Genomic DNA, 53,475 nt, shown 5'->3' with positions numbered 1-53,475 from the left:
CGGTGATAGAGGATTTGGAGCGCGCAGACGCGCGCACCCACCCCTTTATCCCCTCCCTTTCAGGGAGGGGAATCCGATTGAACGCGACGCGCTCAGCGATCACCCCCGCTCGATCGTGACGCTCGCCGGGTGGTGCTTGTCGAGGTGCCGCTTGATGATGCGCAGGTTGCGGGTGTTCGAGCGGAAGAAATAGTCCGGGATCGCGCCAACCCAGGGAATCATCCCCAGCAGCCAGTCGAAGCCGATATTGCCCGCCATCCGCGCATAGGCCGATTTCGGCATGCCGAGATTGCGTGCCTCCCAGGCAAGCCACGCGCCCATCGCGGCGGCCAGCGTGCTGCCGATGCCGGGGATCAGGTCGAGTACCACGTCGAGGCCTATCTTGCGGCGCAGGCCCGGCACGGTGATGCTGCGTTCGAGCAGATGCTCCATCGCCTCGATCCGCTGGCGTACCGCGGCCGGGTCGCTGCCCAGCGCCAGCCGCTGCATTCCCCCTTCGATCCGCGTCGCCCGTGCCATCGGCTCACTCCTCCTTGCGCAGATGGTTCAACGGGTGCCAGGCACGCGCGTTCCCCTGCCAGGCCTTCAGCCGCAGTGCGACGATCGACCAGCGCAGCGGCTGTGCGATGGGGATAAAGGCCGTATCGGCGGCGAGCAGCGCATCGGCCTCGGCCATGCGATGGGTGCGGTTGTAGAGATCGGGCGCATCGCGCGCGGCGGCGATCAGTGTCGCGGCATCGTCCGAACAGCGCTGGCAGGCGGTGGCGAGGAACCAGCGGGCGCTGTCATAAGGGGCCACGGCGTCGATCAGCTTCAGGTCTGCGGCAGGATCGCCGATCGCGACGCGGCGCGGCGCGAGGCCGATGCCGATCAGCGCCGAGCCGATCTGCCCCCAGAGCAGCGTGCCGCCCGGGCCGGCCGGAAGCGCAATGGCAACCGGGATCGCGCCGGGATGGCTGCTCCGCCAGCTTCGCACGCGAGCGCGCGCCGTCTCGCGCCGGGCGTCCTGGGCGAGCGCCACCCATGCCGGCTGGCTGGGCGGGTTCGCTGAATCGAGCTGTGCGGGCAACAGCGTTTCGGTGGGCGTCCAGTTGGGCGCGATCGCTGTCGCCAGCGCGGCCCGGTCGATCGCCATTGCCACCGCCGCGCGATTATCGGCATCGGCCAGAAAGCCGTCGCGCCGCATCACTGCCAGCCCGAACAGGCCGATGGCGGGGTCGAAGCGGATATTTTCGGGGGCGATGCCCGCCTGTTCGACGATCGGCCAGTCGGCGACGGTGCCGCCCAGTACCAGATCGGAGGCGCCGGCGCGGAACCGGGCGATGGCCGCTGCGGCGCCTTCGCCGATCAGGTGCACCATTTCCTCGGGCGCGGGCGTGGTGCGCTCGGCCTCGGTATCGCCGGGATCTGTCACGGGGCGAAGCAGCAACCCGGCGCGCTTGTGGGGCACGATGCGGAACGGGCCGCTGCCGGCGCGGTCGCGCGCGCGGAACACGGCCAGCTCGGGCTGGGCAAACAGCTTGAGCAGATCGGGGCGGGGGTGTTTCAGCCGCACTTCGATGACCTGCGGCGTCATTTCGACGATCTCGTCGATCACCGACAGGAACGGCGCGAGCCCGCTATGGCTGGAGTCAGCGGCCGCACGGCGGAGCACTTTCACCACGTCGTTGGCAGTGACCGGCTGGCCATCGGGCCATTGCGCCTCGCGCAGGCGGAAGATGTAGCTTTGCGCATCGTCGAGCACGATCCAGCGCTCGGCCAGGCCCGGCTCGATCTGGCCGCTGGCATCGAACCGCACCAGGCCCTGCGCGGTCGCGCCCAGCACGACGCGGCCGGCGGCATCGAGTGGTTCGGCGCTGGGATCGGCGGGGCGGGTGCTCCTGCCGATGGCGCTGACCACGACCGGCGTGTCGTCCTTGCGCTGGCCGTTCGGGCCGCACGCGCCCAGCGTCAGGGCGATTGCGAGCAGGGACAGGAGCGGGCGGTACATGGCGGTTCCGGCGTTGCTTGGTTTCCGGTCTATGGGCCGCAGCACCGGCTGCCAACCCCCGGCGATGTCTGAGGCAATGGCGTTTGGCTCTATTGCTCCCCTCCCTGGATTGCAGGGAGGGGGCGGGGGTGGGTCCGCCGCCGCAGGCGGCGGGACTCTCTGTCGGCGAAGAATTTGAGTCTTCGTAGCGCGCAGACGCGCGCACCCACCCCCAGCCCCTCCCTTTTCAGGGAGGGGTGTTATGGACCAAATGCGACTACTCCCCGCAGCACCGGAACCATTTGGCGGGCGAGCACTGGCTGCTACGGTCACGCCATGACCGGCTCTGGCCAGCACCCGAGGCGCCTGCGCGGCGCCGCGATCGGCTTCGCGTTGCGTGGCTATCTCGCGGTCCGCACGCTTGGCTGGTTCTTCACCCGGCCGAAGACACGCGGCGTGCGCGCGATTGCGCTGACCGATGAGGGCCAGGTGGTGCTGGTACGGCACAGCTATCTGCCCGGCTGGCACCTGCCGGGCGGCGGGCAGGCGCGCGGCGAATCGGCTGAGGCCGCCGTGCTGCGCGAACTGCGCGAGGAAGCGGGCATGACGGGCCATGGCGCCGTGACGCTGCTCGGCAGCTTTGCAAACCGCCCGAACTTCCGCCGCGACACCGTCACGCTTTTCCTGGTCCGCGATGTCCGATTCGCGTTTCGCCCGTCGATGGAAATCGTTGCGGCACGCGCGTTCGACCCCGCCGCATTGCCGGCAGACGCCACCCGCGCCACGCGGGCGCGCATCCGGGAATGGCAAAGCGGCATAGCCGCCACGCCCGATTGGTAGCGCGCACTGGTGCGGACGGCGGGACTCGAACCCGCACGCCCCGAAGGGCAGAAGATTTTAAGTCTCCGGCGTCTACCGGTTCCGCCACGTCCGCAGCTGCGGCGCACGCAAGAAACGATGCGGGCGCCCGCGTCAAGCGGCGCGAGCGTAACCGCTTACACGTTCAGGCGCGTGCGCATCTCTTTGCCGGGTTTGAAATAAGGCACGCGCTTCGCATCGACTTCGACCGATTCGCCGGTCCGCGGATTGCGGCCGACACGCGCATCGCGTCCGCGCGTCGAAAATGCCCCAAAACCGCGCAGTTCGACGCGGCCATCTTCACTCAAGCGGGCAACGATCTCATCAAAAAAGACCGAAACGATCTTTTCGACTTCCCGAACCGAAAGGCCCGGATTTTCCTGCACCAGCAACTGCACCAACTCAGAACGGATCATCCGCTCCCCTCCCTTGGCGCACGGCCCAAAGGCACCGCGCGACTATCCCCAAGGGAACCCTAGCGCCGTTACCCAATCTTCATCAACCCGAAGATTCACGAAATTTGGCAAATAATTCAGCATCGCGCCGGGAGGCGGCGTAAAAACCGCCTCCCGAACGCCGATATTAGTTGTTCTGGCTGCGTGCCTTCAGCGCCTCGCCCAGAATATCGCCGAGCGATGCGCCCGAGTCGGACGAGCCATACTGGGCAACTGCCTGCTTCTCTTCGGCAATCTGCATCGCCTTGACCGAGAAGGTCGGCTTCTTCGAACGATCGAAGCCGGTGACCATCGCATCCAGCTTCTGGCCGACCTGGAAGCGCTCGGGGCGCTGCTCGTCGCGGTCGCGGCCCAGATCGGTACGCTTGATGAAGCCGGTCGCGCCGTCTTCACCAACCTGCACTTCGAGGCCCGCGTCGCGGACTTCGAGCACCGACACGGTGACGACCTGGTTCTTGTTCAGGCGATCGGCACCGCCGGTCGAACCGGCAGCGGCGACACCGCCACGCTCAAGCTGCTTCATGCCGAGGCTGATGCGCTCCTTGTCGGGCTCGACGGCCAGAACGATCGCGGTAACGACCTCGCCCTTGCGGTGCAGGTTGAGCGCGTCTTCGCCCGAAATGCCCCAGGCGATGTCCGACATGTGGACCATGCCGTCGACGTCGTTGTCCAGGCCGATGAACAGGCCGAACTCGGTGGCGTTCTTGACTTCGCCTTCGACGGTCGAACCGACGGGATGTTCTTCGGCGAATTTTTCCCACGGATTCTGCTGGGCCTGCTTGAGGCCGAGCGAGATGCGGCGCTTTTCCTGATCGACCTCGAGGACGACCACATCGACTTCCTGGCTGGTCGACACGATCTTGCCCGGGTGGACGTTCTTCTTGGTCCAGCTCATTTCGGAGACGTGGACCAGACCTTCGATGCCCGGCTCCAGCTCGACGAACGCACCATATTCGGTGATGTTGGTCACGCGGCCCGACAGCTTGGCGCCGACCGGATACTTGACGCCCGCGCCATCCCACGGATCGCTCTCAAGCTGCTTCATGCCCAGGCTGATGCGCTGGGTGTCGCGGTTGATGCGGATGATCTGGACGCGAACCGTGTCACCGATGTTGAGCACTTCGCTCGGGTGATTGACGCGCTTGTAGCTGAGGTCGGTGACGTGCAGCAGGCCGTCGATGCCGCCCAGGTCGACGAACGCACCGTAATCGGTGATGTTCTTGACGACGCCGTCGATCACCTGGCCTTCGGCGAGGCTCTGGATCAGGCCCGAACGCTGCTCGGCGCGGGTTTCCTCGAGCACCGCGCGACGCGACACGACGATGTTGCCGCGCTTGCGGTCCATCTTCAGGATCTGGAACGGCTGCGGAATGTCCATCAGCGGGGTGACGTCGCGCACCGGGCGGATGTCGACCTGGCTGCCCGGCAGGAAGGCCACGGCGCCCGACAGGTCGACGGTGAAGCCGCCCTTGACGCGGCCGAAGATGACGCCTTCGACGCGGGCCGACTTGGCGAATTCGGTTTCCAGCTTGTCCCATGCGGCTTCGCGGCGGGCGCGGTCGCGGCTCAGCATCGCTTCGCCGTTCGCATTCTCGACGCGGTCGACATAGACTTCGACTTCGTCGCCGACCTTCAGGTCGGCCTTCTGGCCCGGCGCGGCGAATTCACGCAGCGGCACGCGGCCTTCGGACTTCAGACCGACGTCGATGACCGCCAGGTCATTCTCGATGCCGGTCACGGTGCCGATCACGACGCGGCCTTCAAAGCCGTCCGCCTGACCGAGGGTCTGTTCGAGCATTGCCGCGAAATCGTCGCGGGAGGGAGTTGCCGAAGTGGCCATAAAAAAGTGGTTCCTAGGTTCGTTCTTTCCGGCCGGTCGGTTGGCTCCGACGGTCTTTAGGGCCAGAAACGCCGCGGCGGCCCCATGCCGGTCGCAGCATCCGTCGGACGAGGGCAGGGGAGGCAGACTCGTCGCGCCGAAACGCGAAAAGGGCGCATGGAATCGCGATTCCAGCGCCATCCTCCACAAGCACCCGCTCGCAGGACGCGCGCGCCTTAGCGGGAACGGTGCGATTTCGCAAGGTTTTACCCCGGCGGCGGGTGATTTGCGGAGGGGCTTACCCCGCCGCGCTCTCCGCCCCGGCCTGGCGGCGCTCGACCAGCTCGATTGCGCGCTGGACGGCGGCGTCGATCGACAGGAAGCTGGTGTCGAGCGTGGCGGCGTCCGGCGCCACGGTCAGCGGGGCTTCGCTGCGGCGCGAATCGCGTTCGTCGCGGGCACGGATGTCGGCGAGCACCTTGTCGAGGCTGGAGTTCACCCCGGCCTTGCGCAGCTCCAGATGGCGGCGCTGGGCGCGGATCATCGGCGTTGCCTTGACGAACAGTTTCACGTCCGCGTCCGGCGCGATCACCGTGCCGATGTCGCGGCCGTCGAGCACCGCGCCGCCGGGCTGGTGCGCGAACTTCTTCTGCCGGTGGAGCAGCGCCGCGCGCACCAGCGGATGCGCCGACACCACCGAGGCGATGCGGCCGACTTCATCGGTACGCAGCCAGGGATCGGCCAGCAGCGCGTCGTCGAACCCGCAGGCCGACACGGCATCGGCCTCCTTCTCCGGATCGAGTTCCTCGCGCAGCACCGACGCCGCCACCGCGCGATAGAGCAGGCCGGTATCGAGGTGCGGCAGGTTATAATGCCGGGCCAGCGCCCGGGCGATGGTACCCTTGCCGGATGCTGCCGGGCCGTCGACGGCGATGATCATACCGCCTGCCTCCGCAACCGGAACAGTCCGAACAGCGAAACCAGGATCCAGAAGATCTGCAACGAAAGCGAGGGCACGTTCACCTTGATCGAGAGCGAAATGGCAAGGAACACCGATCCTGCAATATTGAGCAGAAAATACAGCGCATTGGGGCGAGCCGGTCTGTAGCTGAGATAAAGATAGGCGCCGGCGATCACGAACAGTCCGGCGAAACCGGCAATATCGGCAAGCAGTGACATGTTCATCGCGACGCTCTCGGCTCAGCCTGAATACTCGACGATGCTAGCGGCCCCGACGGCGCCTGGGCAATGCTCAGGCGGTCAGCGCGTCCAGCGTCGCGAAGAAATTCGGATAGCTGGTCGCCACCGGCGCGACATCGTCGATCGCGATCGGGCGTTCGGCGGCCAGCGCTGCGACGGTCATGCTCATCGCAATGCGGTGGTCGAGCTTCGAGGCGACCGCACCGTCGCCGCGCAGCGGCGCGCCGGCCGAGCCGTGGATGGCCAGCCCGTCCTCAAATTCCTCGGTCACGACGCCGCACGCCTCCAGCGCGGTGCGCATGGTGGCGATACGATCCGATTCCTTGACGCGCAGCTCGTGCGCGCCGCGTGCCACGGTGCGCCCCGCGGCCAGTGCGGCGGCGACGAACAGCACCGGATATTCGTCGATCATGCTCGGCGCGAGATCGGCCGGCACTTCGATGGCCTTCAGCGGCGCATGGCGCACGACGAGGTCGGCAACCGGCTCGCCGCCGACGGTGCGGGCGTTGGTTTCGGCAATGTCCGCACCCATCAGCCGCAGCGCGGTGATCAGGCCGGTGCGCGTCGGGTTCATGCAGACATTGGCGATGGTTATTTCCGATCCCGGCACGATCGACGCGGCAACCATCCAGAACCCGGCGGAGGAGGGGTCGCCCGGCACGACGATATGCTGCGGCTTCAGCTCGGCCTCGCCGGTGATCGAAATGATCTTGCCCTCCGGCCCGTCTTCCACGGTCAGTTCGGCGCCGAAGCCGCGCAGCATCCGCTCGCTATGGTCGCGGGTCGGGACCGGCTCGATCACGCGGGTGATGCCGGGGGTGTTGAGCCCGGCGAGCAGAATCGCCGACTTCACCTGTGCCGAGGCAACCGGCAGCGTGTATTCGATCGGCACTGCCGGGCAGAGGCCGCGCACCATCAGCGGCAGGCGGCCGCCGGGGCTGGCGGTGATTTCCGCGCCCATCTGGCTCAGCGGCTCGATCACGCGGCCCATCGGCCGGCCCGACAGCGATGCGTCGCCCACAAAGCTGGTGGTGATGCCATGGCTGGAGACGAGGCCCATCAGCAGCCGGGTCGAGGTGCCCGAATTGCCCATGTCGAGCGCCTGCTCCGGCTGGAGCAGCCCGCCGACGCCGACACCATGGACGCGCCACACGCCGTCCTCGCTGCGTTCGACACGCGCGCCCATCGCTCGCATCGCGGCAGCGGTGGCGAGCACATCCTCGCCTTCCAGCAGCCCCTCGATCCGGCTTTCGCCCACCGCCAGCGCCGAAAACATGATGGCGCGGTGGCTGATCGACTTGTCGCCGGGAACGGTAACGGTACCGCGCAGCGGACCGCGCGCGGAGAGGCTGAGGGGGCGGGGAGAAGCATTCGACATGGGCGCGGCTTTGACAGGCGGCTTGCGGCATGGCAAGGCGCCCCCCACTTTCGGGATCAATTCCCGCAACTCCCGAATATTCGAAAGGTTAAAGAGGCAACACATGGTGAAGCCGGAATGGGGCACCAAGCGCAGCTGCCCGAAGTGCGGTACGCGCTTTTATGATCTGACCAAGGACGAGCCCGTCACCTGCATCAATTGCGGTTTCGCCTGGGAACCCGAACCGATCCTGAAGTCGAAGCAGCCGCTGCCGTTCGAGGCAGTGAAGGCCGACAACGCCAAGGCCGAAGTCGAGGATGCGGATCTGGTCGGCGATGAGGATCTGGACATCGGTGCCGACGACGAGGAACCCTCGCCGGACGATGATGTCGATCTGGGCGGCGACGACGATCTGGGCGTCGAAACCGGCGGCGACGACGACGAACAATAACGTCGGCCAGTAACGTCGGCGAAAAAATTTGGCAGGGGCGAAAAACCGCCCTTGCCAACCCGGCGAGGCCCTTCTAAAGGGCTCGCCTCCCAAGGGAATGGGGCCGTAGCTCAGCTGGGAGAGCGTCGCAATGGCATTGCGAAGGTCAGGGGTTCGATCCCCCTCGGCTCCACCATTTCCCGATACGGCGCAGCGGGCCTGACGGCCGCCGCCGATCTTTACGCCACGAACAACCCGATCGCTGCCGCCGCCATCAGTGCGGTTGCGCCCCAGCCCAGCACCAGCAATGCGGGTGGTGCGGTGAAGCGGCCCATGCGCGCGTGCTTCTGGACCACGATCATCATCGCGATCATGATCGGCACGGCGACGACGCCGTTGATCACCGCGCTCCAGAACAGCGCCTTGATGGGGTCGAGCGACGACCAGTCGATCGCGATTCCCACCAGCGTTGATAGGGTGATTACCGAATAGAAGCCGACCGCTTCCCACGGCTTGTGCTCCAGTCCGCATTCCCAGCCATGCGCTTCTGCCACGGCATAGGCGGCGGAGCCGGCAAGGACGGGCACCGCCAGCAGGCCAGTGCCGATAATGCCCAGGCTGAACAGCAGGAACGCGAACTGCCCGGCCAGCGGCTGCAGTGCGCGCGCGGCATCGGCTGCGGTGGCGATATTGGTCTTGCCGCTGGCGTGGAGCGTCGCTGCGGTGGCGATGATGATGGCCAGCGCGACCAGGTTGGAAAAAGCCATGCCCAGTATCGTGTCCAGCCGCATCCGCCGGAACTCGCTCTGCGCCTGGCCTGGCGCGTCAATCAGCGGTTTGGCGCCGGCATGGGCGCCGATGTCTTCGACTTCCTGCGCGCTCTGCCAGAAGAAGAGATAGGGGCTGATCGTCGTGCCGAACAGCGCGACGATGGTGGTGATCGCGGCGCGCCCTTCGATATGCGGCACGAAAAGACCGATCGTGATGGCGCGCCAGTCGAGTTTCACCATCAGCAGCACCGCGACATAGGCGAACAGTACCAGCGTCAGCCATTTCAGGAACTGGGCATAGCGGCGATAGGGCACGAACAGTTGCAGCAGCAGCGAGCCGGCAGCGAGCAGGACGGTGAAGAAATGGCCGCCGAATCCCAGCGTCAGTTGCGCCGCATCGCCCATCGCCGCCAGGTCGGCGCCGATATTGATGGTGTTGGCGATCAGCAGCAGCAGGACGAGCAGTGTCACCACCGGCCGCCACAATACTTCGCCCATATTCTTGGCGAGACCGGCGCCTGTCACCCGGCCGATCTGGGCGCTGACAAGCTGCACCGCGCACATCAGCGGGTAGGTGAGCACCATCGTCCAGAGCAGCCCGAAGCCGAACTGCGCCCCCGCCTGCGAATAGGTGGCGATGCCGCTGGGATCGTCATCCGCCGCGCCGGTGACGAGCCCCGGGCCGAGTTGGTCGACCAGCGCGATCGAGCGAATGCGGTTGCGCATCTTCATGCGCCATTCGTACGCGAGTATAAAGGCTTAGGCGAGCGTGTTGCGCAGCTTCATTCCGCGCGCCGCATTGGTTGCGACCATCCCCTGCGTCATGCCAGCGCGCGCTGGGCTGACGGCGCGTGGATGCGGCGCAACGGGCGGATGAGGCCGTATCAACCGCTTGGGTCAGTTGGTCAGGCGGGCAGTCGACACGGCCTTCTGGAACAGCACCCCCAGCGCCGTGGAGATGTTGTCGTTGGTCGTCACCTGATAGAACAGGCCGGGCGATGCGCAGCTCTGCAGTGCCGGCGTGATCGTGTCGGTGGGCGACAGATAGGGCTGCCGAACGTTCGCGATCGACCACCCGTCCGAGGCCGATTCCGGCAGATATTGCGTGTTCAGAATGGCGATGCGGATGCCGCGATTCTTGATCGTGGTGCACATGCTGGTCGGGATCGGCCCCATCACACGCGAGCCGTTGTACAGTTCGTCGCGCATTCCGTCCGTGATGATGAACAGCATCGCCTGCGGCGTGTCGCCAGTATTTTTGGTGCCGTTACCGGGCTTCAACGGCATAATCCCTGCTGCGCCGGTGAAGGCAGCGGTGAAGTTGCTGCCGGTGTCATTGTCGTTGACGTTGCACACGCGTTGATTGTTGCGGCAATAGGCCAGTACCTGTGCCTTGCTGACGTTGTTGCTGACGTTGGTCAGGTTGCTGTCGACATAATAGCCGTTATTGGCAGTGGTCGGCCAGAGCTGGCGGAACATATAGTCGAAATCGGAAAGGCCCATCCGATAGACCGCCTTATTGTTCTGCGCGGTGGATGCGGCAAGGCTGGTCAGATCCTGGACCGCCGTTTGCACCAGATCGGTGCGCAGCGTGATGTTGTTGCTGCGCGCGACCTGATAATAATCCTGCCACTGCCAATTAACGTAGCTGGTATTGCCAGGGTCATATTGCGACGTGCTGGTCTGGTGGCAGGCGAAGGCGCAGCCATTGGTCGCGCTCGTCATGGTGTTCAGGCCGGAACTGGTTGCCGGCAGCAGCATCGACGGCGACGTATCGATCATGATGTAGAAATCGATGTTCGGCGCGATCGCGGCGGTTGCGGTCGACGAGCCGTGGATCGGCAGCGTCGCCATGCCCAGGATGCCGGCAAAGGCCGTCTGCACACTTGCCTGATAAGTCACCTGGGCAGTGCGGCTGTAGCTGGCCGTCGTCGCCGCGCTGGCGTTTGAGCAATTGGTGGTGGTGCTGCTGCTGGTGCTGGCGCTGTCCGTCACCGAAATGCTGAGCTGCGTCGAATCATTTGCGTTGAAGATCAGGCCGGGCAGCCCGCCCGTCTGGCCGATGAACATCGTCTTGGCGGCGTTGCAGGCGGTGACGCTCGACTGGTTCATCATCGGCTGGTTGACGGCAGCCAGCGCTGCGGCGTCGGCGGCGGCGTTCAGCCGCGTCTGCAGCCGCATGGCGCGGCCATAATCGATCGCCATCGCCCCGGCGAACGTGACCGGTACCATCGATAGCGCGATCACCATCAGCACATTGCCGCGCCGGTCGCGGCAAAGGCGACGCAACAGCCGGTTCGTCCGCATGGTCACTTGTCCGATCATGACATGGGTATCGAGGTGGAGAGCCGGGGGCTCATGTAGATCGTGTCGCCCAGGGTCAGCGGGCCGACGACGCCGAAGGTTACCGCCGGCACATAGGCATAGCGGACTTCGGATACGATCAGATAGGCGCCCTTGGTCACTACCGATGCCGGCGCCGGGAAGGTGGTGCCGGCCACGCGGGGGGTGCCGTTGGCGGATTGGCTCCACACCACCGTCGTGGCGCCATTATTGTCGGTATAGATTTCCGACACCGTAATGACGGCGTTGGCCGAACTGAACGGATAGAGGATCTGCGCCGAGGCGTTCAGGATGTTCGACACGACCTGCGAGGTGACGCTCTGATATTGCGAGGTAAGATCCGCCACCGCGCGGGTGGTGATCGTCACCTTGCGCGAGCAGGATACGGCGTCGCTCACCTGATAGGTGCCCAGATAGAGCAGCACCAGGATCGGCACGGACAGCGCAAATTCCACGGCCGAGGCACCGCGCACATTGCGCCACAGCCGCAGCAGCGCGCGCATCAATAGGGCTCCGTCTTGGCAACCGAGGTCGCCACCAGCAGGCGCTGGCCATTGCCGAGATTGGAGAAGTTAAGACCCAGCGGGCCGCTAGGCACCGGCCAGATGTACATCAGGCGAATGATGACGATGTCGCCGCTGCCGCCGGGCGTGTAGTTGAAGTTGTTGCTGACCTTGCCGTTGTTGTCGAAGGTGATCTGTGGCGAGGCAGTGTTCACCGAGGAGAAGGAACTGGCGGTCTGTACGTCCACGAACAGATTGCTGCAGTTCATATAGGAAGGCAGCGCGGCGCACGCGGTCTGCTGGAATTGCGAAGCCGTCAGGCTGCTGCCCTGCGCCTGGCCGGTCAGCACCATGCGCGCCGTCTTTTCCGTCGCGGTCTGCAGCGCGGAGCTGGTGAAATAGATCAGGCAGGTTTCGATGATCGCGAACAGCAGCGCGAACAGCATCGGCGCGACAAAGGCGAATTCCAGCGCCACCGAGGCCCGCCTGTCGACCCGCAACCGCGCGATCGACGACCGTAATCGTCCAAACAGGGCAGGGGCGCGCCAGAACATGCCAAGGTGGTACCCCGACATGCTTACTAAAGCGTGAAGATAGCCTTGCGCACCCGGTGCGCGGCAGTTTCTGAAATCCCCCCGATCCGGGCGCGATTTTGCCCGGCGGCAGCATATATGCCGCAATATTATGAAGAAAATCTTTTCCTTGTGGGGCGTTGCTCGAAAGTACCCAGGCAATCGCTGCGCAGTGCTTCGGGCGGGATATTCCTCGCTTCTTGGTTCCGCGGGTTTTGTTTCGGCTTGGAAGGAACCCCTTGGGTGCGAGGCGGCCGCGCTTTCCATCTTGCGGGCAAGTAAGCCGGGTGCGCCGCGTCACGGCGCCGGAAAAGCGGCATGCGCGCAACATCGCGCCGGACAGGTCGTCGCGCGCCGCTGGATGGGGCGCGCCTGGATCGCGGCGTTGCCGACCAATGCGGCGGAGGCGGGCGGGTTCGGCATCGCTTGAGCCGCGAAGCTGGCGCACCTAAGGCGGTTTTGGGCCCCGCCCAGACCAGCAACCTCCGGAGAGTGCCGCGCCGATGTCCCAGTTCGCTTATCCCGAAACCCGCCGTGACGATGTGGTGGAGGACCATTTCGGCCTGCGCGTTGCGGATCCTTATCGCTGGCTCGAAGCCGATGTGCGGCACGATCCGGCGGTGGCCGATTGGGTGGCGGCGGAGAACCGCGTCACGGATGCCTATCTCGCCACGCTGCCCGGCCGCGACGCCTTCAAGGCCCGAATTCGCGAACTGTTTGATTATGAACGCTTCGGTCTGCCCGAACAGAAGGGCGGCCGCTATTTCTATGCCCATAATAGCGGCCTGCAGAACCAGGCGGTGCTGTTCGTGCGCGAAGGCCTGAACGGTGCGGGGCGCGTGCTGATCGATCCCAATGGCTGGTCGCAGGACGGCGCGACCGCGCTCGCCGAATGGCTGCCCAGCGAGGACGGGACGCTGCTGGCCTATTCGGTTCAGGACGGCGGCACCGACTGGCGGACGATCCGGGTGCTCGATGTCGCGACCGGCCAGGAAACGGGCGATGTGGTGAGCTGGGCCAAGTTCACCATGGGTGTGGCGTGGGCGCAGGATGGCAGCGGCTTCTTCTATTCGCGCTATCCGGAGCCGCCGGCGGATGCCAAATTCCAGGCGCTGAACGAGAATCACCGCGTCTATTTCCATGCGATCGGGACGCCGCAATCGGCCGACCGGCTGGCTTATGAAACGCCGGCCACGCCGAAGCAGAGCCATTATGCCGCCATCACCGATGATGGCCGCTATCTGATCATCAGCACCAGCGAGGGCACCGACAACAAGAACCTCGTCCACATCATCGACCTGGCCGATCCGGCATGGCAGCCGAAAACGGTGATCGGTACGCTGGCGCACGAATGGTCGGCGATCGGCAATGTCGGCACCAAATTCTGGTTCGCCACGGATGATGGCGCGCCGCGCCAGCGCATCGTCACCATCGATCTGGCCGATCCCGCGCTTGCCGTGGAAGAAGTGGTCCCCGAGCAGCAGGAAACGCTGGCCGGAGCGTCGATCGTCGGCGACCGGCTGATCCTCAGCTACATGGTCGACGCCGCGACGGCGGTGCGTCGCTACCGGCTGGACGGTACGCCGGACGGAAGCGTGGCGCTGCCCGGCATCGGCACCGCCAGCGGGTTCGGCGGTCACCCGCAGGAGAGCGAAACCTTCTTCGCCTTCACCAGCTTCAACTATCCCACGACCATTTTCCGCTACGACGTGGAGAGCGGCAAGGCAGAGCCCTGGGCGCAGCCCAAGGTGGCGTTCGAGCCGAAGGACTATGCCGTCGAGCAGCATTTCTATGCCTCGAAGGACGGCACGCAGGTGCCGATGTTCATCGTCCGCAAGAAAAGCGTCGCCGGGCCGGCGCCGACGATCCTCTATGGCTATGGTGGGTTCAATATTCCGGTGACGCCCAGCTTCTCGGCATCGCGGCTGGCCTGGCTGGAGCAGGGCGGGGTGTTCGTCGTCGCCAATATTCGCGGGGGCGGCGAATATGGCAAGGCGTGGCACGATGGCGGGCGGCTCGCCAACAAGCAGAATAGCTTCGATGATTTCATCGCGGCGGGCGAATATCTTGTCGCCGAGGGCATCACCGGCAAGGACCAGCTGGCCATTCAGGGCGGCTCGAATGGCGGCCTGCTCGTCGGTGCCGTTACCAACCAGCGGCCCGACCTGTTCGCGGCCGCACTGCCGGCGGTGGGCGTGATGGATATGACGCGGTTCGACCGGTTCACGGCCGGGCGCTATTGGGTCGATGACTATGGCTATCCGTCGGAGGAAGCGGATTTCCGGCGCCTCCATGCCTATTCGCCCTACCACAATATCCGGAGCGGCGTGGCATATCCGGCGATTCTGGTGAGCACGGCCGATACGGACGATCGCGTCGTGCCGGGCCACAGCTTCAAATACGCTGCCGCCCTCCAGCATGCGGAGATTGGTGACAAGCCGCACCTGATCCGCATCGAGACGCGCGCCGGCCATGGTTCGGGCAAGCCGACGGACAAGGTGATCGAGGAAGCGGCTGACCTGTGGGCCTTTGCGGCGCAGTGGACCGGGCTGGCGATCCGCTGAGACCGGCGGTGCCGGCACCGGGGATGCACCCCGGCGCCGGCAGCCAGATCAGAAGGTCGTCCAGTCGTCGGCGCTGCCGACGCTTTCCGTCACGGGCAATGCCGTAACCTTGGTTGCAACGCGGGGCTTGACGGGCGCAAAGCTGCGCGGAGACACGATGCTTACGGTGCTGCGGCCGATGTTGAAACGGCCGGCCTGTTCGGCGAGCGTCGCGACTTCGGAGTTCAGCGTGCGTGCCGCTGCCGAGGTTTCCTCGACCATTGCCGCATTCTGCTGGGTGGCGTGGTCCATCGAACCGATCGCCGTCGAAATCTGCGTCACGGCGGTCGCCTGGGCCTGGTTGTCCGCAGCGATGCCGCCCAGCAGCGAGTGGACCTCGCCCACGTCGCCGGTGATGTTGGCCAGTGCGCCGTCGACACGCTGCACCATGTCCACTGCCGCGCCGATATCGCTCTGCGTCGCAGTCAGCTGGTCGCGCGCGCGGCCGGCTTCTTCTTCCGCCCGCATCGCGAGGGCCGAGACGAGGTCGGCGACGACGGCAAAGCCGCGTCCCGCTTCGCCCGCACGTCCGGCTTCCACCGCAGCGTTCATGGCAAGCACGCGAGTCTGGAAGGCGATCTTGTCGAGGCCCTCGATCACGCTGTCGATGCCCTTGGCGCTTTCCGACACGCGGGCCATCGCCTGCATCGCTTCGTCGGCGATCGACCGGCCGCCCGACACGGTACTGATTGCACCGTCGGCACGTTCCAGCGTGCTCTGGGCGGCCATGGCGGTCGCGCGCAGACGCTGGTCCATCTGGGTGATGGCGGCCGAGGTTTCTTCCAGGCTTGCGGCATTCGCCTCGGTGCGGCGGGCCAGGTCTTCCGAAGCCTGGGCGATTTCGCCCGCGCCGGTACGGATGGCGTTGGTGGATTCGACTGCTGCCCCGATCAGGTTGCGCAGGCCCGAAATCGCTTCGTTGAAGTTGTTCCGCAAGCCGGCATAGGCGGGCGGGAATTCTGCGGCGATTTCCACCGTCAGGTCGCCCGTGGCAACCCGGCCCAGATTATCCGAAATCGTGGTGGTGACGAAATTCTGGTCTTCCTGCGCCTTGGCAGCTTCGGCATCGGCGCGCTGCTTGTCGCGGGCATTTTCGCGGAACACCAGCATCGCCTTGGCCATCTCGCCGACTTCGTCCTGGCGTTCCGTTGCCGGCACGTCGACCTGGGTATTGCCTTCGGCCAGCTTTGTCATTGCACCGGTCATCCCCACCAGCGGCCGGACAATAGCGCGGGCTAGCAGCCAGGCCATCGCGGCGGCGATAGCAGCGGCGCCGAACGCGCCCACCGTTACGGTGATCATTGCGCCGTTCTTCGCTGCGGCCATTTGGGCGCGCTGCGCATCGACGGTCTCATGCTGGCGCTGCGCGATCTCTGCGCTGATCGCGCGCACCTTGGGGAGTTGCTTGCGCCCCGAAATTTCCTGCGCCTTGGCGCGCGTGGCGGGGTTGCGGGCGAGCTGGATGAGTTCGGCAAAGCGTCGGTTGTTGAGATCATCGGCTTCGGCGCGCAGCGCGCGCAGGCGATCGAGCTGGTCCGACTCGGTCGTTCCCTGCTCGAAATTCTTTGCCGCCTTCTGAAAGGCATCGATATTCTGCTGATACTCGCCGAGCAGTTCCTCGCGGCCCAGCATCGCGAATCCGCGCAGCGCATTTTCCTGCTGGATGATCGCACCCAGCATGGCTTCGCCTTCCTGCGCCATGTGGATGCTGTTGGCGTTCGATTCCGAAATCGCCGCCAGACGAGTCAGGCTGGTATAGGTGTAGGTGCCGGAAAGCAGCACGATCAGGATGACGGCGGCAAAGGCCGCGATCAGCTTTCCGGACAGGTTCAGGCGGTTAATTGCCGTCATGATAGAATCCTTTTCTTCCGGGGCTCGTGTTTCAGAGGACGATCTGCGTCCGCACGGCGAAGGTGTAGCCGCGGTCAGGCCGCGCACCGGGCACGCTGGTGTCGGGCCGCAGCCGCCAGGCGGTGCCATTGACCATCACGCGCATCATGTCGTTCAGGTACCAGTTGACGCCGCCGGTGAAGGCGGAGCCGGCATCGCGCAGCCCGTCCGTGCGGAAGCGGACGATCTCGTACCGGGTGGTGAGTTCGATTTCGCCGGCGCCGCCTTCGAACACGGGGTGCTTCACCGACGGGCGGCCGAAGCCGCCGGTCGCCGCGGTGTAGTAGGGCGTTCCGCCGGTGACGAACCAGCCGGCGGAAAGGCTTGCGGCATTGCTGCGGGCATCGGTCTGGCCGTTGCGCGTGGTGGAGCGCCATCCGGCTTCACCCATCACCCAGACCGGCCCGGCAACGCCACCCGCTTCCACGCCGGTGCCGGTGTCGCTCTTGGCGTTCAGCATGGGGCGCGGCTGCAAAACCGTGAAGGCGTTGAGGCCGTGCGCTACATTGGCGCCGGGCGTCAGCGCGCGCGGGGCGCCGGAAAGCTGCTCATCATAGATCCAGCCACCCAAATGGATCGTCCCGCGCGTATCGTGCAGCGGGTTCCAGTGGGCACGCGCCAGCATCGTGCGACCATCGCTCAGCGCGCGACGGGCATTGATGTCGTCGCCGGTGATCGAGGCGGAGACATGCCAGCCATTGCCGAGCAAGCGCGCCTGCGTGCCCAGGCCGAAGCCGCCGCGTTCCGGGGCGATAACGCTCGCGACGAAGTTCGCCTCCAGGAACGGTAGCGCCTCGCCGCCCGAGCTGCCTTCGACACCGCGGTCGTTCTGCAGGCTCCCGACCAGTAGGTCCGCACCAACCCCGGCTACATGCCCGCGCCAGCCGGCATAGGCCCACAGGATCTGCGCCGATCCGTTCGCCAGTTCGGTTTCGAACTGATAGACGAGATGGTCGCCAACATTGCCCGCAAATCCGAGATGCGCGGCCCGCACCCCCGTCTTGGTGATGTTGCTGAGGTCGTCCCGCGCGCCGGTGGTGGTCGCTGCGTCGATCTGGAGCTGGGCCAGCGGGCGGAACGTGAAGCGGCCGTCCTCCGACACGAATACGGGCGAGCCGCCGCGCCATTCGATGCGACCCGCCTGCTGCTGCGGAACGGCAGGCGCGGGCGCCTTTTCCGGTTCCGCGACGGCGGGGGGCGATGGAAGCGTTGGCGCGGGCGTTTCGGGGGCCGTTGCGGCAAGCAGAATCGTGCACAGCGAAGAAGGAATCATCAGGCCATCCTCAGGAGGGAAAAGATACGCGCTTGAAACTGGGCGGACACATTCCGGATTATTATAGGATCGATTCCATTACGGGCGCGGTTGCCTGCAAATTCGTTGGAATGTCGGGCTGATCGGGCGTGATCCTGCGGGCGGAGCGCCTGCAAATATGGCGCTGCCCTTTGACAGGCCGGTGCTGGCTCCCTATCGGCCGGCCATGACGCTCCAGCACACCGACTCCATCCTGATCGTCGATTTCGGCAGCCAGGTGACCCAGCTGATCGCGCGCCGTGTCCGCGAAGCCGGGGTCTATTCCGAGATCGCCCCCTTCACCACCGCCGCCGAGGCCTTTGCCCGGATGCAGCCCAAGGGCGTGATCCTCTCCGGTTCGCCCGCCTCGGTGCTCGATGAAGGCAGCCCGCGCGTGCCCCAGGTGATCTTCGACAGTGGCCTGCCGGTGCTGGGCATTTGCTATGGCGAGCAGGTGATGATGCACCAGCTTGGCGGCGAAGTGGTGCAGGGCGATAGCGGGGAGTTCGGCCGCGCCTTTATCGAGATCGCCGATGGCTGTGCGCTGTTCGACGGGCTGTGGCAGACCGGCGAAAGCCATCAGGTGTGGATGAGCCACGGCGACAAGGTTGCGGCGCTGGCCCCGGGCTTCCGTCCGGTCGCGGCGAGCCCCGGCGCGCCCTATGCGGTCATCGCCAATGACGAGCGCCGCTATTATGCGATGCAGTTCCACCCGGAAGTGGTCCACACGCCCGATGGCGCGAAGCTGCTCGCCAATTTCGTGCGGCATGTGTGCGGCCTGTCGGGCGACTGGACCATGGCCGAATTCCGCGCCGCCAAGATCGCCGAGATCCGCGCGCAGGTGGGCGACGGCAAGGTGATCTGCGGCCTGTCAGGTGGTGTCGACTCTGCGGTTGCGGCGGTGCTGATCCACGAGGCGATCGGCGACCAGCTCACCTGTGTGTTCGTCGATCACGGCCTGATGCGGGCCGGCGAGGCGGACCAGGTGGTGAGCCTGTTCCGCGGCCACTACAATATCCCGCTCGTCCATGTGAACGCCGAGACGCTGTTCCTGAACGGCCTGGCGGGCGTCACGGATCCCGAGGCGAAGCGCAAGTTCATCGGCAAGACCTTCATCGACGTGTTCGAAGAAGAGGCCCGCAAGATTGGCGGCGCCGATTTCCTGGCGCAGGGCACGCTCTATCCCGATGTGATCGAAAGCGTCAGCTTCACCGGCGGGCCTTCGGTAACGATCAAGAGCCACCACAATGTCGGCGGCCTGCCGGCACGCATGAACATGAAGCTCGTCGAGCCGCTGCGTGAACTGTTCAAGGACGAAGTCCGCGCGCTGGGCCGCGAACTGGGCCTGCCGGAGATTTTCGTCGGCCGGCATCCGTTCCCGGGTCCGGGCCTTGCGATCCGCATTCCGGGCGAAGTTACCAAGGAACGCTGCGACATCCTGCGCAAGGCCGATGCAATCTATCTGGAAGAAATCCGCAACGCCGGTCTCTACGACGCGATCTGGCAGGCGTTCGCTGTTTTGACGCCGGTGCGCAGCGTGGGCGTGATGGGCGACGGCCGCACCTATGACAGCGTGCTGGCGCTGCGTGCCGTTACGTCGATCGACGGCATGACAGCCGAGGCGTTCGAGTTCCCCGGCGGCTTCCTGCCGCGCGTGGCGACGCGGATCGTCAACGAAGTGCGCGGGGTCAACCGCGTAGTCTATGACTATACCTCGAAGCCGCCCGGCACGATCGAGTGGGAGTGACAGGGCCGTAAGTCTGTCATGGTACGGTATTGAAAATACAGATTTTTATTCTGATGCCGAATTTCCCACAAATCAACGAGCGCAAGGCGCATAGCCAAGCCTGTCAACGTCGCCTTGCGCGAATGGGGACACATTATAGCCGATCTTCGGCCGGCGACAGGGGTGCAGGCCAAGCCATATGCTTCGCGGCATGATCGTACAAAGTCGAGCTAAAAGACCGAGTCTCAGGACGATATCAAGATCGGCAGAATGACCGAGTCGATCAATGTTTCCAATTCTTCCTGATCTGGCAGAGAGCCTTCAAGAAGGGTTTTTCCGAATATATAGGCAACGGGCATGCTCGTCGCCAGACTGGAGATGGCACCCGGCCTGACCCTGTCGCCGCGGTTACGCGCTCTGGACAGGGCTTGGTCCCAGATACCCAGGTCGATCCGTCGAAGTTCTGCCGTGAGCAGACCTCGCAATTCGATACATTCCTCGCCGGCCAGGATTATATTGAGAAAAATCCTTATTCTCCTCTCGGTCAGTGCAGCCGCAATTTGCTGCACCATCGCGACAAGATCATCCCGGAGATTGCCCGTGTCCGCGCCGGTCGCGGATAAGTTTTCCACTTCATGGCGCAACGCCGCCGTAACAAGGGCCTCCTTGTTAGCATGGCGACGGTAGATCGCCGGAACCGAGACAGCGGCGCGACGGGCAACTTCGGCGAGAGACAAGGCGTTGAACCCGCTCTCGGCCACAATGTCGAGCGTCGCGGCCAGGATCTCAATATCTATGCCCGGGTCTTGCGGCCGCCCCGGGCGCCGGGTCCCAGGGCTTCGTGCTGCAATGGTCTTATTGTGCGGCGACGGGTCAGTATCCATTCGCGTCTTTTCGCCAAAGTTTGAACAATGCCAGCAGCGCGATCGGAACCAGGGTGAAGCTGGCAATCGCGGTCATTGCCTCATACATATCGGCCTTGACCCATGTCTTGCCGAGCGCATCGACAACCGTACCCTCCACGGAAGCCCCGAAAATCTGGTACAGTGCAAACTGAAGGCCCAGTGCGCCATAGATCAGAACCGAGGGCAGGGTCCGTCCGCGAAGAACGACCGTTTGCCCGGCTGTCACTCTGCTCTGCACGAAGGCGAGATACAGGCTGAAAGCCTGGAAGAAGGACCATGTGACAAACCACCAGCCCAGATAATTGCGATAGGGGACGCCGAACAGCCCGCCACCATTTTCCCAGATCCAGGTGTTATTGACGGTCGAGGCCCAGTGATCGGTCGACACGTCCCACATTGTCATCACCGCGCCCGCAATCACCGGAAGGGCAAGGGTGTTGATGCGCGCGGCCTTGCCGGTGCGCCAATCCAGCTTGGCATCCGCCTCATCCAGCAGCGCGGTGGCGACCAGCCAGGCGGTATAGCCCAGACCGACATAGATAAAGCCGATAGCCCATGGCACGAGAAACAGCTTGTTGGGTGAGGTGTAATGATAGTGCCCGAACGGGAAGCCGGTAATAATGCTCAGATTCTCAAAGGCGTTACTGATGAGATACGCAAACAGGAAAAAGAACGAGAATTTTTTTGCGCCGTAGCGCTGGTATCCGTGAATCAATGTGAGCGGAAAAACCAGCAGCAGGGGAAAGGCCATGCCCGCTCCGGCTCCGGAGACGAACTGTATCACAAGGGCGACACCGATTGTCGCCGCGGCCAGAATCCAGATCGCTATGTCTAACCATGTCTTCGCCGACGCGGAGACGACGCTCGTTTTTCCATTCATCCTTGACACTCCAGATTCGGACCACTGTCTCGATGATCAGTTTCGTTATCATATCGTAACATATATATCGGGGCCACGACAACATGGTGTGTCGGAACCATCCGTCGCCATCTCACGAAGGGCCGAGGTCGGCCCGGTCCGGCAACCGATGGCGTTCGTCGATCCCGCCGGGGATCTCGGACGGCACGATGGAAAGCCCGGCACAGCGGATACTGATCCTGGTCTAGCTTGGTTCGTTCCTAAAAACTCAGCAAAATCAAAAGGATATGTTCTTGGCGGTGCCTTTTACGGTACACTCAGCCGCTGAAATTATTTCTCGAAGATCTGTCAGATACTTAGAGCGAAGATAAAGCAGTTCATGCAATCATTGTTTTTACACGCAATATAGTGACTAATTTAGAGCAAATGCGTTGACACGCATTGTTAACGGCATTTAGAATGCCCTGGAATCGGTGATGCAATGTAACGCAGCGCTAAACGAATCGGGCTTGCAAAGTTGGTGGAACGTAGGGGTGCCGTAAAGGCGCTAATCGCATTATTTGGGTATCGCAGCGCCTCGGCTAAAATAGCGATGCATTGACTTGTCATGGCCACGATTTAACTAGTTGTAGAGCTTATCTAGGTTCGTCTTGTGGCGTTCAAACTTCTTATAGCGATAAGAGGTTGGTCATGTTTAAAAAAATAGTAAAAGCAGTTATTCCGCCGATATTACCGTACGCAATTTCCAAAATAAAGGAACCGAAGAAAAATTCGGACTCATTGTTTGATGGCGACGACGCGCTGTTTAAGGCGGCCTTTAGTGGGGATGTCGTGTATGGTGAATACGGTTGTGGCGCTTCAACTATTTGGGTTTCTAATGCAATAGGCTGTGAAATTTTCAGCGTTGATAGCTCTTATGAATGGATAGAATTCGTTTATCGTGATTGTAACCAAGAAAAGAAGCCTGAATTATATTGGGCGGATGTCGGGCCTATTGGTGAATGGGGCACTCCTCTTGGTTATACGAGATTGGATAATTTTAATAATTACACAGACTGGCTTTGGTAAAATTGCAAAAGGCCTAATGTTATTTTGATTGATGGGCGTTTTAGGGTGTGTTGTTTTTTAACATGCCTTATAAATGCTGAAGAGGGGTCGAAAATATTTTTCGATGATTACGTCAATCGGCCAAAATATCATTTCGTGGAAAATTTTATCAAACCTGTAGAGGCGTGCGGGAGGCAGGCGTTGTTCGTTATGCCTAAAAGAGGCGATCTTGATTTGGATGGAATAAGGGGATGGATCGAAAAATTCCGTTTTGTTTTTGATTGAAATGTCATTGATATTTTATCGCGATGATGGCTATATTTTATCATGCCAACATGTGACGATAATCGTCTGTAATGTAATTGGTAGCGAAAAGGCATTTCGCTGAGGGGTATATTAAAAGATTCGCGTAAAAATTGCGCAGAGGGGAGGCTTCGTGCTGGACGCCATCTTGGATGATGGATTTTAAATCGCGTAAATGTTGCGTGAGAGCGTCCGGATGGCACGTCGCCTGATGCCGGGAAATATGGTTTGATCCGGGCCCTTGCGCGGCTGTGCCCGACGGGCGCAACACCGTGTCGTTGCGGGCGCGATTCGGCATCTGTGTCGGCCGCTGTCCCCGCGGGATGACGAAAGGGTCGACAGTGGAGCGCCTCAGGCAACGCTATAGCGGTATCGCGATCCTGCTGCACTGGGCGCTTGCCCTGCTGCTGTTGTTCCAGCTCGGCCTGGGCTGGGCGCTGGAGGATCTGCCCAAGTCCACCGTGTTCGCCGCCTTTCAGTTTCACAAATCGGTGGGCATCCTGATTTTGGTGCTCTCGCTCGCGCGGTTGCTCGTGCGTATTGCAGTGCCCCGGCCGGCGCCCGTTGAGGGGCATCCTGCAGTCAAACTGCTGGTCGCGGCGGTGCATGCGCTGCTGTACGTCGTGATGATCGTCGGCCCGATCAGCGGCTGGATCCTGGTCTCCACGGCGAAGATCAAACTCCCGACCCTGTTGTTCGGCCTGGTACCGCTGCCGCATCTGCCGGTAAGCCACACACTGCACGAGCCGGCCGAGACGATCCATGGCCTGATCGGGTGGCTGCTTGCCGGGTTGGTCGTGCTCCATGTTGCGGGCGCGCTGCGCCACCATCTGATGCGCGACGATGTGATCGGCCGGATGATGCCGGCGGCGGTCGGTCGCCGTCCAGCCCTGACCGTGGCGGCTCTGGTCGCGCTCGCTGCCTGTGTCGGCGCCTTTCTGGCAGGCTCGTGGCGCTATCAGACGCATGTTCCGGCGCCCGTGCCAGTGCCGACGACGTCCACGCCGAATGCGACGGCTGCTCTTGCAGTCCCCGCCGCCTTGCCTTCAACCGCTGGTATAGCGAGCCCGACGCCCGCGGCATCCTCCTCGCCGACGCCAGCGGCGACCGATGCGGCGGTGCCGGTCCGCAGCTGGAAGTTGCAGCCGGGCGGTACGCTGGGTTTCCAGGTCCAGTATAGCGGCGAGACGATCCACGGCCATTTCGGGCAATGGACCGCCGATATCCAGTTCAGCCCCGACGATCTGGCGCATTCGCGGATCGCGGTGGACGTGGATCTCGCGTCGGTCGCGAGCGGCGATGACGAACGCGACACTACGCTGAAGGGCGATGATTTCTTCGCGGTCGCGGCGCATCCCCATGCCCGTTTCACCGCGACCCGGATTCGGCGGCAGGGCGCGGGCTATGTCGCCGACGGCACGCTGGCGCTAAACGGCGTAACGCGAGCGATGCCGGTCAGCTTCAAGCTGACGATCGACGGCGACCATGCCCAGGCAAGCGGCGCCGCCACGGTGAAGCGGCTCGCCTTCGGCGTCGGCAAGGGCCAATGGAGCGACCCGAACACCATCCCCGACGCAGTCGCGGTCAGCTTCCGTTTCGCGGCGCTGGCGAAGTGACGGGCTGACCGGGCTCCACCCGAACCACTGGCTGCACCTCGGGATAGGGCATGATGAGCTTGCCTGACGGCCTTGGGGGCAGGTTAAAAGCGCTTGCGAACAAGCCATTTAGCCAGCGGCATTGGCGCCAGCGCGGTCGCAGCCGACCAGCATGTGATCATCGCTCGCCGCGTGATAGGCTCGAAGTCTGCGCGAAAGAAGGCTGCCAGCGCATCAGAGAGGACGCGCATCCTGCTATCTCCGGTCAGCGGATGGCGCTCCGGCGCCATCCGCAGGGAAGCGGCGCGTAGTTGCAGCAGATGTTTGCCGCGAAACAGCATCGACCTGTCCGGCGCGGGCAGGCCCCGGACGGCGCACACATCGCGGATGACCTCCCACCGCCGGATCGCCCGTTGCACTTCGCGCCCGAAGACGTTGGCTGTGGCACCCATATTGCTGTCGTTCGCACCGTGGATGCGGTAGCGAACCAGGAGTTTCGGCACAGTAATGACATCTCCGAGCAAAGGTGCTGCTGCTATGCAGGTGCTGTCGGTAAAATCGTCTCGTTCCGGTCCGATTGGGAATATTTCATCGAGATATGTACGCGAATAGGCGTTTCCTGATCCAGGAGGTGATGGATATTCTCCTCCCTGAAGGAGCCATTTGCGAATATTTAGGGGGCTGAGATTGCGGTGTATGACTGGAAGAATACGGCCGAGTGACCGTTCATGTTCATCCACCTTGGCCATCAGCACCTGCACCTTGCTCGCGCCCGGTTGCCAAGCGGCGGCCACCTCGCGCGCCATTGCGGGTTCCAGTACGTCGTCCGCGTCGAGGAAAATGACGATTTCGCCGGAAGATGCCGAAAAACCGGCGTTATTTGCAGCGCGCTGTCCGGCGTTGGCCTGGAACAGCGCAACGATCGCGTCGCCATAGGATTCTATGATCGTACGCGAATCATCGGTGGATCCGTCATCGACCACGATGACTTCCGTGCGGGCGCCTTCCTGGGCCAGCGCGCTGTCGATCGCCCGCGGCAAATATTTCGCGTAATTGTAATTCGCGATGATTATACTCACGAGCATATTCGACGACACCGATGTTATCTCCCACCCGCGCTGCTATAGCCGCCTGGCTGACGCTCGACGAGGCTAAAACTGTACCGGCTAAAGCTGATGAGACGCCGCTTTCAGTCAGTTTTGACGTCAATCAAGTGCTTGGTTGCCATACAGATATTGGAATGGAGGGCCGATGGTTCTGCAAGCTAACGAAAAAGACAGGATCGCGATCATCGTTGCCAGCGCCGGCCGTCCCTTAGAACTGGGCCGTTGGGTCGACCACGTTGCACGCCAAAGTCTGCCACCTGTGGAGATGATCTGGTCAGTCCCCTCCGTGGAGGATCTGCCGCCTGGCGCGCAAGATCGTGCCGAAATCGGACTGCGGATTATCGTTGCGCCAAAAGGATCTTGCGCCCAGCGTAACGAGGCCTTGAACGCCATTGAGTCACAGCCAACCATCATTGCCTTTTTCGATGACGACTATGTACCAACAGCGGGATGCCTGGCCGGGATTTCTGCGTCGTTCGCCGCCATTCCAGACGCAGTTGGGCTGAGCGGCCACTTGATTGCAGATGGCATCCATACCCCCGGAATCGACCTGGAAGCTGCCACTGCAATGATCGGCGCGTATGAGCGCAAAGCGGCCCAGCCAAGTTTCGCATTCCGCCCGGCTGGAGGGCTTTATGGATGCAACATGGCATTTCGCTGGGCGGACATACGGCATCATCGTTTCGACGAGCGCTTGCCGCTTTATGGATGGCAGGAGGACTGGGATTTTTCCGCACGGGTCGCGTCCGGCCGACCAATCGGTATGACCGATGGCTTCGCGGGCGTTCATATGGGTACCAAGCGCGGGCGAACGAGCGGGCGTAAGCTCGGCTACTCGCAGATCGCCAATCCGCTGTATCTTTATCGGAAGGGCACCATGGACCTGCAAAAGGCCGTGACGCTGATGAGCCGCAATCTGATCGCAAACCATGTCCGGATGTTTCGCCCGGAACCTTGGGTCGATCGACGGGGGCGCGCTGTCGGCAACTGGACTGCGATACGCGACCTGTGCCTCGGACGGGTCCGCCCCGAACGCGCTGCCTCCCTTCGCTGACGGAACCAGACAAGCTGCCTTGTCCGAATAGATAAATTCGAGCGCTCGTTCCGTCAGGTTCCGGTTCTCGATTCGCCCGAAGAAGCGGGCTGACCGGGCTCCACCCGAACCACTGGCTGCACCTCGGGATAGGGCATGATAAGCTTGCCCGAGGGGGCTGCGGTAAAGGTCGTCTGGGTGGGATAGGGGATCGTGATCCCCTCCTCGGCAAAGCGGCGCAGGATACCGGTGACGATGCGGTCGCGCGTCGGGTGGGCGACGTTCCAGTCGGCGGTGCTCACCTCGGCGATCAGCTCATAGTCGAGCGCGCTGGCGCCGAAACCCGAAAAGCCGTTGCGCACGGCCGTCGCGCCGTTCGCTTCGACGATTTCCTGCAGAATTGCGGGCAGGCGATCGAGCAGGTCGGGCGCCGTTTCATAGGCCACGCCGATCTTGAACGGCAGGCGGATGCGGTGCCGGTCGGTGAGGTTCTGGATTTCCTTGTCGAGCAGCTGGCGGTTCGAGATGATGTGCAACTCGCCGTCGAACGCGCGGATGCGGGTGGACTTCAGCCCGATGCCTTCGACCGTGCCGCTGGTCTGGTCGAACTTGATATTGTCGCCGACGCGGAACGGTCGGTCGAACAGGATCGACAGCGCCGCGATCAGATCGCCGAAAATGCCCTGCGCGGCGAGACCGATGGCGATGCCGCCGACGCCAAGGCCGGCGATGAGGCCGGTCACGTTCACGCCGACATTGCTGAGCACCATTACCAGCGCGACCGCAAAGAGGGCGATCGAAATCAGCAGCCGGATAATGTGGATCGCGCTCGACAGGCTCTCACTGGCATTGTCGCCCCGCGTGCGGTGCTCGATCAGGCCGAACAGCACTTCGCGTACCCACACGGCCGCCTGAAACGCACTGGCGACGGTGAACAGGAACGTCACTGTCTTGTCGAGCAGCGCGGGGGTCTGGGCGTAGTTCACCACCAGCCGGATCGCGAGCATGACGATGAAGAAATTGCCGGTCCGCGCAATGGTGCGGCCGAAGATGGTGTACCAGTTGGTGCTGCCCGTATCGCTGCGCTGGCACAGCCGCATCCCCCAGGAGCGCAGCGTATGGAGCACCAGCATGATCCCGGCTGCGATGGCGGCCGCGATCAGGATGCTGGGCCAATGCTCGGTGATCCATTCGGGCGCGACCCCGAAGAACCCGGCGAGCTGGCGTTCGAAATGCGTAGGCGATGCTTTGGTGACGTTGAGCATGAGGTCCGGTTCAGGCTGCCTGGGCGGGTAGCGCGGCCGGATCGCTTTCCAGAAAGGCGATGAGTCCGCGTTCGTACCGGCTCAGGTACTGCGTCGTGCGCGGCAGGCGCAACCCGGCATGAAATATAGCCTGCGCTTCGCGGTCGCGCGCCAGCTCGATCAGGCGCGGATGGACATAGGATTTGCGGGCGATGGCGGGCGTGTTGCCCAGCGCTTCCGTGACAGGTGCAAGCAGCGCCTTGAGTCCGATGGGGCCGGGCGCTTCCGCGAGTGTGCGGAAGGCAATGGCGCTCGCGCCCCAGGTGCGGAAGTGCTTGGCCGTGAACGCGCCGCCCATTGCCGCGCGGATATAGGCATTGACGTCGCCCGAGGCGACCGGATGCGCCTCGCCCGCATCGTCGATCCAGCGGAACAGATGCTGGCCGGGCAGATCCTGACATCGCTTGACGAAGCGGCTGAGCGATCGGTCGGTGATCGTCATCACCCTGAGCTTGCCGGATTTGGCGCGGAACTGCAGCCTCAGCGCGCTTCCACGCACCGTGGCGTGGCGCTTGCGCAGCGTGGTGGCGCCAAAACTCTTGTTCGCCTGGGCATAGGCTTCGTTGCCGATGCGGATCGTGCCGAGATCGAGCAGGCGGACCACCGCCGCCACGGCCTTTGCCTTGCACAGGCCGCGCAACTGCAGGTCTGCCTCGACCCGGCGGCGCAGGCGGGGCAGCGCGTCGCCGAACGCGGCGCAGCGGTCATATTTCGCTGCCTCCTGCGCCTCGCGAAATCCGGTGTGATAGCGATATTGCTTGCGGCCCTTGGCGTCATAGCCCGTCGCCTGGATATGGCCGGCGGGATCGGGGCAGAACCAGGCGTTGGTATAGGCGGGGGGCAGGCCGATCGCGTTTAGGCGGTCGATCTCTTCCCGGTCGGTGATGCGAGCACCCAAGGCATCGAAATAACCCCAGCCGTGGCGCATCTTCCGCCGGGTGATTCCGGGTTCATGATCATCGACATAGACGATGTCAGGGCAGTCCATCGCACTTCCTTGCAGCGGTGGCGGGGAAATGCGCCGCCCGGCGCTTTCGTTCCGGAACAAGCGGGCGCGCGCGCGGGTTGGCGGCGCATATTCCAAAATCGGAAAGGATTGCCCCATGGCCCAGCTGGAAAATGCCCGCGTGCTGATGCTCGCAACCGACGGCTTCGAGGAATCGGAACTGTTCGATCCCCGCCAGGCGTTGCTCGACGCCGGCGCGAAGGTGACGCTTGCCTCGCTCAAGACCGATCCGATCACCGGCGAAAGCGGTAGAGAGAAGGGCAAGAGCATCACCCCCGACATCACCGTCGAACAGGTCGAGATCGAAGAGTATGACGCGCTGGTGCTGCCCGGCGGCGTCGGCAATCCCGACAAGCTACGGATGAACCCCCGCGCGGTGGAGATCGCCCGCAGCTTCATGGATGGCGGGCGGCTGGTCGCGGCGATCTGCCATGCGCCGTGGCTTTTGGCCGAAGCCGATGTGGTGGCGGGGCGGCGGCTGACAAGCTGGCCTTCGATCCGCACCGATCTGGCCAATGCCGGCGCCGATGTGGTCGACGAGGAAGTGGTGACTGACCGGAACCTGATCACCAGCCGTAAGCCGGGCGACATTCCCGCCTTCAACCGCGCGGTGATTGCGGCGCTGGAGGAAGTGAGCGCGCCGGCCTGAAGCGCAGCCGGTTGAACCATCGCTGCGCGGGGCGCTCTACGCCGTGGTAGAGCGCCACCGACGCGGCGGCGACGAGCAGCAGGTACAGCGCGACCAGCGGCCAGCCGATCGGCGCGGTGTGCACGACTGCCAGCTTGAATGCGTACCAGACGAGAAAATGGCCGAGATAGGTGGCGTAGCTGATCTCGCCCAGATAATGGAGCGGCGTTGCCTCAAGCGGGTTGCCGCGTTTACCCGCGCTCAGCGCCAGTGCCAGCAGCAGCGCGGCGAGCATCGTCGGCACGGCCAGGGTTTCGGGCAAGGCGCCAGCGGTCCAGCCCGCCAGCAGCATCGCAGCGGTGAGCGCCGCCAGCGCGGCGGGCAGGTGCCATCGATCCCGCCAGCGCTGCCACAGCGCGAAGATGGCGGTGCCGCTCGTGAATTCGATCAGGCAGCGCAGCACGCCCATGCCGGCAATATCCTGCCCGAGCTGCCAATAACCGCGCGAGGCAAAGGCGAGATGGAGCAGCACCAGCAGACCGGCAATCGCCGCCACCACTGCGGGCCAGGGCAGGCGGCGCCAGTCCACCGCCATGGTCAGCAGCGGAAAGAACAGATAGGCGGCCAGCTCGCAGGAGATGGACCAGGCCGGATCGTTCCAGCGGAGCGGATCGGCCAGGCCCCAATTTTGCACCAGCAGCAGATGGGCAGGCAGTTGCTCGAGCGGAAAGGCCGCGGCGTCGCGGCCCGTCGCCCAGAGTGCCGTCGCGAGCAGCAGTGCGAAACCCAGCATGGTGACGTGCAGCGGCCAGATGCGCGCGATCCGGCGCTGGAAGAACATTGGCACCGCCGCCCAGCGTCCCTCGCGCAACCGCTCGCCATAACTGAGCGCAATGACGAAGCCGGAGAGGAGGAAGAAGAAATCGACGGCGAGATAGCCCTTTGCCAGGAAGGCCAGCACCTCCGGCGGCAGGCCGGCGATCGACCGGCGCAGGTGGAAGAGCACGACGAACCATGCCGCCAGCCCGCGCGCCGCCGTGAGCGCGCGCAGTTCGGCCCGCGCGGTCATGCGGCCGCTGCCCGCGGCGCCCGCAACGGTCGCCAACTTTGTGCCGCGCGCCGGCGCCCCGAATAGATGTCGAGGCCGATCTGCGCGCCGACCAGCATGTAGATGAAGGGCTGGAAGGCAATCGCGATGAACGCGGCGCCGAGCAGATAGACGATATGCGCATTCTGCAGCGCAGAGGCGAGCGCGCCCATCCAGGCCTCGTCCGGCGCGGGGTGCGCATAGCGGCGGCGCAAAACCTCCATGCGCACCAGCCCGGCGATGTTGATGAGCAGCCACAGCGCCAGGCCGGGATAGCCCTGTTCGCCCAGCATTTCGAAGTACGCGCTGTGATAGGCGCGGGCCTTGTCCACCTCCAGCGTGCGTTCGATGCGCGTGCCGCCGCTGCCGTCGCTGACTGCGGATACCTTTTCGTAGCGGATCTGGTTCTGGCGATAGGCTTCGAAACCGCCGCCCATCGGATGGTCATGGGCATAGTCCATCGTCCATTGCCACACCGCCAGCCGGGTGGAGGCAGAGGCATCGCCCTGATAGGTCTTGATCGTTCCCATGCGCTCGGTGAAGGCGGCGGGCAGGAAGGGCACCGCGATCAGCCCCAGCGCGACGATGCCGCCGATATAGACGAACTTGCGCTTCGTATCGCGCAGCATCAGCATCGCCAGCAGGCCGATGCAAAGCAGCCCGGTTCGCGTCGAGGTGCCGACCGGGATCAGCAGGCAGGCGAAGATCAGCGGATAGGCAAAGGCCCGCACGCGCCAGTCGGGCCGGAAGATCGTGCCAAAGCGCGTGAACCACAGGATCAGCGGGATGATCGCGATCGCCACGGTGGAAATCGTGCTGCCCTCGTACAGCCCCGAATTATTGTCGACCATCAGGTTCAGCTCGCCATAGCCGCCGCCCGAAAAGATGGTCTTGATCCCGCCGACGATGATGATCGAGCTGGCCGACAGCACCATGAAGAGCAGCAAAGCCTCGATCCGCAGCTTGGTGCGCAGGGTCAGCGGCAGGAACGCGGCGAAGGCGAGTGCCTTCCACACCCAGTCCCATTTGTCTTTTGCTTCCAGCGGGAAGTCCGCGTGGCTGGTGGTGAACCAGCAATAGGCGAGCAATGCGACGATCATCACCTGGCGGGGTGCCACGCGCAGGTCGCGCTTGTCGTCGAGTGCAGCCCAGCCGCCGACCGCCAGCGCCACCGCGATCATCGAGATCGGCAGCGAATTGAGCAGCAAATAGGTCAGCCGCTGGGGCGAGACGATGTCGATATAGGCATAGACGAGCACGAACAGGAACGGCCTGCGAAAACCCATGCCGAAAAACGCCAGCAGAAACAGGATGAAGGCATAGTCACGCACCGGGCTTGCCCCAGCGTTGCTTCTTGGGCGCGCGCTTTTGCTCGTCGGGGCCGGGTTCGCGATCGAGGTCGGGGCGGCGCAGCAGCAGAAAGGCGGCGAGCAGCATCAGCCCATGGGTGAGCGCCAGCGATAGATTGTCGATCATGGCCCGGCCGGCGCTCCTTCCGGGAACGGATCTAGCGCGGTGCGGTTGACGCGGCGTTAAGCCATCGGGGCGTAAGGGGGCTGTATGCGCATCCTCCACATCCTGGACCATGGGCTGCCGCTCCACAGCGGCTATGCATTCCGTACGCGGGCAATTCTGAAGGCGGAAATCGCCCGCGGCTGGGAGGTGGCGGCGGTTACCGGCCCGCGTCACGGCGACGCGGCGGCCGAGGAGGAAACCGTCGACGGGCTGCGCTTCTTTCGCACGCCTCCGGTGCAGGGCCGGCTGCCCGGCCTGCTCGAATGGCGTGAGATTGATCGCTTCGCCCGACGCATCCGCGCGGTGGTGGAAGCGTGGCGGCCCGACGTGCTCCACGCGCATTCGCCCGTGCTCGACGCAATGGCGGCGCTGCGCGTGCGGCGCTGGACCGGCGTGCCGTTGCTCTATGAGATCCGCGCCTTCTGGGAAGACGCCGCCGTCGGCAACGGCACGGGCCGCGAAGGCAGCCTGCGCTACCGCGTCACCAAGGCGCTGGAGACGCGGGCGGTGCGCCAGGCCGATGGCGTGGCGGTGATCTGCGAAGGGCTGCGCCGCGACCTGGTGGCGCGCGGGATCGATCCGGCGAAGATCCTTGTCTCGCCCAACGGCGTCGACATGAACCTGTTCGGCGCGCCCGTCCCCCATGACGCGGCGCTTGCCGCCGAGCTGGGCGTAGCGGGGGCGGAGACGATCGGCTTTATCGGCAGCTTCTACGACTATGAAGGCCTCGACATATTGATCGCGGCGATGCCGGCGCTCGTCGCGGCGCGGCCGGCGATGCATCTGCTGCTGGTCGGCGGCGGCCCGGCCGAGGCGGCGTGGCGGGCGCAAGCGGCGGCATCCCCGGTGGCGGACCGCATCCACTTTATCGGCCGCGTGCCGCATGATGCCGTCGAGCGCTATTACAGCCTGATCGACGTGCTGGTTTATCCGCGCCGGAAGATGCGGCTGACCGATCTGGTGACGCCGCTGAAGCCGCTGGAGGCCATGGCACAGCGCCGGCTGGTCGCTGCATCGGATGTCGGCGGTCACCGCGAGCTGATTCGCCATGGCGATACCGGCACGCTGTTCGCGCCGGACGATCCCGCCGCGCTGGCCGAATCGGTTGCGGCGCTGTTCGCGGCGCGTGGGGACTGGGATGCTCGCCGCGAACGAGCCCGCGCGTATGTCGAAAACGAGCGCAACTGGATGGTAAATGTAAATCGGTATGAATCTGTTTACCAAAAGTTTGCGATAGCATCGGGTATGAAAGACTCGTGGTCGGACCCGCCACCGGTGAGTGTATGAAACTGCCCATTGCCCCAGCCATTGCTGCCCTGGTCGGTGCCGTTGCCGCTTTCGGCATCGCGGCCCTGCCCGTGCCGGTGCTGGAAAGCCTGGTGGTGGACAGCGGGTTGCCGGCCATAATGTCTGCTGCCGAACCGCCGCTGGGCCTGACCGCGCGTGCCCTGCTGGCGCTAGGCATTGGCGGGTTTGCCGCTGTTTTCGCCTGGATTTCCGCCTTCATCCTGTTCGGGGCCGCCGATTTGACGCTGGGCAAGCCGCGCGCAAAGGCGGCGACCGCCGATCCGCAGGCGGTGCGCGCGCCGGTGCTGCGCCGCGCCGATGCCCATCCCGATGCGCCGCCCCGGCCGCCCTTGCTCGCCACGCGCGATCTGGGCGCGCCCTTTGCCGAGGAGGTCGAGCCGGTCGAGGGTCTGCCGTTGCGACCGAGCGCTGCTGCCGGCGCCGATAACGATGCAGCGCCGATCCCGCTGCGCGGCGCCGAGCCGCTGCTGGCCGACTCCATCCCCGTTGCGCCCGAGCCAGCGCCGGAGCCTGCCCTCCAGCCGGGCCCCCAGCCGACCATCGTGCCGCCGCCCCCGCTCGCCGAACGCGCGCTGCCGGCGGACCTTGATCAGCCGCTGGCCGCCTTTGACCCGCAGGCGATTCCGGCCGTGCCGATGCCGTCGCCGCTACCCTTTGTGCGCCGCCGCCCGGCGCCTGCCGCCATTTTCGAGCCGCATGAGCGGTTCGAAACCTTTGAACTCCCCACGCCGGCGCCCATTCCCATGACCAAGCACGACCCGCTCCCCGAAACCGCCGCGCCGGCCCCCGCGCCCGAGGCGGTTGAACCGATCGCCCGGCCCGAGACCGAGGCGTCGGTCCATGCCTTGCTCGAGCGGCTCGAGCGCGGTGTCGTCCGCCGCAACCAGGCCCAGGCCGAACGGGCGGTGCGGAGCCGCAAAAGTGGCGATCATCGCCTGGAGGATGCGCTGGTGACCTTGCGCAATCTCGCCCGCCAGGCCTGAGCGCCAGCTCACCGCGCTTCCACCGTCAGCACTTCCACCTCGGCGCGCAGGCGTTCGCCGGCATTGGCCACTCCTGCCAGTTTCACATCGGCGACCAGATGCCCGCGCAGCGGCAGCTCGGTTTCTGCCAGTTCGGCCATCCAGCGGATCAGGTCCGGAGAGGGTGCGCCGGCCAGGGAAAGATGATGCCGCGCGCCAGTGAAGGTCGCGCTGGCCCAGCGCTCCCAACGCGCGGTGTCGATCGAGATCGCGCAGCCGGCGGCGTTGGCCGAAGCGCAGAGCGCGCGGCCCAGCAACGTGCCGATATCGGGGCCGCGGCTCATGCGCGCGGCTCCTGCTCGGCCAGAAAGGCCCGCAGCCGGGCAGTCAGGCGCGGACCAGGCTCGCGCCCGTCGCGCAGATCATGCACCAGCCGCGGATCGCCTGCCGCCAGACGGCCGAAACGGCTGGGCGGCATTTGGCTCCGTCGCAGGAATTTCTCGATTTCGCGATGTACCGACATCGGTTTCCTCCAGTGATTCGCGTTTGCATGGTCATGATTTGTTCTCATTTCCTACTTGTCTAGGAAAAATCCTATGGTAAAGGACGGGAATGGATGCAGATGCGCAGCGCGCCGCCCTGGCGGCTCTGGTCGAGGCGAGGGGACTCAGCCTTTCGGAGCTGTCGCGCGTGCTCGGGCGCAACCCCGCCTATCTGCAGCAATATCTGACGCGCGGATCGCCCCGCGAACTGGCAGAGCGCGACCGGGCGCGGCTGGCCGCCTATCTGGGCATTGCGGAGGCGCAGCTCGGCGGCCCCGCGCCGGCCGGGCTGGTGGCGGTGCCCCGGCTCGATCTGGGCGCATCGGCGGGGGCCGGCGGCTTGCCGGACCGCGAGGCAGTGCGGCAACCCTTTGCCTTCCCGCCCGCGCTGCTGCGGCAATTGGGGGTTCGGCCCGAAGCGGCGTCGATGATCCGCGTGGCAGGCGATTCGATGGCGCCGACGCTGGACGATGGCGACGAAATCCTCGTCGACCGGGACCAGCGGCGGATCGATCCACGCGGCATCTTCGTCCTGCGGGTGGACGGCGAATTGCTGGTAAAACGGGTGCGGGCCGCAGTGGGGGGAATCGAGATCGTCAGCGACAATCCTGCCTATCCGGTGCGGTTCGCCCGCGCCGGCGCCGCCGAAGTGATCGGCCGTGTCGCCTGGCTGGGACGCGCGCTTTGATCGACGAAGCAGCTACTGCCGCGTTCATCCGCGCCCATCTGCCGGTGACGGCGGTGCCGGGGCTGGCCGAGGTGCGCATCCATAAGGCTGGCCCGGCAAGCGGCATCGCGCGGCTGGCGGGGGAGGAGGGGCCGGCACCCTATTGGGCGTGGTGGTGGGCCGGCGGACTGGCGCTGGCGCACTATATTCAGGCGCATCCCGAATGCGTGGCAGGGCGCCGGGTGCTCGATTTCGGCGCGGGATCGGGACTGGTTGGCATTGCCGCGGCCAAGGCGGGCGCGGCGGCGGTGATCGCCTGCGATGTCGATGCCCATGCCCGGGTCGCATTGCGGCTCAATGCGGCGCTGAACGGTGTCACCTTTGCCGCGATCAAGGGGGATTTAAGCGAGATGCCGGTGCTGCCGTCGGTCGATCTGGTGCTGGGCGGCGATGTCTTTTACGCGCCCGAAGTCGCCGCGCGGGTGCTGCCGTTTCTCGACCGGTGCCGCGCAGCGGGAATCGCCGTGCTGCTGGGCGATCCGTGGCGAGCGCCCTTGCCGACCGGGCAACTGGCGCTGCTCGCGGAAACCGAGGTCGCCGAAACCGGCGCGCCGAAGCGCGCCGGTGTGTTTGCGTACCGGCCCTGACGGCAGGCGCTTACCAGACGTGGACGCGGTCCTCGGGGGCCAGATAGAGCTTGTCGCCCGGCTTCACGCCAAAGGCGGCATACCACTCGTCCATGTTCCGGACGATACCGTTGACGCGATATTGCTCCGGGCTGTGCGGGTCTGCCAGCAGCTGCGCCCGCAGCGATCCTTCGCGCGCCTTGCCCTGCCAGCTGGCGGCATAAGCGAGGAAGAAACGCTGGTCGCCGGTCATGCCGTTCAGCACCTTGGGCTCGCCGTGGCGCGCGACATAGCGGCGGTAGGCGGCATAGGCGACTTCCATCCCGCCCAGATCGGCCAGGTTCTCGCCCAGCGTCAACTGACCCTTCACATGGACGCCAGGAAGCGGCTCATAGGCATCGAACTGCTTCACCAGCGCCTGGGCATGCGCCGTGTAGCGCTTGGCTGATTCCGGCGTCCACCAGTCGCGCAGCCTGCCCTGTGCGTCGAACTGGCGGCCTTCGTCGTCGAAGCCATGGCCCATTTCATGGCCGATCGTCGCGCCCGTCTCGCCATAGTTCACCGCCGGATCGGCGGCCGGATCGAAGAAGGGCGGCTGTAGCTGTGCGGCCGGGAAGGTGACCTGGTTCATCACCGGATCGTAATAGGCATTCACCGTCTGCGGCGTCATCGCCCACAAGGTGCGGTCGACCGGCTTGCCGAGCCGCGAGAGCTGCAGCTTCCATTCGAAATCGTCCGAGGCGAGATCGTTGGCCAGCGGATCGGTGGCGCTGACCTGCATCGCGGCATAGTCGACATATTTGTCGGGATGGCCGATGCGCGGGTCGAACGCGGCGAGCTTTTCCAGCGCCTGCTTGCGGGTGGGTTCGTCCATCCACGCCGCGCCCTTGATCTTGTCCGCATAGGCGGCGCGCAGATCTTCGACGAGTTCCTTCGACAGCGCTTCGGCGGCGGGGCTCCAGTGGCGCTCCGCATAGATTTTGCCGATCGCTTCGCCCAGCGCGCCGTTCACCAGCCGCACGCCGCGCTTCCAGCGTTCCGGCTGCTTCTCCACATCCTGCAGCGTGTGCGAGTAGAAATCGAAATGCGCCGCGTCGAATGCCTTGGGCAGGTAGGTCGCATGGTCGCTGACGAAGCGGAAGCGCAGCCAGTCCTTCCAGGTGTCGAGCGGCACGCTGGCAAGCTGCTTCGCCGCGGCGGCGATGGCGGTGGTTTCGCCGACCACGACGATCGGCATCTTCGCCAGCCCTTCATGCGCGAGCACGGCGTTCCAGTCGAACTCGGGCGCCAGCCTGGCAAGCTGCGCGCGGTTCATCGGGTTATAGGTTTTTTGCGGGTCGCGCTGTTCTTCGGGCGTCCAGTGGTATTTCGCGATGTCGGTTTCCAGCGCCAGGATCGCATCGGCCTTGGCCTCTGCACCCGGGATGCCGGCAAGCTGCTGGATCTTCACGATATAGGCGCGATAGGCCTTGCGGATCGCGTCATATTTCTCGCCGGGCAGCAGATAATAGTCACGGCTCGGCAGCCCCAGCCCGGCCTGACCGGCGACGACGGTATAGCGGGTGGGATCCTTTTCGTCGGCGGTGATGCCGATGCCGATCGGGCTGGCATAGCCATGGTCGGCCATCAGCAACTGGAGTGCGCGGCGATCCTGCACGGCATCGATGCGGGCGAGATAGGGCTTGAGCGGGGCGGTGCCGCGCGCCTCGATCCCGGCCTCGTCCATGAAGGCGCGGTAATAGTCAACGATCTGGCGGAGCGCGGGATCGGCCGGTGCGGTGCCGGCATCCTCGATCAGCTTGCGCACTTCGACTTCGGTTTCGTCGGGCAGGTCGTAATTATAGCCGGCGCGCGACTTGTCCGCCGCGATCGGCGCGTCGCGCAGCCAGGTGCCCAGCGCATAGCCGAAGAAATCGTCGCCCGGGCGGATGCTGGTATCCATGGTGGTCAGGTCGACGCCCCAGGGGCCGTATTTGGCCTGGCCGGAAGTCTGGGCGAGGGCGGGGGAAGCGAGCAGGGAAGTGCCGAGCAGAATGGCGGCAAGACGCGCAATACGCATGGAGACGATGGTCCTCGAAGGTGATGTAGCGGGCTAGCACGCGGCCCGGTGGGACTCAATTGCCACTCGGATGCTCCTGCCTTCCCGCTTCCGTGAGGCGGGGGGAAGGGGGCAGCAGAGCGCTGCAAGCGGGTACGGGATGCGTGCGGGCAAAGAAAAAGGCGCCCGGATCGCTCCGGACGCCCTTTTTCCTGAAACCGATCCGGGAAGGATCAGCCCGAATAGTACATGTCGTACTCGACCGGGCTCGGCGTCATTTCCCAGCGGGCGACTTCGCCGCGCTTGATTTCGACATAGGCCTCGATCTGGTCCTTCGAGAACACGTCGCCCTTCAGCAGGAAGTCGTGATCGGCTTCCAGGCTGTCCAGCGCCTCGCGGAGCGAACCGCACACGGTCGGCACCTGGGCCAGTTCGGCCGGGGGCAGATCGTACAGGTTCTTGTCCATCGGGTCGCCCGGGTGGATCTTGTTCTGGATGCCGTCCAGGCCGGCCATCAGCAGCGCGGCATAGGCGAGGTACGGGTTGGCCAGCGCATCCGGGAAGCGGAATTCGACGCGCTTCGCCTTGCTGCCCGCGCCATACGGAATGCGGCACGAAGCCGAGCGGTTGCGGCTCGAATAGGCGAGCAGCACCGGTGCTTCATAGCCCGGCACCAGACGCTTGTAGCTGTTGGTGGTCGGGTTGGTGAAGGCGTTCAGCGCCTTGGCATGCTTGATCACGCCGCCGATGAAGTAGAGGCAGGTGTCGCTCAGGCCCGCATAGCCGTTGCCGGCGAACAGCGGATTGCCCTTTTCCCAGATCGACATGTGGGTGTGCATGCCCGAGCCGTTATCTTCCTTGATCGGCTTCGGCATGAAGGTCGCGGTCTTGCCATAGGCCTGGGCGACCTGGTGCACGACATACTTGTAGATCTGCATGCGGTCGGCAGTGGTCACCAGCGTGCCGAAGGTCAGGCCCAGCTCGTGCTGCGCCGCCGCGACTTCGTGGTGGTGCTTGTCGCAGGGCAGGCCCATTTCGAGCATGGTCGAAACCATCTCGCCGCGAATGTCGACGGCCGAGTCGACCGGCGCGACGGGGAAATAGCCGCCCTTGGCGCGCGGGCGGTGGCCCAGGTTGCCGGCTTCATATTCCTTGCCCGAATTGCCCGGCAGTTCGATGTCGTCGATGGCGTAGTAGCTGGTCGAGTAGCTGTTCTCGAACCGCACATCGTCGAACATGAAGAATTCGGCTTCCGGGCCGACATAGATGGTGTCGCCGATGCCGGTGGTCTTCAGGTACGATTCGGCGCGCTTCGCGGTCGAGCGCGGGTCACGGGCATAAAGTTCGCCGGTCGACGGTTCGACGATGTCGCACACCAGGATCAGCATGGGCGTGGCCGAGAAGGGATCGACCCAAACGGCGTCCAGATCCGGCTTCAGGATCATGTCGGACTCGTTGATCGCCTTCCAGCCTTCGATCGACGAACCGTCGAACATCAAGCCGTCGGTCAGCTCGTCCTCGCCGATCACCGAGGCCACCATGGTCAGGTGCTGCCACTTGCCCTTGGGATCAGTGAAGCGCAGGTCGATCCACTCGATCTCCTGGTCCTTCACCATCTTCAGGATGTCACTGGCCGTATTCGCCATCGTATTCGCCCTTTCGCTCTTCTTTCGTCCGCCCGACGAATCGGGAAATTAAATTACTTTTGCGGGTGCACAATCCTGCGCTTGCTGCGCCGCGTCAAATAGCGTTTTCGTTCCGCTCCCCGGTGCGGATGCGCAGTGCGGTTTCGACCGGAATCACGAATATCTTGCCGTCGCCGATCCGGCCGGTCTGGGCCGCGCCGGCAATCGCTTCGACCACGCGCTCGGCCAGGCCGTCTTCCACGACGACCTCCAGCTTCACCTTCGGCAGGAAATCAACGACATATTCGGCGCCGCGATACAGTTCGGTATGGCCCTTCTGGCGGCCGAACCCCTTGGCTTCGGTGACGGTGATCCCGGAAACCCCGACCTCGTGCAGCGCTTCCTTCACTTCGTCGAGTTTGAACGGCTTGATGATCGCTTCGATCTTTTTCACGTCTTCCCCCTGGATGAGCCGCTGCCCAGCCGTCGTGCACCTGATTCCCTGCGTTTAGCAACCCGCGTGCCAGAACGGGAGTGCCGAGAGCGAAAGATCGTCGCGGCTCTCAAAACAGGTTAAAAATTGCCTATCATTTGGGCAGTGCTCCAGTGCTCTGCCCGATCGTGCGGCAGTCAGGCGGCGCGAACTTCGTCCAGGAACCGGTCGATGCTCGACGAGAGCGCCTCGGCACCTTGGTGCAGCCCCGCGGCCAGGTCCGCGATCGACGCGGCGCTGCCGGAGGCGGCATGGGCGGTGACGCTGATCTGTTCGATATCGTGCCGCACGCCCAGTGTGCCGTCGACGCTTTCGGCGACGTTGCGGGCGATGCTGTGGGTGGCGAGATGCTGCGCGCGCACAGCCTCTTCGATGTCGGAGGAAAGTGCTGCAATCGAACCGATCGCTGCCTCGACATGACCGTGGTTGGCGAGCACCCGCTCGACTGCGCCACGAATATCGGCGACCTGCGCCCCTACGCTCTCGGCGGCGCGCCCGACCTGGCTGGCCAGCGCCTTCACTTCATTGGCGACCACGGTAAAGCCGCGCCCCGCCTCGCCCGCGCGCGCCGCCTCGATCGAGGCATTGAGCGCGAGCAGATTCACCTGCCCGGCGATTTCGGCGATTACGGTCGTGACGGTGCCGACCGTCTGGGCGAAGGCGCCCAGCTCTGCGGTGCGGCTGTGGCTGTCGGCGACCAGGGCAACGGCGTGCGCCGCGGTGGACTTGGCGGTGGCGGTGTTGCGGCCAATGCCTTCCAGCGTCGCTGAAAGCGCATCGGATTCGGCGGCGATGGCGGCGAGATTGTCGTGGCTCTGCGCTACGGCGGCGGCAAGGGCGGTGGCGGAGGCGCTGTTGGTGGCGGCGCGATCGGCCGTCGCGGCCGCACTCTGGTGCAGCGTCGAAGCCAGATCGCGCAGCCGCGCCGCGAGCAAACCCACTTCTTCCTCGATCTGCTCGCTCGCGGTTTCGATGCGGCGGGCGCGTTCCATGCGGCGCTCGGCGGCGTGCATCTGCTGGTGCGCGGTGAACTGGATCAGCCGGCGGTTAGTGATGACCGCGAACAGGATGCCGCCGCGCGTCAGGATCATGCCTTCCTGCCCGTCGGCTGCGGTATAGGTATCGACCAGCTTTTCCGGCGCCAGCCCGGCATCGGCCATCGGGCAGGGACGAATCAGCTTGTGCAGGCGGCCCCCATAGGCCGGGTTGCGCAGCAGTGCATGGCCATAGGGGTTGAGCAGCAGACGCCGCACATCCTTTTCGAACACGGCGCCCAGCGGCCGCCGCGCCCGGTCGAGCACCGGCAACAGGCGAAGCGCGGGATCGTCCTGAAAGCGCGTGACGGCGTCGCCGATCGTCGCATCCTCCTCCAGCCACGGGGGATTGCGCTCGGCGGCGGTAAGCCACTGCAGGAGGAAGCTGGCGCTGGGCGTCGGCGACTGGGGCATGGTGGCGCCAGCTAAGGCGGGAATGGTAAATGCGGACTTAGGATTTGATGACAGCTTTGCGACAACGCAAAAAATTGGTCTGATTCCGAAACGATAGCTGCCAGTTCGGGTATCGGTGGGGCGCGCGTGGCGTTTAGCGGGCTGAAGCGCTAGTTTCTGGACGGGCGCCGCACATAATGGCAGAGGCCGCGGCCAGAGTTTTCGAACGAGGATTTTTTCCGGAAATGACCGTGCAAACGCGCCAGCCGGCGCTGCTTCCCGAGCATCCCGCCTTCGCCACTGCCAAGGTGCTGTGGGTGCGCCACTGGAACGAACATCTGTTCAGCTTCGCGATCGAGCGCCCCGCCAGCTTTCGCTTCCGCTCGGGCGAATTCGTGATGATCGGCCTGCTGGGCGAAGGCGACAAGCCGCTGGTGCGCGCCTATTCGGTCGCCAGCCCCGCCTGGGCCGAGGAGCTGGAATTCCTGTCGATCAAGGTGCAGGACGGGCCGCTGACCTCCAAGCTGCAGAAGATCCAGCCCGGCGACGACATCTATCTGGGCAAGAAGCCGACCGGCACGCTGGTCGCCGATGCGCTGCTGCCGGGCAAGCGCCTGTTCCTGCTCTCGACCGGCACCGGCCTCGCGCCGTTCCTGTCGGTCGCGCGCGATCCCGAAATCTATGACCGGTTCGAGCAGGTGGTCGTCGTGCACAGCGTGCGCCGTGTCAGCGACCTGGCCTATCATGCGGAGCTGTCGGCGAAGCTGGCGGACGATCCGCTGATCGGCGACCAGGCGGCGGCCCAGTTCCATTATGTGCCGACGGTGACGCGCGAGCCGTTCCACACCAGCGGCCGTATCGGCGATCTCTTGGAAAATGGCCGGTTGTTCGAAGGCGTGCCGGGTGAAGCCAAGCTTGATCCCGCGACGGACCGGGTGATGCTGTGCGGATCGATGGACATGATCCGCGACTTTGCCGCGCTGCTCGAAGCCAAGGGTTTCAAGGAAGGCTCGAACAACGCCCCCGGCGATTTCGTGATCGAACGCGCCTTCGTCGGCTGAGCTGCCCGGAGCGGCTTTAGCTTCTCTCTCCCCTTGTGGGAGAGGGAAGGGGCCCGCCGCCGCAGGCGGTGGGAAGGGTGAGGGGGACATCACTTGCAAGTTCCCCCGGGCGAATGCGTAGCCTGGGCCCCAAAAGGTTGACGCGGCGCCCTTCCGCGCCGCAAAGCAGCGCCATGAAGCGCCGTACCGGACAAGACCAGCGTGTCACTCGCCAGTGGAAGCCCGCGACTCAGGCCGTGCGCGGGGGCACCGCGCGCTCTGAATTCGGGGAAACCAGCGAAGCGATTTTCCTGACTTCGGGCTATGCCTATGACTGCGCCGGCGATGCCGCCGCGCGCTTCTCGGGCGAGCAGGTGGGGATGACCTATTCGCGCCTCCAGAACCCGACGGTGGAGATGCTCGAACAGCGCATCGCCCTGCTCGAAGGTGCCGAGGCGTGCCGGACGATGGCGAGCGGCATGGCGGCGATGACTGCCGCACTGCTCTGTCAGGTGAGCCAGGGCGACCATATCGTCCAGGGCCGCGCCGCCTTCGGTTCGTGCCGCTGGCTGACCGACACGCTGCTGCCGCGCTTCGGCGTCGAGACGACGACGATCGACGCGCGCGATCCGCAGCAGTTTCAGGACGCGATTCGCCCGAACACCAAGCTCTTCTTCTTCGAAACCCCCGCCAATCCGACGATGGACGTCGTCGATCTGGAGGCGGTGTGCGGCATTGCCCGCAAGCATGGCATCGTCACCGTGGTCGACAATGCCTTCGCCACTCCCGCGCTCCAGCGGCCGCTCGAATTCGGCGCGGACGTCGTCGCCTATTCGGCGACCAAGATGATGGACGGTCAGGGCCGCGTGCTGGCCGGCGCGGTGTGCGGGACCGAGGATTTCATCAACAACACGTTGCTGCCCTTCACGCGCAACACCGGCCCGACGCTCAGCGCGTTCAATGCCTGGGTGGTGCTGAAGGGGCTGGAGACGCTCGACCTGCGCATCCGCCGCCAGAGCGAGAATGCACTGAAGATCGGCAGCTTCCTCGAAAAGCGGGTGCCGCGCGTCCATTTCCCGGCGCTGCCCAGTCACCCGCAGCACGCGCTGTTCATGCGCCAGATGTCGGCGGCCGGCCCGATCTTCAGCTTTGAGGTCGATGGCGGCCGCGCCCAGGCGCATGCCCTGCTCGACGCGCTGGAACTGATCGACATCTCCAACAATATCGGCGACTCGCGCTCGCTGATGACGCACCCATGCTCGACCACGCATTCGGGCCTCACCGAGGAGAAGCGGCTGGAAATGGGTGTGGACGAAGGGATGCTGCGGCTGAACGTCGGCCTGGAAGATGTCGACGACCTGATCGCCGATCTCGACCAGGCGCTGACGAGCGTGGGGCTGTGAAGGCGCTCTTCACCGACGAAGCGACGACGCGCGGGGTGATAGTCCGCGTGTCGGCATCCTATCTGCCCGAACAGTCCGAGCCGCAACGCGGTCGCTGGTTCTGGGCCTATCATATCCGCATCGAGAACGAAGGATCGATGGTGGTCCAGCTGCTCACCCGGCACTGGATCATCACCGACGGGCGCGGCCTGCGCCATTCGGTGGAAGGCGAGGGCGTAGTCGGCGAACAGCCGATGATCGCACCCGGCGGAAGCTTCGACTATGTTTCGGGCTGCCCGCTGTCGACGCCGACCGGGTCGATGCAGGGCAGCTATCACATGATCGGCGAGGACGGATCGGCGTTCGACGTGGCGATCCCCAAATTCGCGCTGATCGCACCCGCAGTGACGGGGGAGCAATGAGGGGCGCGCGCGCACCAGTTCCCCTTCCGCTTGCGGGAGGGGTTAGGGGAGGGGCTGAAACCACGCGGCGCTCCAGTCACGTCATTCCCTCCCGCCAGCGGCAGGGGCGCGCATGCGGCGATGCTGGGGGAGGAATTTCGGCATGAAGCGCACCCATCTTCCTCTCAACGGCCTGCGCGTGCTCGACGCTGCTGCGCGGCACCTGTCCTTCACCCGCGCCGCCGACGAGCTTGCGGTCACGCCCGCCGCTGTCGGCCAGCAGATCCGCGCGCTGGAAGATACGCTGGGCGTGGTGCTGTTCCGGCGCACCACCAAGGGGCTGGAACTTACGCCTGAGGCCGAAGCCGGGCTGGCCGCGCTGCGCAACGGTTTCCTCCAGTTCGAGGAAGCGGTGCGGGCAATGCAGGCGGGGCAGTCCTCCAAGTCGCTGACGATCGCTGCGCCGCGTGACCTGACCGCCAAATGGCTGATGCCGCGCCTGTCCGCCATTGCCGCCGCCGATCCGGAGCTGCGCTTCGTGCTGGTGCCTGCCGACGACACGCTCGACTTTACCGAAGCGAATCTCGACCTCGCGATCCGCTGGGGCGAAGGGCCCGGCGAGCATGAGGGCGAAGCGCTGGAGAGCGACGGCATGGTGACGGTCGCACGTGCCGAAGGCGGCATCGATGTGAAAATCTCGTGGCCGGGCTGCATGGCGGAGGATGCCGGATCGCTGGTCCGCGTCGCCGACGCCGGCCTCGCGATCGACGCCGCTGCACAGGGACTGGGCCGCGCAACCGTTCCCGAACTGCTCGCCCGCGCCGACATTGAGGCAGGTCGCGTCACTATTGTGGGCGACCCCAAGCCTTCGCGCTTGGGCTATTGGCTGGTCGCGCCGCTGCCGCAGTGGCGCCAGAAGAAGGTGCAGGTACTGGTCGAGGCGTTGGGGGCTTAGCCCCGGGGGCGCGGAATCCTCAAGCGAGCACGATGCGGGTATGCGTTGCTTCGTTCGCAATTCTGCGAAGCGCGTCGAGCAACGACTCACCACCACTCGCCTGAAATGCCGCCAGAGCGGCCGAGCCGGTGAAGACCAGTTTCGCTTCACCAGGCGAACCCGGGCCACCACATTCTATCGCATCCCAGAACGCGTCGAGATTGCAGCCGAATAGCGCCGCATTCTCCGGTCTCGCTGCCTCGATATAGCGCTGCCAGATGTCCGCGGCAGATTTCAGGCCGCAGCAATCAACGTTGATGGTTCGCATATGCTGGCTCTGCCGGCACGCGAGTCAGGTCACTGCGCATGGATTGAGATATTCTTCGTGCCCCGCTCGGTCGTTGCCACGGGCTGGGCCTTGTCGAGTGCTCGCATCACCGCGTCGGGGGCGGGTAGCTTGTCGAAATTGGGATAGACATAACTCTTGTCGAGCGTGTTCAAAATCACCTGATAACCAGGGTGCTTCGCGTCCGATAGCAGGTCCGGAATCACCGAAATGGTGCGGCCGGCATCGGCAATTGCGATGGTATAGCTGCCATCGGTTGGGTCAGCTGTGCGATATACGGCATATTCAGGGAGCGACGTGCCATCGCGGCATAGTATCGCGGGTGTCCCTTCCTTCTGGTCTTCGTCCTTTTTCGTGCCGTCCTTCGCGTCCGGGGAAGATGCCATCATCGCCAGCGTTGCGCCTAGCAGTCCGGCGGTCATGTCGGGTTTGCGCATCTTTGCCTTCGGGGCATAGGCGAGCGGTGCGGCGCAGGAAGCGATCAGGTCCGCGGCGGGTGCCTCCGGCCCCTTGCGCGCGGGCCAGCCAAGCGCGGCAACGCTTTCGGTCAGCTTCGCCTCCAGTGCCGCGGGCGTCAGCTCTCGTGAGCTGGTCCGCAGCACCACCAGCCATTCGTCGAGCGGCAGGACCGCCGTACCCGTGGCGGTATAGGGCTGCCTGCCCGGTACATAGACGCGGCGCAGCGCGCTGGTCGCGGTGCCCCCCGGCGGCGCGAAGGCCGTGGGCGTGCCCGCCGGCGTCGCTCCGCCAAAGGAATCGCGGTGGACGATCTGTGCCTCGACCCGGTCAAACCAGACCGGCACGCTCATCATCGCCGGGCGGAACAGGTACAGCGTGGTCAGGGTATGCTCGGTGTCGCCGAACTGCACCATCACATCCAGTTCGCTGCCGCTGGAATCGGTAATTTCGGTTCGGGGAAGTCCGGCGAGTGCCTGCGGCACGATCAGCCCGGTGGCGGCATGGCCCCATTTCTTATCGGCCGGCACTTCGATCCGGCTCTGGGCATGGGCGGACAGCGGCATGGCGAATGATAAGGCCAAAGCAGCAAGGTGCGCAGGCATGAACAGACGCCGCATGATGATCTCCCCCGATATTGCACCAGCCTTACGGCAAGGCAGACGATTCAACCAGCCTGCGAAAATCGCTCTCCGCATTGGTGCTTCCACCCCGTACCTCCGCTAGTGTAGCGTTGTGGCAGAACAAAGCCGTGGGGGAGCCTGATGTCGTCATCCGCCGCCGATCGTCCGCGTGGGGCCGCTCGGGGCACGCCGGTGCTCGAGACCGCGCGGCTGCGGTTGCGCGCGCGCAGGGTCGAAGATGCCGAGGCCATGTTCCCCAGCTATGCCGATGCCGAATTGATGCGCTGGTGGTCGCACGCGCCGCATGTCTCGGTGGTGCAGACCCGCACGGCCTTTTCCCAGACACCGGAGGACTGGCGGACCTGGGCGATCACGCTCGCCGGCGAGGATCGGGCGATAGGCTTCGTCGCGGTCGGCGAGAAGCGCCAGGCCAATGTCAGCGAGATCGGCTATATGCTCGCACGAAGCCATTGGCGGCAGGGATTTGCCGAGGAAGCGGTCACGGCAGTGATCGACCACCTCTTCGCCGAAGGCCAAAGGCGCGTGTTCGCCGATACCGACCCTGAAAACCGCGCATCACGTGCGCTGCTCGAGCGGTTGGGTTTTCGACTGGAGGGTGTGCTCCGCGCCGAATGGGAAACGCATATCGGCGTGCGCGATACCGCCCTGTACGGGCTGCTCAAGGAGGACTGGACATGCCGACCCCGCCGCGGTTGACCGACCCTGCCGAACGCAGCGCCTATCTGGCCGAACTGCGTCAGATCGCCCGGCCGGTTCGCCTCGCGGCAGTATGGCTGGCGGTGCTCGGTGCGCTGCTGGCGGCAGTGCGGGCGAAGTTGTGGCCCATGCCGATTGCGGTGCCGGTGACGGTGCTGTGCCTGTCGCTGTTCCTGATGGTGCTGGGGCTGACGGTGCGGCTTAAATACCACCACCGCCGGATGCGCGGCGAGGTTTAGCGGCCCCTTCCCGAACGGGTGCTCAGGGCCGCTTTGCCATGGCCGGGCCGGGGCGGGCCGGACGCAGCGCGGTCTTGCGGGCGAGCGCCATGCTGAGCGCCGCCGCGCCCTTGGGCGACATGGCAGCCAGAATGGCGGCGGTGGCATTGGGGCGCATCCGCTGTGCCACCTTCATCTGCACTTCCATGTCGAGCTGTTCGAACACCACCGCGGCCTTGGGCGGCTTCATCGCCTGATAAATGCGGGCGAGCTCGTCGAACTGTGCCTCGGCGGGCGATTCCGCGCCGGGTACGCCGGGGGCAGGGGCGGCGGCGTCCTTCTTGGATGCCATTTCCGCCTGCAGCCGGGCTTCCGCCGCCTTGGCGGCCTGTTCGCGCAAGTCGAGCGCTCGCTTGCGGCGTGCCGCATCGACATCGCGGTCGTTCATGTCCTGCTGGATGGCATTGCCCAGCCGGGTCTTCTGCGCATCGGCATCCTGATTGGGTGTGGCGATGCTGGCTGCATTGGAAACCGCCGCGACGGCCGCCGCCGCCGCCGTCAGCAGCAGGAGCGAGGGACGCGCCATTATGCAGCCTCTCGGGTGGATTCCGCGGCCTCTACTTCCGCAGCTTCACCGGTGGCGGCTGTTTCGGTCTCGGCAGCAGTGCGGAGGGCATTGGCCATGCCGACGGCGTTGACGATCCGCTCACAGGCGGAATCGGCGATGCCGATCATGTCGGAAAGCTCGTCGCGCAGGTCGCGCGCCTGTTCGACCAGCCGGGCGTGACGGGCGCAGTCGGTGCCCAGCGTCGCCTTCATGTCGGACAGCACGGCACGCGCCTGGGCGGTGGCGTTTTCGAGCGCCTTCACCACATCGGTGAGCGCGCCGTCCTTCACGGCACGCAGGCTGCGCATCATCCGCAGGCTCTGGATCAGCACGGCGACGCAAAGGACGATGGTCAGGATATTCGCAAGCAGGGCGACCGTCATGGCTTGGCCTTTCTGGTACGGGACACGTCGTTGACCAGGCGAACGGCAACCCTGCCGCTGCGCTGGCCGATCTGGGCTTGGGCGAGCTTCACATCGCCACAGGCCAGGTCGAGGGGATCGTCAGGACTTTTGTGAAGCGCGATGGTCTGGCCGACTTCGAGTGCTTCTAGGTCGGCGAGCGGCATCGCCTTTTCACCGAGCAGCACGCTGACGCTGACATTGGTCTTGCGGATTTCCTGCGCCATGTGCGCTTCCCAGATGCTGTCGCGGCCGCTCTTTTCGCCCATGAAGCGCTGCAGCAGCTTGTGCCGCACCGGCTCCAGCGTGGCATAGGGGAAGACGAGCGTGAAACAGCCGCCGCGTCCGTCCATGTCGACGCGGAAGGTGGCGATGGCGCAGATGTTCGACGTGGCGGCGATCGCGGCGAAGCGGGGATTGGTTTCGATGCGTTCGAGCGACATCGTCACCGTCTCGATCGGGGCGAACGCCTCGGCAAAGTCACGCAGCGCCAGTTCGAGCATGCGTGAGACCAGCGCGGTTTCGATGGGGGTGAAGGCGCGGCCGTCGATCAGCAGCGGCGAATTGCCGCCGCGCCCGCCGAGCAGCGCATCGACCACGGCATAGATCAGGCCGGATTCGACCGTCGCCAGGCCATAGCTTTCCCATTCCTGCACCTTGAACACGCCGACCATCGCCGGCAGCGCGACGCGGTTCATGAATTCGCCGAACCGGGCGGAGGTGACTTCTTCCAGGCTTACGTCGATCGCGTCCGAAGTCAGGTTGCGCATCGAACTGGCGAAGGCGCGCACCACGCGGTCGCACACCACTTCCAGCATCGGCAGCCGTTCGTGGCTGATGACCTTCGATTCCAGAACGGCGCGCAGGCCCTTCTTCTTGGCGACCGGACCGCCGCCGCCGAACAGCGCATCGATATCCGCCTGGTCGAAGCGAATGTCATCGACGCCGCCGGTGGGAGCGGGGGGATCGGGAAGGTCGAAGTCTTCGAGATCGATCATTGCTGGACGAGGTCCTGGATCAGCACGTCCTTGACGACGCCGGGGCCGCTGACGCGGACGGCACGGACCAGCAGTTCCTCCTTCACGCGGAACACGGCGGCCGAACCGGCAAGATCTTCGGGGCGTAGTTCGCGCAGGAAAGGCTGGTAGGAATCTAGGATCGCGGGCAGCAATTCCTTCAGCTTCGCTTCGTTGCCCTTGGGACCGGGCACCAGCATGAAGTGCAGCTTCAGGAAGCGCGCGGCGCCGTCGGGCGAGCGCAGGTTCACCACCATTGCCGGCACGTCGACATATTTTGCGCCGGCCTTCTCGCCTTCGCCTTCGCCCTTGGCCTCGCCGCCCTTCTCCCCTTCTGCCGGCGCGGCTTCGGGTGCTGCCTCTTCGGTTTTGGGATGCTTGCTGCCGGACAGGAAAAAGGCCGCCCCGCCGCCACCCAGCGCCAGCGCAGCCGCAGCCGCCCCGCCGATGATGATCAGCTTCTTCTTCTTGTTCGGCGCGGCCGGCTCGGCCGTGCCCTTATCTTCGACGATTTCCGCCGACATACCCCTGGACCTTCCTTTTATCGGCCGCGACGTCCGCACGTCCGATTTCCTCCTATTATAGGATCATCACCCGGCAATTTCTGCCTAGTGCGACTTTTTCGAGGATGGTCCGGTGGACATTTCTTCCTACGTGCTCCTGAGCCAGGAACAGGCGCTGCGGCGTCGGCTCGACGTGGTGGCGAACAACCTCGCCAATATGAATACGGTCGGGTTCAAGCGCGAGCAGCCCGTGTTCCGCGAATATGTCGAGCAGACCGATTCCGCGGTGAAGCCGGCGAAGCAGACGTCGTTCGTGCTCGATTACGGCGCGGTGCACGATGTTGCGCAGGGATCGTTCCAGCCGACCGGCAATCCGCTCGACGTGATGATCGACGGCCCCGGCTATCTCTCCGTTGAGGCGCCCGGCGGCGGCACTGCCTATACGCGCGCGGGCTATGTGAAGGTGCTGGAAAGCGGCGAGCTCGCCACGGCCGGCGGCCAGCGCATTCTGGGCGAGGGCGGCAAGCCGATCAAGATTCCCGAGGAAGAAGCGGGCAAGGTCAGCGTCACGTCGGACGGTACGGTGATGGGCGCGAACGGCCCGCTCGGCCGCATCGCCGTGACGGTGTTCGCCGATGAAGGCACGGTCGATCCGCGCGGCGACGGGCTGATGTCCGGCTCGGGCGGGCGCGAACTGAGCGCAAGCGAGACGCATCTGGTTAGCGGCGGCGTCGAGGGATCGAACGTCAACGCGATCACCGAGACGACCGACATGATCCAGATCCTGCGCGCCTATCAGACCAGCCAGAATCTCTCTTCGTCCATGTCCGACATGCGCAAGCAGGCGATCGAAAAGCTCGGCCGCGTCAGCTGATTTAAGAAAGGAAAGCCCCCATGCGCTCTCTCTCCATCGCCGGCACGGGCATGCTCGCGCAGCAGACCAATGTCGACGTCATCTCGAACAACATCGCCAATATGAACACCACCGCCTTCAAGCGGCAGCGTGCGGAATTCCAGGATCTGCTCTACCAGCAGGTCTCACGCCCCGGCTCGGCGACCGGCAGCGATACCAAGGTGCCTTCGGGCATCCAGATCGGCGCGGGCGTGAAGACCGGTGGCGTCTATCGCATCAATGAACAGGGTGCGCTGACCCAGACCAGCAACCCCTATGACATGGCGATCCAGGGCAAGGGCTATTTCCAGGTGAAGATGCCCGATGGCACCACTGCCTATACCCGCGACGGTTCGTTCCAGGTGTCCGACCAGGGCGAGCTTGTGACGCAGGACGGCTATCCCGTGGAACCCGGCATCACCCTGCCGCAGGGCGCGCTGAGCTTCTCGGTGTCGAAGACCGGCCTGGTCGAAGTTACGGTGGCAGGCAATACCCAGCCGCAGCAGCTGGGCCAGCTGCAGCTCGCCACTTTCATGAACGAGTCGGGGCTGGAAGCGAAGGGCGGCAATCTGTTCGTCGAAACCTCCGCCTCGGGCCAGCCGACCGTCGGCTCGCCGGGCGACACCGGGCTCGGCACGCTGACCCAAGGCTTCATCGAAGCGTCGAACGTCAATCCGGTTGCCGAAATCACGGCGCTGATCACGGCGCAGCGCGCCTATGAAATGAACAGCCGTGTGGTGAAGACCGCCGACGAAATGCTGGCGACGACCAGCCAGTTGCGCTGATGCTGGCGCTGCTGGCCCTTGCGCTGTGGGGCGCCGCGCCGGCTGACGACGTACCGGTTGCGGTGCTGCGTCAGCCGGTTGCGCGCGGCGAGCGGATCGAGGCGGGAGACCTCGCGATCGAGAACCGCCCGGTCGCCACCGCACGCGGCGCGCTGACGATCGAGGAAGCGGCGGGCATGGAAGCCACGCGCAACCTCAACATCGGCAGCGTGATCCGCCGCACCGACATCACCAAGCCGCAGGTCGTTCGCCGGGGTGAGCCGGTGACGGCGCGGATCATTTCCGGTCCGCTGGTCATCACCGCCTCGGGCCGCGCTTTGGGTGGCGGAGCGCCGGGCGATGCGGTGCGTGTGATCATCAATGCCACCAGCCGCACGCTCGACGGCGTGGTGGAATCTGCCGGCACGGTCCGGATTACCAATCCTTGAAGGAACTTGGCATGCGCAAGGCAATAGCAGCCGTGGCGATCTGTGCGGCACTTTCGGGCTGCGGCGCCGTTGGCCGGCTGAAGCAGGTGGGCAAGGCGCCCAAGCTCTCGGCTATCGAACCGATCAATGCTCCCGAAATCGAACCGTCGCTGGCGACGCCGTCGGACCGCAGCGGGGCAACGCATCCGCGACAGGCACCGCAGCAGACGGCCAGTGCATCGCTGTTCCGCACCGGGGCCGGCGCGTTCTTTCGCGATCAGCGAGCCGCCAAGCAGGGAGACATATTGACGATTCGCATCGCCATCGCCGACAAGGCCAATATCGGCAACAACACCTCGCGGACCCGCGGTGGGACCGAGACGGGCGGCGTCGCCGGGTTGCTGGGGCTGCAGACGCCCATTCAGAAGCTTACCGGCAGCGATCCGTCGAAACTGGTGAATACCAGCTCGGCTTCGCAATATGCCGGCGGCGGCACCACGGCGCGATCGGAAACGATCAACATGACCATGGCTGCCATCGTCACGCAGGTGCTGCCGAACGGCAACCTGATGATCCGCGGCCGTCAGGAAGTGCGCGTCAATTTCGAGATGCGTGAGCTGATCGTCACCGGCATCATTCGTCCCGAAGACATCGCCCGCGACAATTCGATCGCGCACAGCCAGATCGCCGAGGCGCGCGTGATCTATGGCGGCAAGGGCCAGTTGACCGAAGCGCAGCAAGCGCGCTGGGGCCAGCAGATCTACGACGCCCTCTTCCCCTTCTGAGCGGCGCCACGCCGCATTCTCGCGGGGGGGGGGGGGGGGGGGGGGGGGGGGGGGGGGGGGGGGGGGGGGGGGGGGGGGGGGGGGGGGGGGGGGGGGGGGG

Annotated in this window: 56 protein-coding genes and 2 tRNA genes; 24 read left to right on the top strand and 34 right to left on the bottom strand. The window is 64.8% G+C overall.

The genetic code is table 11. From position 1 onward, the window contains the following. Window positions 1-99 precede the first annotated feature (99 nt). Both ACT53K_RS14755 and ACT53K_RS14750 read right to left on the bottom strand, forming a co-directional pair. Complete coding sequence (locus ACT53K_RS14755; RefSeq protein ID WP_476229470.1) at window positions 100-519, bottom strand: DUF4112 domain-containing protein; 420 nt, start codon at window positions 517-519, stop codon at window positions 100-102. 4 nt (window positions 520-523) lie between these two features. Next, on the bottom strand, window positions 524-1,990 hold the full coding sequence (locus ACT53K_RS14750; protein ID WP_476229469.1) for an ABC transporter substrate-binding protein: 1,467 nt from the start codon (window positions 1,988-1,990) through the stop codon (window positions 524-526). A gap of 315 nt (window positions 1,991-2,305) precedes the next feature. Here ACT53K_RS14750 and ACT53K_RS14745 point away from each other — a divergent pair, with 315 nt between their 5' ends. After that, on the top strand, window positions 2,306-2,809 hold the full coding sequence (locus ACT53K_RS14745; RefSeq protein WP_476229468.1) for an NUDIX domain-containing protein: 504 nt from the start codon (window positions 2,306-2,308) through the stop codon (window positions 2,807-2,809). A gap of 7 nt (window positions 2,810-2,816) precedes the next feature. Here ACT53K_RS14745 and ACT53K_RS14740 read toward each other — a convergent pair. From ACT53K_RS14740 to aroA, 6 genes are all read right to left on the bottom strand, one after another. Continuing rightward, a tRNA-Leu gene (locus tag ACT53K_RS14740) sits at window positions 2,817-2,903 on the bottom strand. 61 nt (window positions 2,904-2,964) lie between these two features. Continuing rightward, a complete protein-coding gene (locus tag ACT53K_RS14735; protein WP_476229467.1) occupies window positions 2,965-3,243 on the bottom strand; it encodes an integration host factor subunit beta in 279 nt (92 codons plus the stop codon). A 166-nt stretch (window positions 3,244-3,409) separates the two neighbouring features. After that, a complete protein-coding gene (gene rpsA, locus ACT53K_RS14730) occupies window positions 3,410-5,122 on the bottom strand; it encodes a 30S ribosomal protein S1 (protein ID WP_476229466.1) in 1,713 nt (570 codons plus the stop codon). A 277-nt stretch (window positions 5,123-5,399) separates the two neighbouring features. Continuing rightward, the gene (locus tag ACT53K_RS14725) at window positions 5,400-6,041 is read right to left on the bottom strand and encodes a (d)CMP kinase (RefSeq protein ID WP_476229465.1); all 642 of its coding nucleotides are present in this window, start codon (window positions 6,039-6,041) and stop codon (window positions 5,400-5,402) included. Beyond that, window positions 6,038-6,286, bottom strand: coding sequence for a CBU_0592 family membrane protein (locus tag ACT53K_RS14720; RefSeq protein WP_476229464.1), 249 nt, complete (start codon window positions 6,284-6,286; stop codon window positions 6,038-6,040). Before ACT53K_RS14720 ends, ACT53K_RS14725 begins: the two co-directional genes overlap by 4 nt. Before the next feature lie 67 nt (window positions 6,287-6,353). Continuing rightward, entirely contained in the window at window positions 6,354-7,679 is a 1,326-nt protein-coding gene (gene aroA / locus ACT53K_RS14715) for a 3-phosphoshikimate 1-carboxyvinyltransferase (protein ID WP_476229463.1), read from the bottom strand. Between the two features lie 103 nt (window positions 7,680-7,782). Here aroA and ACT53K_RS14710 point away from each other — a divergent pair, with 103 nt between their 5' ends. Then, on the top strand, window positions 7,783-8,109 hold the full coding sequence (locus ACT53K_RS14710; RefSeq protein ID WP_476229462.1) for a TIGR02300 family protein: 327 nt from the start codon (window positions 7,783-7,785) through the stop codon (window positions 8,107-8,109). A 99-nt stretch (window positions 8,110-8,208) separates the two neighbouring features. Beyond that, window positions 8,209-8,284: transfer RNA gene (locus ACT53K_RS14705), tRNA-Ala, on the top strand. Window positions 8,285-8,327: 43 nt separating this feature from the next. Here ACT53K_RS14705 and ACT53K_RS14700 read toward each other — a convergent pair. From ACT53K_RS14700 to ACT53K_RS14685, 4 genes are all read right to left on the bottom strand, one after another. Beyond that, the gene (locus tag ACT53K_RS14700) at window positions 8,328-9,590 is read right to left on the bottom strand and encodes an NRAMP family divalent metal transporter (protein WP_476229461.1); all 1,263 of its coding nucleotides are present in this window, start codon (window positions 9,588-9,590) and stop codon (window positions 8,328-8,330) included. Between the two features lie 165 nt (window positions 9,591-9,755). Further along, window positions 9,756-11,165 (bottom strand): pilus assembly protein TadG-related protein, encoded by a 1,410-nt coding sequence (locus tag ACT53K_RS14695; RefSeq protein WP_476229695.1) that lies wholly within the window; start codon window positions 11,163-11,165, stop codon window positions 9,756-9,758. Window positions 11,166-11,179: 14 nt separating this feature from the next. Further along, window positions 11,180-11,704: a TadE/TadG family type IV pilus assembly protein gene (locus ACT53K_RS14690; protein ID WP_476229460.1), complete on the bottom strand. Its 525-nt coding sequence runs from the start codon at window positions 11,702-11,704 to the stop codon at window positions 11,180-11,182. Then, window positions 11,704-12,180, bottom strand: coding sequence for a TadE/TadG family type IV pilus assembly protein (locus ACT53K_RS14685; RefSeq protein ID WP_476229459.1), 477 nt, complete (start codon window positions 12,178-12,180; stop codon window positions 11,704-11,706). The genes ACT53K_RS14690 and ACT53K_RS14685 overlap by 1 nt, the downstream gene beginning before the upstream one ends. A 208-nt stretch (window positions 12,181-12,388) precedes the next feature. On the opposite strand from ACT53K_RS14685, the gene ACT53K_RS14680 reads away from it, so the two are divergent. Together ACT53K_RS14680 and ACT53K_RS14675 are read left to right on the top strand one after the other, a co-directional pair. Beyond that, the gene (locus ACT53K_RS14680) at window positions 12,389-12,706 is read left to right on the top strand and encodes a hypothetical protein (protein ID WP_476229458.1); all 318 of its coding nucleotides are present in this window, start codon (window positions 12,389-12,391) and stop codon (window positions 12,704-12,706) included. 73 nt (window positions 12,707-12,779) lie between these two features. Further along, complete coding sequence (locus tag ACT53K_RS14675) at window positions 12,780-14,840, top strand: prolyl oligopeptidase family serine peptidase (protein ID WP_476229457.1); 2,061 nt, start codon at window positions 12,780-12,782, stop codon at window positions 14,838-14,840. 48 nt (window positions 14,841-14,888) lie between these two features. Here ACT53K_RS14675 and ACT53K_RS14670 read toward each other — a convergent pair whose 3' ends face one another. Next, complete coding sequence (locus tag ACT53K_RS14670) at window positions 14,889-16,730, bottom strand: methyl-accepting chemotaxis protein (protein ID WP_476229455.1); 1,842 nt, start codon at window positions 16,728-16,730, stop codon at window positions 14,889-14,891. Between the two features lie 31 nt (window positions 16,731-16,761). Next, window positions 16,762-18,042: an OprO/OprP family phosphate-selective porin gene (locus ACT53K_RS14665; RefSeq protein ID WP_476229454.1), complete on the bottom strand. Its 1,281-nt coding sequence runs from the start codon at window positions 18,040-18,042 to the stop codon at window positions 16,762-16,764. Between the two features lie 205 nt (window positions 18,043-18,247). On the opposite strand from ACT53K_RS14665, the gene guaA reads away from it, so the two are divergent. Continuing rightward, a complete protein-coding gene (guaA, locus tag ACT53K_RS14660; RefSeq protein WP_476229694.1) occupies window positions 18,248-19,807 on the top strand; it encodes a glutamine-hydrolyzing GMP synthase in 1,560 nt (519 codons plus the stop codon). Window positions 19,808-20,031: 224 nt separating this feature from the next. On the opposite strand, the gene ACT53K_RS14655 is transcribed toward guaA, so the two are convergent. Further along, the gene (locus ACT53K_RS14655) at window positions 20,032-20,670 is read right to left on the bottom strand and encodes a TetR/AcrR family transcriptional regulator (RefSeq protein ID WP_476229453.1); all 639 of its coding nucleotides are present in this window, start codon (window positions 20,668-20,670) and stop codon (window positions 20,032-20,034) included. After that, window positions 20,660-21,571, bottom strand: coding sequence for a carotenoid biosynthesis protein (locus ACT53K_RS14650; RefSeq protein ID WP_476229451.1), 912 nt, complete (start codon window positions 21,569-21,571; stop codon window positions 20,660-20,662). The genes ACT53K_RS14655 and ACT53K_RS14650 overlap by 11 nt, the downstream gene beginning before the upstream one ends. 669 nt (window positions 21,572-22,240) lie before the next feature. On the opposite strand from ACT53K_RS14650, the gene ACT53K_RS14645 reads away from it, so the two are divergent. Both ACT53K_RS14645 and ACT53K_RS14640 read left to right on the top strand, forming a co-directional pair. Further along, window positions 22,241-22,618, top strand: coding sequence for a hypothetical protein (locus tag ACT53K_RS14645; protein ID WP_476229450.1), 378 nt, complete (start codon window positions 22,241-22,243; stop codon window positions 22,616-22,618). Between the two features lie 623 nt (window positions 22,619-23,241). Then, window positions 23,242-24,516 carry a YceI family protein gene (locus ACT53K_RS14640; protein ID WP_476229449.1) on the top strand — a complete coding sequence of 425 codons (1,275 nt, stop codon included), beginning with the start codon at window positions 23,242-23,244 and terminating at the stop codon, window positions 24,514-24,516. Between the two features lie 83 nt (window positions 24,517-24,599). Here ACT53K_RS14640 and ACT53K_RS14635 read toward each other — a convergent pair whose 3' ends face one another. Then, on the bottom strand, window positions 24,600-25,592 hold the full coding sequence (locus ACT53K_RS14635; protein ID WP_476229447.1) for a glycosyltransferase family 2 protein: 993 nt from the start codon (window positions 25,590-25,592) through the stop codon (window positions 24,600-24,602). Between the two features lie 154 nt (window positions 25,593-25,746). Between ACT53K_RS14635 and ACT53K_RS14630 the strand changes: the two genes are divergently transcribed. Then, window positions 25,747-26,655 carry a glycosyltransferase family 2 protein gene (locus ACT53K_RS14630; protein ID WP_476229446.1) on the top strand — a complete coding sequence of 303 codons (909 nt, stop codon included), beginning with the start codon at window positions 25,747-25,749 and terminating at the stop codon, window positions 26,653-26,655. A gap of 53 nt (window positions 26,656-26,708) precedes the next feature. Here ACT53K_RS14630 and ACT53K_RS14625 read toward each other — a convergent pair whose 3' ends face one another. Both ACT53K_RS14625 and ACT53K_RS14620 read right to left on the bottom strand, forming a co-directional pair. Beyond that, window positions 26,709-27,899 carry a mechanosensitive ion channel family protein gene (locus tag ACT53K_RS14625; RefSeq protein ID WP_476229445.1) on the bottom strand — a complete coding sequence of 397 codons (1,191 nt, stop codon included), beginning with the start codon at window positions 27,897-27,899 and terminating at the stop codon, window positions 26,709-26,711. Window positions 27,900-27,909: 10 nt separating this feature from the next. Beyond that, entirely contained in the window at window positions 27,910-28,926 is a 1,017-nt protein-coding gene (locus ACT53K_RS14620) for a DNA topoisomerase IB (protein ID WP_476229444.1), read from the bottom strand. A 115-nt stretch (window positions 28,927-29,041) separates the two neighbouring features. Between ACT53K_RS14620 and ACT53K_RS14615 the strand changes: the two genes are divergently transcribed. Then, a complete protein-coding gene (locus ACT53K_RS14615; protein ID WP_476229443.1) occupies window positions 29,042-29,593 on the top strand; it encodes a type 1 glutamine amidotransferase domain-containing protein in 552 nt (183 codons plus the stop codon). On the opposite strand, the gene ACT53K_RS14610 is transcribed toward ACT53K_RS14615, so the two are convergent. The 3 genes from ACT53K_RS14610 to ACT53K_RS14600 are packed head-to-tail and all read right to left on the bottom strand — an operon-like array spanning window position 29,544 to window position 32,135. Then, window positions 29,544-30,641, bottom strand: a complete 1,098-nt coding sequence (locus ACT53K_RS14610; protein WP_476229442.1) for an acyltransferase family protein — start codon at window positions 30,639-30,641, stop codon at window positions 29,544-29,546. The two genes, ACT53K_RS14615 and ACT53K_RS14610, sit on opposite strands and share 50 nt — an antisense overlap. Next, the gene (locus ACT53K_RS14605) at window positions 30,638-31,990 is read right to left on the bottom strand and encodes a putative O-glycosylation ligase, exosortase A system-associated (RefSeq protein ID WP_476229441.1); all 1,353 of its coding nucleotides are present in this window, start codon (window positions 31,988-31,990) and stop codon (window positions 30,638-30,640) included. The genes ACT53K_RS14610 and ACT53K_RS14605 overlap by 4 nt, the downstream gene beginning before the upstream one ends. Beyond that, window positions 31,983-32,135, bottom strand: coding sequence for a hypothetical protein (locus tag ACT53K_RS14600; protein ID WP_476229440.1), 153 nt, complete (start codon window positions 32,133-32,135; stop codon window positions 31,983-31,985). The genes ACT53K_RS14605 and ACT53K_RS14600 overlap by 8 nt, the downstream gene beginning before the upstream one ends. A gap of 84 nt (window positions 32,136-32,219) precedes the next feature. Here ACT53K_RS14600 and ACT53K_RS14595 point away from each other — a divergent pair, with 84 nt between their 5' ends. Both ACT53K_RS14595 and ACT53K_RS14590 read left to right on the top strand, forming a co-directional pair. Beyond that, window positions 32,220-33,461: a TIGR04063 family PEP-CTERM/XrtA system glycosyltransferase gene (locus ACT53K_RS14595; protein ID WP_476229438.1), complete on the top strand. Its 1,242-nt coding sequence runs from the start codon at window positions 32,220-32,222 to the stop codon at window positions 33,459-33,461. Continuing rightward, a complete protein-coding gene (locus ACT53K_RS14590; RefSeq protein ID WP_476229437.1) occupies window positions 33,458-34,465 on the top strand; it encodes a hypothetical protein in 1,008 nt (335 codons plus the stop codon). The genes ACT53K_RS14595 and ACT53K_RS14590 overlap by 4 nt, the downstream gene beginning before the upstream one ends. A gap of 8 nt (window positions 34,466-34,473) precedes the next feature. Here the strand turns inward: ACT53K_RS14590 and ACT53K_RS14585 are convergent, their stop codons facing one another. Both ACT53K_RS14585 and ACT53K_RS14580 read right to left on the bottom strand, forming a co-directional pair. Continuing rightward, the gene (locus ACT53K_RS14585) at window positions 34,474-34,788 is read right to left on the bottom strand and encodes a hypothetical protein (RefSeq protein WP_476229436.1); all 315 of its coding nucleotides are present in this window, start codon (window positions 34,786-34,788) and stop codon (window positions 34,474-34,476) included. Further along, a complete protein-coding gene (locus ACT53K_RS14580; protein ID WP_476229435.1) occupies window positions 34,785-34,967 on the bottom strand; it encodes a hypothetical protein in 183 nt (60 codons plus the stop codon). Before ACT53K_RS14580 ends, ACT53K_RS14585 begins: the two co-directional genes overlap by 4 nt. Before the next feature lie 89 nt (window positions 34,968-35,056). Between ACT53K_RS14580 and ACT53K_RS14575 the strand changes: the two genes are divergently transcribed. Next, a complete protein-coding gene (locus ACT53K_RS14575) occupies window positions 35,057-35,674 on the top strand; it encodes a S24 family peptidase (RefSeq protein WP_476229434.1) in 618 nt (205 codons plus the stop codon). Beyond that, on the top strand, window positions 35,671-36,300 hold the full coding sequence (locus ACT53K_RS14570) for a class I SAM-dependent methyltransferase (protein WP_476229433.1): 630 nt from the start codon (window positions 35,671-35,673) through the stop codon (window positions 36,298-36,300). Before ACT53K_RS14575 ends, ACT53K_RS14570 begins: the two co-directional genes overlap by 4 nt. Window positions 36,301-36,310: 10 nt before the next feature. Here ACT53K_RS14570 and ACT53K_RS14565 read toward each other — a convergent pair whose 3' ends face one another. From ACT53K_RS14565 to ACT53K_RS14550, 4 genes are all read right to left on the bottom strand, one after another. Then, entirely contained in the window at window positions 36,311-38,338 is a 2,028-nt protein-coding gene (locus ACT53K_RS14565) for a M13 family metallopeptidase (protein WP_476229432.1), read from the bottom strand. Window positions 38,339-38,550: 212 nt separating this feature from the next. Continuing rightward, window positions 38,551-39,963, bottom strand: coding sequence for a type I glutamate--ammonia ligase (glnA, locus tag ACT53K_RS14560; protein ID WP_476229431.1), 1,413 nt, complete (start codon window positions 39,961-39,963; stop codon window positions 38,551-38,553). A gap of 94 nt (window positions 39,964-40,057) precedes the next feature. Further along, window positions 40,058-40,396 carry a P-II family nitrogen regulator gene (locus ACT53K_RS14555; protein ID WP_476229430.1) on the bottom strand — a complete coding sequence of 113 codons (339 nt, stop codon included), beginning with the start codon at window positions 40,394-40,396 and terminating at the stop codon, window positions 40,058-40,060. Window positions 40,397-40,572: 176 nt separating this feature from the next. Then, the gene (locus ACT53K_RS14550) at window positions 40,573-41,883 is read right to left on the bottom strand and encodes a methyl-accepting chemotaxis protein (RefSeq protein WP_476229429.1); all 1,311 of its coding nucleotides are present in this window, start codon (window positions 41,881-41,883) and stop codon (window positions 40,573-40,575) included. A 224-nt stretch (window positions 41,884-42,107) separates the two neighbouring features. Here ACT53K_RS14550 and ACT53K_RS14545 point away from each other — a divergent pair, with 224 nt between their 5' ends. From ACT53K_RS14545 to ACT53K_RS14530, 4 genes are all read left to right on the top strand, one after another. After that, entirely contained in the window at window positions 42,108-42,923 is an 816-nt protein-coding gene (locus ACT53K_RS14545) for a ferredoxin--NADP reductase (protein WP_476229428.1), read from the top strand. A gap of 173 nt (window positions 42,924-43,096) precedes the next feature. Continuing rightward, window positions 43,097-44,305, top strand: a complete 1,209-nt coding sequence (locus ACT53K_RS14540) for a trans-sulfuration enzyme family protein (protein WP_476229427.1) — start codon at window positions 43,097-43,099, stop codon at window positions 44,303-44,305. Beyond that, window positions 44,302-44,706, top strand: coding sequence for a Co2+/Mg2+ efflux protein ApaG (gene apaG, locus ACT53K_RS14535; protein ID WP_476229426.1), 405 nt, complete (start codon window positions 44,302-44,304; stop codon window positions 44,704-44,706). The genes ACT53K_RS14540 and apaG overlap by 4 nt, the downstream gene beginning before the upstream one ends. A gap of 142 nt (window positions 44,707-44,848) precedes the next feature. After that, window positions 44,849-45,640, top strand: a complete 792-nt coding sequence (locus ACT53K_RS14530) for a LysR family transcriptional regulator (protein WP_476229425.1) — start codon at window positions 44,849-44,851, stop codon at window positions 45,638-45,640. A gap of 19 nt (window positions 45,641-45,659) precedes the next feature. Here ACT53K_RS14530 and ACT53K_RS14525 read toward each other — a convergent pair whose 3' ends face one another. Both ACT53K_RS14525 and ACT53K_RS14520 read right to left on the bottom strand, forming a co-directional pair. Then, complete coding sequence (locus ACT53K_RS14525) at window positions 45,660-45,947, bottom strand: barstar family protein (protein WP_476229424.1); 288 nt, start codon at window positions 45,945-45,947, stop codon at window positions 45,660-45,662. 29 nt (window positions 45,948-45,976) lie between these two features. After that, the gene (locus ACT53K_RS14520) at window positions 45,977-47,041 is read right to left on the bottom strand and encodes a hypothetical protein (protein WP_476229423.1); all 1,065 of its coding nucleotides are present in this window, start codon (window positions 47,039-47,041) and stop codon (window positions 45,977-45,979) included. A gap of 144 nt (window positions 47,042-47,185) precedes the next feature. On the opposite strand from ACT53K_RS14520, the gene ACT53K_RS14515 reads away from it, so the two are divergent. Next, entirely contained in the window at window positions 47,186-47,761 is a 576-nt protein-coding gene (locus ACT53K_RS14515) for a GNAT family N-acetyltransferase (protein WP_476229421.1), read from the top strand. Then, on the top strand, window positions 47,740-48,000 hold the full coding sequence (locus tag ACT53K_RS14510; protein ID WP_476229420.1) for a hypothetical protein: 261 nt from the start codon (window positions 47,740-47,742) through the stop codon (window positions 47,998-48,000). Before ACT53K_RS14515 ends, ACT53K_RS14510 begins: the two co-directional genes overlap by 22 nt. A gap of 22 nt (window positions 48,001-48,022) precedes the next feature. Here ACT53K_RS14510 and ACT53K_RS14505 read toward each other — a convergent pair whose 3' ends face one another. From ACT53K_RS14505 to ACT53K_RS14490, 4 genes are read right to left on the bottom strand one after another with little or no spacing between them, the layout of a single operon-like run. After that, window positions 48,023-48,565 carry a MotE family protein gene (locus tag ACT53K_RS14505; protein WP_476229419.1) on the bottom strand — a complete coding sequence of 181 codons (543 nt, stop codon included), beginning with the start codon at window positions 48,563-48,565 and terminating at the stop codon, window positions 48,023-48,025. After that, the gene (locus tag ACT53K_RS14500) at window positions 48,565-48,969 is read right to left on the bottom strand and encodes a DUF6468 domain-containing protein (protein ID WP_476229417.1); all 405 of its coding nucleotides are present in this window, start codon (window positions 48,967-48,969) and stop codon (window positions 48,565-48,567) included. Before ACT53K_RS14500 ends, ACT53K_RS14505 begins: the two co-directional genes overlap by 1 nt. Continuing rightward, window positions 48,966-49,985 carry a flagellar motor switch protein FliM gene (gene fliM, locus ACT53K_RS14495; protein ID WP_476229416.1) on the bottom strand — a complete coding sequence of 340 codons (1,020 nt, stop codon included), beginning with the start codon at window positions 49,983-49,985 and terminating at the stop codon, window positions 48,966-48,968. Before fliM ends, ACT53K_RS14500 begins: the two co-directional genes overlap by 4 nt. After that, entirely contained in the window at window positions 49,982-50,527 is a 546-nt protein-coding gene (locus ACT53K_RS14490) for a flagellar basal body-associated FliL family protein (protein WP_476229414.1), read from the bottom strand. The genes fliM and ACT53K_RS14490 overlap by 4 nt, the downstream gene beginning before the upstream one ends. Window positions 50,528-50,639: 112 nt before the next feature. On the opposite strand from ACT53K_RS14490, the gene ACT53K_RS14485 reads away from it, so the two are divergent. From ACT53K_RS14485 to flgH, 4 genes are read left to right on the top strand one after another with little or no spacing between them, the layout of a single operon-like run. Then, window positions 50,640-51,380: a flagellar hook-basal body complex protein gene (locus tag ACT53K_RS14485; RefSeq protein WP_476229413.1), complete on the top strand. Its 741-nt coding sequence runs from the start codon at window positions 50,640-50,642 to the stop codon at window positions 51,378-51,380. A 20-nt stretch (window positions 51,381-51,400) separates the two neighbouring features. After that, the gene (flgG, locus tag ACT53K_RS14480; RefSeq protein WP_476229412.1) at window positions 51,401-52,183 is read left to right on the top strand and encodes a flagellar basal-body rod protein FlgG; all 783 of its coding nucleotides are present in this window, start codon (window positions 51,401-51,403) and stop codon (window positions 52,181-52,183) included. Continuing rightward, window positions 52,183-52,611 carry a flagellar basal body P-ring formation chaperone FlgA gene (gene flgA / locus ACT53K_RS14475; RefSeq protein WP_476229411.1) on the top strand — a complete coding sequence of 143 codons (429 nt, stop codon included), beginning with the start codon at window positions 52,183-52,185 and terminating at the stop codon, window positions 52,609-52,611. The genes flgG and flgA overlap by 1 nt, the downstream gene beginning before the upstream one ends. An 11-nt stretch (window positions 52,612-52,622) precedes the next feature. After that, the gene (gene flgH, locus ACT53K_RS14470; protein ID WP_476229410.1) at window positions 52,623-53,375 is read left to right on the top strand and encodes a flagellar basal body L-ring protein FlgH; all 753 of its coding nucleotides are present in this window, start codon (window positions 52,623-52,625) and stop codon (window positions 53,373-53,375) included. Window positions 53,376-53,475 lie beyond the last annotated feature (100 nt).

It is taken from the genome of Sphingomonas sp. DMC8 (assembly GCF_056314185.1).
Note: the sequence above shows the minus strand (reverse complement) of the source record. Positions and strands in the feature narration are given on the sequence as shown.

What these genes read in the sequence shown, in the direction of transcription:
- ACT53K_RS14755 (WP_476229470.1), bottom strand. Translation starts at nt 519, where the DNA reads ATGGCACGGGCGACGCGGATCGAAGGGGGAATGCAGCGGCTGGCGCTG.
- ACT53K_RS14750 (WP_476229469.1), bottom strand. Translation starts at nt 1,990, where the DNA reads ATGTACCGCCCGCTCCTGTCCCTGCTCGCAATCGCCCTGACGCTGGGC.
- ACT53K_RS14745 (WP_476229468.1), top strand. Translation starts at nt 2,306, where the DNA reads ATGACCGGCTCTGGCCAGCACCCGAGGCGCCTGCGCGGCGCCGCGATC.
- ACT53K_RS14735 (WP_476229467.1), bottom strand. Translation starts at nt 3,243, where the DNA reads ATGATCCGTTCTGAGTTGGTGCAGTTGCTGGTGCAGGAAAATCCGGGC.
- rpsA (WP_476229466.1), bottom strand. Translation starts at nt 5,122, where the DNA reads ATGGCCACTTCGGCAACTCCCTCCCGCGACGATTTCGCGGCAATGCTC.
- ACT53K_RS14725 (WP_476229465.1), bottom strand. Translation starts at nt 6,041, where the DNA reads ATGATCATCGCCGTCGACGGCCCGGCAGCATCCGGCAAGGGTACCATC.
- ACT53K_RS14720 (WP_476229464.1), bottom strand. Translation starts at nt 6,286, where the DNA reads ATGAACATGTCACTGCTTGCCGATATTGCCGGTTTCGCCGGACTGTTC.
- aroA (WP_476229463.1), bottom strand. Translation starts at nt 7,679, where the DNA reads ATGTCGAATGCTTCTCCCCGCCCCCTCAGCCTCTCCGCGCGCGGTCCG.
- ACT53K_RS14710 (WP_476229462.1), top strand. Translation starts at nt 7,783, where the DNA reads ATGGTGAAGCCGGAATGGGGCACCAAGCGCAGCTGCCCGAAGTGCGGT.
- ACT53K_RS14700 (WP_476229461.1), bottom strand. Translation starts at nt 9,590, where the DNA reads ATGAAGATGCGCAACCGCATTCGCTCGATCGCGCTGGTCGACCAACTC.
- ACT53K_RS14695 (WP_476229695.1), bottom strand. Translation starts at nt 11,165, where the DNA reads ATGCGGACGAACCGGCTGTTGCGTCGCCTTTGCCGCGACCGGCGCGGC.
- ACT53K_RS14690 (WP_476229460.1), bottom strand. Translation starts at nt 11,704, where the DNA reads ATGCGCGCGCTGCTGCGGCTGTGGCGCAATGTGCGCGGTGCCTCGGCC.
- ACT53K_RS14680 (WP_476229458.1), top strand. Translation starts at nt 12,389, where the DNA reads ATGAAGAAAATCTTTTCCTTGTGGGGCGTTGCTCGAAAGTACCCAGGC.
- ACT53K_RS14675 (WP_476229457.1), top strand. Translation starts at nt 12,780, where the DNA reads ATGTCCCAGTTCGCTTATCCCGAAACCCGCCGTGACGATGTGGTGGAG.
- ACT53K_RS14670 (WP_476229455.1), bottom strand. Translation starts at nt 16,730, where the DNA reads ATGACGGCAATTAACCGCCTGAACCTGTCCGGAAAGCTGATCGCGGCC.
- ACT53K_RS14665 (WP_476229454.1), bottom strand. Translation starts at nt 18,042, where the DNA reads ATGATTCCTTCTTCGCTGTGCACGATTCTGCTTGCCGCAACGGCCCCC.
- guaA (WP_476229694.1), top strand. Translation starts at nt 18,248, where the DNA reads ATGACGCTCCAGCACACCGACTCCATCCTGATCGTCGATTTCGGCAGC.
- ACT53K_RS14655 (WP_476229453.1), bottom strand. Translation starts at nt 20,670, where the DNA reads ATGGATACTGACCCGTCGCCGCACAATAAGACCATTGCAGCACGAAGC.
- ACT53K_RS14650 (WP_476229451.1), bottom strand. Translation starts at nt 21,571, where the DNA reads ATGAATGGAAAAACGAGCGTCGTCTCCGCGTCGGCGAAGACATGGTTA.
- ACT53K_RS14645 (WP_476229450.1), top strand. Translation starts at nt 22,241, where the DNA reads ATGTTTAAAAAAATAGTAAAAGCAGTTATTCCGCCGATATTACCGTAC.
- ACT53K_RS14630 (WP_476229446.1), top strand. Translation starts at nt 25,747, where the DNA reads ATGGTTCTGCAAGCTAACGAAAAAGACAGGATCGCGATCATCGTTGCC.
- ACT53K_RS14625 (WP_476229445.1), bottom strand. Translation starts at nt 27,899, where the DNA reads ATGCTCAACGTCACCAAAGCATCGCCTACGCATTTCGAACGCCAGCTC.
- ACT53K_RS14620 (WP_476229444.1), bottom strand. Translation starts at nt 28,926, where the DNA reads ATGGACTGCCCTGACATCGTCTATGTCGATGATCATGAACCCGGAATC.
- ACT53K_RS14615 (WP_476229443.1), top strand. Translation starts at nt 29,042, where the DNA reads ATGGCCCAGCTGGAAAATGCCCGCGTGCTGATGCTCGCAACCGACGGC.
- ACT53K_RS14610 (WP_476229442.1), bottom strand. Translation starts at nt 30,641, where the DNA reads ATGACCGCGCGGGCCGAACTGCGCGCGCTCACGGCGGCGCGCGGGCTG.
- ACT53K_RS14600 (WP_476229440.1), bottom strand. Translation starts at nt 32,135, where the DNA reads ATGATCGACAATCTATCGCTGGCGCTCACCCATGGGCTGATGCTGCTC.
- ACT53K_RS14595 (WP_476229438.1), top strand. Translation starts at nt 32,220, where the DNA reads ATGCGCATCCTCCACATCCTGGACCATGGGCTGCCGCTCCACAGCGGC.
- ACT53K_RS14590 (WP_476229437.1), top strand. Translation starts at nt 33,458, where the DNA reads ATGAAACTGCCCATTGCCCCAGCCATTGCTGCCCTGGTCGGTGCCGTT.
- ACT53K_RS14585 (WP_476229436.1), bottom strand. Translation starts at nt 34,788, where the DNA reads ATGAGCCGCGGCCCCGATATCGGCACGTTGCTGGGCCGCGCGCTCTGC.
- ACT53K_RS14580 (WP_476229435.1), bottom strand. Translation starts at nt 34,967, where the DNA reads ATGTCGGTACATCGCGAAATCGAGAAATTCCTGCGACGGAGCCAAATG.
- ACT53K_RS14575 (WP_476229434.1), top strand. Translation starts at nt 35,057, where the DNA reads ATGGATGCAGATGCGCAGCGCGCCGCCCTGGCGGCTCTGGTCGAGGCG.
- ACT53K_RS14565 (WP_476229432.1), bottom strand. Translation starts at nt 38,338, where the DNA reads ATGCGTATTGCGCGTCTTGCCGCCATTCTGCTCGGCACTTCCCTGCTC.
- glnA (WP_476229431.1), bottom strand. Translation starts at nt 39,963, where the DNA reads ATGGCGAATACGGCCAGTGACATCCTGAAGATGGTGAAGGACCAGGAG.
- ACT53K_RS14550 (WP_476229429.1), bottom strand. Translation starts at nt 41,883, where the DNA reads ATGCCCCAGTCGCCGACGCCCAGCGCCAGCTTCCTCCTGCAGTGGCTT.
- ACT53K_RS14545 (WP_476229428.1), top strand. Translation starts at nt 42,108, where the DNA reads ATGACCGTGCAAACGCGCCAGCCGGCGCTGCTTCCCGAGCATCCCGCC.
- ACT53K_RS14540 (WP_476229427.1), top strand. Translation starts at nt 43,097, where the DNA reads ATGAAGCGCCGTACCGGACAAGACCAGCGTGTCACTCGCCAGTGGAAG.
- ACT53K_RS14530 (WP_476229425.1), top strand. Translation starts at nt 44,849, where the DNA reads ATGAAGCGCACCCATCTTCCTCTCAACGGCCTGCGCGTGCTCGACGCT.
- ACT53K_RS14525 (WP_476229424.1), bottom strand. Translation starts at nt 45,947, where the DNA reads ATGCGAACCATCAACGTTGATTGCTGCGGCCTGAAATCTGCCGCGGAC.
- ACT53K_RS14520 (WP_476229423.1), bottom strand. Translation starts at nt 47,041, where the DNA reads ATGCGGCGTCTGTTCATGCCTGCGCACCTTGCTGCTTTGGCCTTATCA.
- ACT53K_RS14515 (WP_476229421.1), top strand. Translation starts at nt 47,186, where the DNA reads ATGTCGTCATCCGCCGCCGATCGTCCGCGTGGGGCCGCTCGGGGCACG.
- ACT53K_RS14510 (WP_476229420.1), top strand. Translation starts at nt 47,740, where the DNA reads ATGCCGACCCCGCCGCGGTTGACCGACCCTGCCGAACGCAGCGCCTAT.
- ACT53K_RS14505 (WP_476229419.1), bottom strand. Translation starts at nt 48,565, where the DNA reads ATGGCGCGTCCCTCGCTCCTGCTGCTGACGGCGGCGGCGGCGGCCGTC.
- ACT53K_RS14500 (WP_476229417.1), bottom strand. Translation starts at nt 48,969, where the DNA reads ATGACGGTCGCCCTGCTTGCGAATATCCTGACCATCGTCCTTTGCGTC.
- fliM (WP_476229416.1), bottom strand. Translation starts at nt 49,985, where the DNA reads ATGATCGATCTCGAAGACTTCGACCTTCCCGATCCCCCCGCTCCCACC.
- ACT53K_RS14490 (WP_476229414.1), bottom strand. Translation starts at nt 50,527, where the DNA reads ATGTCGGCGGAAATCGTCGAAGATAAGGGCACGGCCGAGCCGGCCGCG.
- flgG (WP_476229412.1), top strand. Translation starts at nt 51,401, where the DNA reads ATGCGCTCTCTCTCCATCGCCGGCACGGGCATGCTCGCGCAGCAGACC.
- flgA (WP_476229411.1), top strand. Translation starts at nt 52,183, where the DNA reads ATGCTGGCGCTGCTGGCCCTTGCGCTGTGGGGCGCCGCGCCGGCTGAC.
- flgH (WP_476229410.1), top strand. Translation starts at nt 52,623, where the DNA reads ATGCGCAAGGCAATAGCAGCCGTGGCGATCTGTGCGGCACTTTCGGGC.